This window comes from Nitrosomonas sp. Nm132, assembly GCF_900100485.1.
Taxonomy (GTDB): Bacteria; Pseudomonadota; Gammaproteobacteria; order Burkholderiales; family Nitrosomonadaceae; genus Nitrosomonas.
This window is the reverse complement of sequence record NZ_FNDH01000016.1, coordinates 1-57,671: the sequence shown is the minus strand read 5'-3', so window position 1 is coordinate 57,671 and position 57,671 is coordinate 1. Positions and strand designations below refer to the sequence as shown.

The following is a 57,671-nucleotide window of genomic DNA, read 5'->3' as shown; positions in this document are numbered from 1 at the left end:
AGGTTTTGACAACACAGCCCGGATTATTGATGCGTACTGGTGCACCTAGAGACACAAGTGAAAAACACATCGCCATACGATGATCATCATAGGTATCGATGATTGCATTGGGAGTAAGTGAAGTGGCAGGTGGTGTAATACGTATAAAATCTTTACCTTCCTCAATCAGAGCCCCAAGTTTACGTAATTCCTTTGCCATTGCTGAAATGCGATCGGTTTCTTTTACCCGCCAACTTGCGATATTTCTGAGTGTCGTTGTTCCTTTTGCAAATAAGGCCGTTGTGGCCAATGTCATGGCTGCATCGGGGATATGATTGCAATCGAGATCAATAGCTTTCAATTGATGATTAGAGGTATTACGAGCTGGCAAAGAGGATTCAATCCAATTTTTCCCTTTTGTGATATGTGCGCCCATTTTTTCTAGCGCATCAGCAAAATGAATATCTCCTTGTAAACTCTCCATACCAACGCCTTCAACGCGTACCGGCCCTCCACCAATTGCTCCAGCAGCCAAAAAATAGGATGCTGAGGAGGCATCGCCTTCAACAATTATTTCACCGGGACTCTTGTAAGTTTGTGGGCCTGGCAAAGTAAAACGTTGCCAATTTTCTTGTGTGACTTGAATGCCAAAACGCGCCATTTGAGCCAGGGTGAGTTCAACATATGGTTTTGAAATAAGTGTTCCGTTTACGATAATTGTGGCAGTTTCACCTGTTAATGGTAATGCCATTAGAAGTCCACTGAGAAATTGACTGGAAACATCGCCCTTGATTGTAATTATTTTGTTTTGTATCTCAGCAGGCTTAATTTCTAATGGTGGGAAACCTTCATTTCCAAGGTAAGTAACACTGGCATTCAATTGTCGTAATGCATTAACTAAATCAGCAATTGGGCGTTCATGCATGCGTGGCACGCCGGACAATCGATAGTGACCACCCATTATGGCAAGCACAGCAACAAGAGGCCGAAAAGCGGTACCAGCATTACCCAAAAACAAATCGGCTTGTTTGACAGGGAATTTTCCCCCTCCACCTTCGACGCTGAAATCATTCTTGCTGATTTGATTGATTGTAATCCCGAGTGCTCGCAGCGCATTCAGCATTTGTGTCGTATCATCGGAAATCAGCAGATCTCGAACAAGTGTTTTACCATTTGCTAATGCTGCGAGCAAAAGGATCCGATTGGAGATGCTTTTGGAACCTGGCAGTTGAACGATACCGCGTGCACCATTGGCAACAGGCAGATTAAGCCAATCCATAAGTCTCTAGGAAAGTAAATATTCTATATGTCATCATTTCTTTTTTTATAATGGTAGATTAGATTAGATTAGATTAGATTGACAGGGATGGCTTAGATATAAGCTAAAAGGTGTAGAGGCAGAACGGGAATTTGTAGCGCCTGCTATAATTAGCAATTTTCTAGGAATACTATACTAAATGAAACTCAAAAAAAGTGGGACACATTTTAATCAAATTACAACTAATCGATAATGAGGCTGATCAATGGAAGATGATTCTTTAAATTCACTACTTATTTCTGTACTGGCTATTCCATTTGTTATTGCAATACAACTCTGGGTAAAGGAGCGCAAAGATCGTCGACGTAACAAAGATGGTGAACAAGAATTTAAAACTACTCGTGAAGCGCTAATTTCTTTTCTTATAGAAGGAATAGCCGTAGTTGGAGGACTAGCTATTCTTATTGCTGCAACATCTGGAATTGCCAAGTATATTATTAACGTCTATGGTTGATTGAGTCTTTAAAAAACTTATCGTCACTAAGCAGAGTGAATACTGTGTTTGAAAGAAAAATTCATTTCAGTATTCACTTTTGTTGTTTCAAGAAATAAGAAATATTGAGGACTAATATACGAAGGGGGATTGCATGCTTTATAGCAATATGATTAATTTTCTATGCTTCTCTTTTCTTACTTGACGGCAGTGATGTTTTTGATTCATCTGAATTTGCTGTTTTTCCTTTTGAGGCCTTTTGCTCAAATTCGAACTCTATTTTACCTTCTTTTCCGATAACCAAATAAGCTGAAAATGGTCGTCCTTTTTTAGAGATAAACTTAGTCAGCAGATCAGTTTTACCAGTTTGCAGCAATTTAGTAATTTGCTCGTGTTCGATGGATCGGTTGAGAATAATTTTTCCAGTTTTGAAATTACACGTGTGAGTGACGCCTACTGCTTTTTCGCAAACATAATATAACCCATGTTCATAGACTGGGCTGCTGCATTTAGGGCATTTGCCAAGAGATGGCTGATTGGAGAAATCGATTGCATCAGCTTCTTCTGTATCATTACTACCAAACTCAAATTTCATTTCAAACGTGTCGGTAAGCTTAATATTTGCGTTGAATAACCGTCCCATTTTGCTGCGAAACCCTTGCAATGGCCCAACTTCACCTTGTGAAATGAGAGTTTCCATCTCGCCCACTTCAAATTGCCGTCCAGCTAGAATTTTCCATAGAGCGAAATCACATTGCTGGCATTGAAATTTCTTGTATGTTTCGTGGATAACGCCGCCACATTTAGGGCAGGGTACCTTGAGTATCGCAAAATCCCCGCTGATTGTTTTTCCTCGATGATTTTTTGCTTGCTCAACGATATGCTTCGTCATTTCAGCAATTTTAGTCATGAACATTTCACGCTTTAATTTACCTTGTTCGATCTGGCGCAATTTGAATTCCCAATCACCTGTTAATTCTGGAGAGATCAATTCGGGTATTTTTAATCCACGCAGTAATGTGATGAGCGAAAATGCTTTGGCAGTAGGATGTAATTCTCGTCCAATGCGTTGCAAGTAATTTTCAGATACGAGGCCTTCAATAATGGCTGCGCGCGTTGCTGGTGTGCCAAGTCCTTTGGCACTCATTGCTGCACGTAGTTCTTCGTCTTCCACCAGTTTTCCTGCTCCTTCCATGGCAGATAGGAGAGTTGATTCATTGAATCTCGCTGGAGGACGAGTTTGGTTAGGAATAACCTTGATTTCCTCTGTAATAACTGGTTTATCAGCGTTGATCGCAGGCAAAACTATGCCATCACTACTATTATCATTTATTAATGATTTTCCATATACGGTTTGCCATCCAGCATTGATCATGATCCTGCCTTCTGTTTTAAATGGCTCACCTTCAACTCGCGTGATACGAGTTGTCACAAGAAATTCTGCAGCAGGATAGAAGATTGCAAGAAAACGTTTAGTTACCAGATCGTAAAGCTTTGTTTCAATCTCATTTAGCTTTTTAGGTTCAAGCGAGGTTGGAATGATGGCAAAGTGATCGGAGATTTTTGTGTTATTAAAAATGCGCTTGTTTAATTTTACCCAATCCGAATCCAGAACTTGCCTGGCAAATACACCATATTGAGTTTTATCGAGTGAATGAAGTGTATCTTTAACCGTCGCAATGTAATCTTCCGGAAGTGCGCGCGAATCGGTACGTGGATAAGTTAATACTTTATGTTTCTCGTAAAGCGTTTGAGCAAGCCCTAAGGTTGTTTTAGCAGAAAAGCCAAAGCGGCTATTGGCATCTCGCTGTAAACTCGTGAGGTCATATAATAAAGGGCAGGTTTCTTTGGCGGGCTTGCTTTCTTCACTCACTATGCCTGGTTTGCTTTGACATCTGATCTTGATAGCGTCTGCTTTGCCTTGGTCCCATATGCGTTCTGCTCTGGCTTCGCTATTCTCCTTATCTTTTGAAAATTTTTCGTCAAACCATTTTCCTTTGTAGTGATTATTGTCAGTAGAAAAAGTGGCGTGTATTTCCCAGTAGTCTTTAGGTACAAATTTTTTGATGACTTCTTCCCGTTCGACGAGTATGGCTAACGTTGGAGTCTGAACACGTCCAACAGTTGTTTTATGGAAACCGCCTTCTTGAGAATTAAATGCTGTCATTGCGCGTGTGCCATTGATTCCAACTAGCCAATCTGATTCAGAACGACTAGTGGCGGCTTCCGCCAGAGACTGTACTTCACTATCATCAAGTAGTTTTGAGAAAGCTTCTCGAATGGCTGTGGGCGTCATGGATTGTAGCCATAAGCGTTTAATGGGTTTCTTTGTTCCCGCATGACGTATGATATAGCGAAAAATTAACTCCCCTTCTCGCCCAGCATCACAAGCATTGATTAAAGTATCCACATCTTTCCGCTTGATGAGCTTTGTCAACAATTTCAGACGTGTGGCTGTTTTCTCGATAGGATTAAGATCGAAATAGGGGGGGATAACTGGTAAATGATCAAAGCTCCATTTGCCACGCTTAACTTCATAATCTTCTGGTACAGCCAGCTCCAGTAAATGGCCTACTGCAGATGATAAAACGTATTCATCATTTTCAAAATAATCAGTTTCCTTAGTGAAATTACCTAATGCACGGGCAATATCTGCTGCTACGGAAGGTTTCTCGGCGATGATCAATTTTTTGCTCATGGAATTTTGACTAGATGGCTATATTTTTTGTCAATTGCTAGATTAGGATGTTCAGATTATGAGGGAAATTAAAGGCATGTTTTGTGTAGCCAATATACTTCATTTTAAGGGCATATATTGCCCGACAAATCATGTATTTATCTAAAATTGAATTAGAGTTGGTTGATTTTCAACAATTAATGCCGATACCGCGGATTACTTGCTATGAATAGTTTTTCCAGAATATTAAGATCAGTTAATTGATTTTGTATCCACAGATCAAGCAAAACCACGAGCTTAATTTTTTCTAAGCTGGAATTATTTCCATTCATTTTGAGAACACGATCAATTAATAATTCTCGTTGTAGTGGGTTGAGAATGCCTGCTTGCTCAAGAAAAAGAATAAACCCACGTCCTTCGTTATCAATCACTTCCATTTCAGAAGGGGTATACCATCGTAGTGAGTTACTTTGAGCAAATGTTGCAGGATAATGATCAGTATCATGTTTCGTAAGATCTGATAACCAATTAAGTGCTCGATTAATTTCGTCCTCTTCAAAGCCAGCTATAGTTAATTTATGCGTTAATACTGCAGAATCTGGGTATCCCCCTTTGTCAAAGTAGTTTTCAAATAAGTAAATCAGGATTTCGTACATATAGATGCTCTCTTTCGTTGTATGCACCTCAGCAGATTTTTTTGTATATATTTTATCAATGGCATTAACGAATTCTTTGATAACGTCCGCCAGGTAAGCTGGCAACGATTCCATCTAGCTCTAGCGTCAATAGCATGGAGGATACTGCTTCAACCGTCAAGCCGCTTCGTGTACAAATAGTATCGATATCAGTCACATCATAGCCTAAGTGAGGTAGTAATATTGAATTCTCCTGGGATTCACTAAAGTCAATCGTTACGTTAATATTTCCATGGGCTAGAGCAGGCTGGCAATTAAGCTCATCTAAGATATCCTGGATATTTTCTATCAATTTTGCACCTTGTTTAATTAATGTGTGACAGCCCTTTGATAAAGGTGAATGTATGGAGCCGGGAATGGCCATCACATCTCGTCCCTGTTCTAGTGCTTGCTTGGCAGTAATCAAGGAACCGCTATGTAGAGTTGCTTCAACCACCAGACAGCCAAGACTTATGCCACTGATAATTCGGTTACGGCGAGGGAAATTTCTGCCCAGTGCGGGCATTCCCAGTGGAAATTCTGAAATAAGTGCGCCATCTTTTGCCAGCAGGTGCGCTAATTCACGGTTTCTTGCGGGATAGACAATATCGAGTCCTGTGCCTACCACAGCAATGCTTGCTGAGATACCACGCAGACCACCTTGATGTGCAGCAGTATCAATACCTTGTGCCATACCACTAACGATGCAAAATCCTGCATTGCTAGCAGCTTCAGCGAAGGCGCCAGCATTGGCTATACCTTGGGGTGTCGCATTGCGACTACCTACTATGGCAAGGGCAGGTGCATTGAGAAGCTTGCGCTGCCCCTTCAGGTAAAGTAATGGGGGGGGGTCGGCAATATTAAGTAATAGCTTAGGATAATCGTGATCTGCGAGTGTAATGATGAAGTTGAAAGAATCTTCCAGCCATTTAAGCGCAGCATCAACTTTGCTCTTGTCTGCGCCCCGATTAATATTATAGGCAACTTGTTTCTTTACGAAACGTTCAAGTTGATACGTATCTGCTGAGAGGATTTCTGTTGGGCTGCCAAAAGCAATGAGTAACTTACGAATGGACTCATCACCTAAGCCGTTTATTAGGCTTAGATTTAGCCAGGATTCAACATCTGGCGGAACTTTCATGGTAAAAAATAATGCTTATCGTGAATGTAAAAAAGAGAGTAAGTGCAACTGATTGCAGAAAAAAGAAAGACTGTTTTGCGTAAAAAAAGTCTGTAAGTAATTTCAATTCACTGTTGATATGCGCAATTTTAGTCCTATATAAGGCTTAATCAGGTGTTCGTACCGCATCCAATACTTTGATTGCTTGAGCGCTTTGTGTGACTAATGCATAAGATACTTTATCAAATACCCGAAAAACAAGCACTAAGCCAATGCGCTCATCAGGTAGTGCTACGATCTTGCCTATGGGTGATTTTACTTTACTTTTCCGATAAATGGCGAGAACGTGACCTTCCTCCAATCCATCATGAACGCCTTTGTTAAGCGTGATAATAGCATTTTCACCGATCTCCGTTACACCACCATAGACAGAGATAATACGCCCCTCGACAGCAAAATTCGGTGCATGAGGCACATAATCTGCAAGCGTATCAGCGGGGGAGCGAATCAAACGATCGCCATTTAATATTTCTTGAACAGAATGCGTCACTTTTACAGTGCTGATCGGAGCATAATTTTTTGCCTCTACATCACCCAAATAAATTGCCTCATATCCGAGGATACGATTATTATCATCCGGGTCCATCAATGCCTTGCCAGCACGGAAAACCTGCCATGAAGCACCTTGGTCAGCTGGCAAATCACGTATATAGATGGTGTCGCCCGTGCTTAATATTACCCGATTGTCACTTGTGCCCAATATAAGGGGCGCCTTGTCAAGAGCATGCTTTTCGATAACCAATGGTTGACTCAGGAATGGTTTAATTTTATTGACAGGAATATTTGGAATACCATGTACCCCTAATTTTTCTATCCGCATTTTAGGAGATAATTTTATGGCTGCCTTTTCATTGGAAAGTTTTAATTGACTTCCTTCAGCTGTTTTTTCGAGTACGATGATATCACCAGGGTAAATTGTATATGGATTTTTCACTTGTTTCCGGTTCTGATTCCATATTTCTGGCCATCGCCAGGGATCTTTCAAGAAGCGAGAAGCAATGCTCCAAAGCGTATCACCCTGAATAACAATATAGCGATCGGGTACATTATGTTGTAGTTCAATTTCTCCTGCCTTTACGGTTACACCAGAAAATACGTTTATAAATAAAATCGCGGATATAATAATCAATACACGCATAGATTTAATTTCTAATATATTGTGAGATTTTTTTAGATGCAATTCTTTAAGCTTAGATTATTTAGCCCTTTCAAAGCTTACGATCTAACAGCAGAATCTGTTAAACCGAATTACGCTAGTTTGCTATGGCAATTCTGAAAATATTACAATATCCTGATGAACGACTGCATAAGGTTGCTGCCTCTATACCAGTAATTACTGATGAAATTCGTATGCTGGTTCAAGATATGGCGGAAACTATGTATGCTGTAGCGGGAATTGGATTGGCGGCAACTCAGGTGGATGTCCATCAACGGGTGATTATTATCGATGTTTCTGATACTCGTGATCAGCTTCATGTATTCATTAACCCGGAAATCATTGCAAGCAGTGGAGAATCTGATTGCCAGGAGGGATGCTTGTCGGTGCCAGGAATTTTCGAAAGAATAAAACGGGCTGAAAATATTTCAATCAGAGCAATGGGTCTGGATGGTAATTTGTTTGAATTGGATGCTGGCGGATTATTTGCAGTGTGTATTCAGCATGAGATGGACCATTTGATGGGTAGAGTATTTATTGAGTATTTGTCACAACTCAAGCAATCACGAATTCGATCAAAATTAAAAAAACGGCAGCGCGATGCCAAGTCCTAATTTCCCTTATTTTACCTAAATTCTTTTCTTGTAAAGAAAAGAATGTATTGATCCGAAGTTTTTCATGAGAATTATTTTTGCGGGTACACCAGTGTTTGCAGCCAATGCATTGATTTGTTTGCTGAATGGTGGATATCAGATAGTGTTGGTGTTGACCCAGCCAGACCGTCCAGCAGGGCGTGGAATGAAAACTCAGGTGAGTGATGTAAAAAAAGTTGCGCAAGCACATGGTATTCCCTTGTTGCAACCGCTTACATTAAAATCGGAAGCTGTCCATGCGCAACTAAGGGCATTTGATGCCGATCTAATGATAGTAGCAGCGTATGGGTCAATTCTACCGAAGGAAGTGCTAAAAATTCCGTATCATGGTTGCTTGAATATCCATGCCTCGCTATTACCTCGCTGGCGAGGTGCGGCACCCATTCAACGAGCCATATTGGCGGGTGACCAGAAAACCGGTATCACTATCATGCAAATGGATGAGGGGCTTGATACTGGATCTATATTATTGCAACGTGACATTCCTATTGATCCTCATGAAACAGCACAAACTCTTCACGATAAACTTGCTGACTTAGGCGCACAGAGTATTGTCGAAGCGTTGGAGTTATTGCAGCTTGGTAAGCTGACTGCAGCTCCCCAGCATGAAACACAGGCATGCTATGCATCCAAAATCCAAAAAAAAGAAGCAGAAATTGACTGGCGATTAGATGCGAACCAAATTGATCGACGTATTCGGGCATTGAATCCTTATCCAGGAGCTTATACGTATCTTCAGGGCAATATATTGAAGATATGGCAAGCGAGGATTGCAAAAAATGCTTCTGGCAAAGCAGGAGAAATTCTTGCGGCTGGGAGCGAAGGTCTCGTCGTGAGTTGTGGAAGAGGTGCGCTGATTTTAGAAATGGTACAAAAATCGGGTGGAAGAAAAATGCCTATTGCAGAATTTCTGGCGGGACATTTCTTGCAGCCAGGTCAGTTTCTTTCTACAGTGATGACTGTTAGTCCGGTAAATGAATAAAGCCCAACACCTTGCTGTAGCTGCCATAGGGCGTGTTTTGGCAGGCGCAAATCTAACGCTGGTTTTACAGGAAATATGGCGGTCGAATCCGCTGCTTTCTCATCAACAGCGGGGTGCAATTCAGGATCTGACCTATGGAGTGCTGCGTTATTACGGGCAACTTGATGCATTACTCAGCTTATTGTTAGATAAAACGTTACAAGATCTTAAATTGCGCTACTTGTTATTGGTAAGTTTATATCAGTTGCAATACAGTAAAGCGCCTTCCTATGCGATTGTCGATCATGCTGTTTCTACTGCTCGTCTCTTAAGTAATAAACGAGGTGCGCCTGGATTAGTTAATGCTGTTTTACGGAACTTTATACGTAAAGGCACTACATTATGGGAGCTGGTTAATAAAGATGATGTTGGAAAATACTCCCATCCTCAATGGTGGATCGACAAGTTACGTAAACAATATCCTCAACATTATGAGGCCATTCTGAATGCAAGTAATCAACATCCTTCAATGACATTGCGAGTTAACTCTCGGAAAATCGGAGTCGAGGCATATCAAAAAATACTTGACGAGCATGGTATTAAAGCAAATTTAATCTGGAATGTGGCGCTGAAATTAATTCAACCGGTAGCGGTAGAGAAGTTGCCAGGATTTATAGAAGGATTAGTATCAATACAAGATGCGGGAGCGCAATTAGCTGCGTCATTGCTAGATGTGCATGATGGCATGCACGTGCTAGACGCTTGTGCTGCACCTGGTGGAAAAAGCACGCATTTAATGGAATCAGCGCAAATAAGATTGACCTCACTCGATAGTGATGCGCAGCGGTTAGCACGTGTAGCAGAAAATTTTGAGCGGCTTGGAAATGAGCCTGATCGTTTGGTATATGGCAATGCACTTTATCCATCAGAATGGTGGAATGGTCAACTGTTTGACCGAATTTTGGCTGATGCTCCTTGTAGTGCATCAGGTGTAGTTAGCCGTCATCCTGATATCAAATGGTTGCGACGATATACTGATTTGCCTGCTTTTGCTGACACTCAGGAGAAAATTCTCAATGCTTTATGGAAAATTCTGAAGAGAGGAGGTAAGTTGCTGTATGTAACTTGCTCTGTTTTTCATGAAGAAAACTGGCTATTAATTAATAAATTCCAACAATTACATCAAGATGCACGTTTATTGCCTCTTTCGCATCCTGCTATGACTAATGGGCAGTTATTGCCCAGCTTCTTGCATGACGGTTTTTTCTATGCCTTGCTTTGTAAGGATTGATGGAATGCTGCGACTAAAAGGATTGTTGCAGATTATGGCAGCAATACTCTTGATTTCACTGCTATTCTCAGCGGTACCGGTTCGTGGTGAGGGTGGTATAGAAATAAAGTCGTTCGCTCTGGAAGCGATGGGTGAAGGTTACCAAATAAGTCTTGACGCTGATATTACGCTTAATAGTACTTTAGAGCAGGCCTTGGAAAAAGGCATCATACTTTATTTTGTATCTAAATTTGAACTGATAGATTCCCGGTGGTATTGGCTGGACGAAGAAGTAGCCCGCAGTAAAAGGCGCATAGGGCTGAGCTATCATGCGCTTACCCGACAATACTACTTAAGTGGCCGAATGATGGTGCCACAAAGCTTTGATACCCTCCAAGAAGCGCTGCAGGCTTTGGGGAAGCAGCATGATATTCCCATTGAAATGAGCTCTTCGCTCAAGCAAGGTGTGGAATATATTGCAACTTTGCAAGTATGGTTGGATATTTCCCGGTTAGCTAAGCCAGTTCAACTAGAATGGTTTAGCTCAAAAGACTGGAATTTGATCTCGGAAAAAAAAGAATGGCATATTAAATTGCCTATTGCTCCTCAGAACCTACCCTAAAATATATCCATGAAGTACGTTATCACCATCGTTACGGGGTTGAGTGTGGTCATGCTGTTTTTGTTAGCGACAGCGGGGGCCAATACGGAGTTTCTTGAACGTCTTTACCGTTGGCTAATTGTTTTCAATGTGGTTTTTGTGTTGTTTTTGCTGGTGGTAGTAGGTTTTTTATTATGGAGGTTAAGCAGGAGACTAAAGGCCCGGGTATTTGGCTCAAGACTGGCACTTCGTTTATTGACGGTTTTTTCACTGATGGCCATTCTTCCGGGGGTCTTAGTATATGGTATTTCGGTACAGTTTCTAGGAAAAAGCATCGAATCGTGGTTCGATGTAAAAGTTGATCAGGCATTAGAGGGAGGTCTGAATTTAGGACAAACCATGCTTGATAATTTACTTGAAGAGCTTGGGAAGAAAGCTAAGACTACCGCATTGACGTTATCCGAATCACCTGTATCCCCTTTATCAGCATTGAATCAGTTATTGGTTCAGTCACAAATACAAGAGGCAACATTGTTCAATCAAGAGGGAAAGGCGATTGCTTTTTCCAGCATTGATGATATTGCACTGTTTCCAGAAATACCCAATGCTGCTGCCATGCGGCAGATTCGAATGCAGAAGAGCTACAGCGCAGTGGAATCTATCCCTGGCAAAGGAATGTATTTGCGCGTGCTGGTTCCCGTCAATGTATTAAATCTTGATGACGATATTCGTGTGCTTCAAGTTTTGCAGCAAGTGCCTAGGTTACTTGCGGAGAATGCCGAGATCGTTCAGATAGGATACCGCAATTACCAAGAATTAACATTATCTCGCCAAGGATTGACTCGGCTTTATGGCGTAACATTAACATTGGCATTATTTTTAGCGCTTTTTTCTGCACTTGCTGCAGCTTTTCTTATTAGCGAAAAATTAAGTGCGCCTCTGGGTATGCTGGCTGAAGGAACAAGAGCTGTGGCGCAAGGAGATTTTAGCAGGCGTCACCGAGTACAAAGTAACGATGAGCTTGGAATACTCACCGAATCTTTTAATCTCATGACTGAGCAGCTTGAAGTGGCGCGTGTTACGGCACAACGAAATCAGCAGGAGATTGAAAATGCCCGTGCTTACCTTGAAAGTATACTGGCTAATCTTTCCTCGGGAGTGATGGTATTCGATGAAAAATTACATATCAGTACTGTCAATCGTAGTGCCGAGCAAATTTTGCAGATTCCATTGACCAATCTGGTGGGGTTAACGATTGAAGAATGTGCGGAAAAGGAATCAAAATTGCGTATGCTGGCAACAGAAATACGGAGAGGATTCAATGCTGCAGAAATGGGAGATTGGCAACGGCAAGTATTGCATTTTAGTGAAAGCAAAGATCAAATTCTTCTCCTTCGGGGATCACGCCTTCCGCAGGTGACTGGAGGAGGCGTTGTAGTATTTGATGATATTACCAGTTTATTGCAGGTTCAGCGTACAGTTGCATGGGGTGAGGTTGCACGCCGCCTAGCTCATGAAATCAAGAATCCCTTGACGCCCATTCAGCTTTCTGCAGAGCGCATGCAGCACAAATTGATGGAAAAATTAACCGGGCAGGACGCAAGAATTTTACAACGCTCTACCGAAACGATTGTTAATCAGGTTGAAGCACTTAAGAAAATGGTCAATGAATTCAGCGAATATGCGCGCGTGCCTGAATTGGAGTTATATCAGCTTGATTTTAATAGATTAATACATGAAGTACTTGCGTTATATGAGACCGCACATACTCAATCAGACCGCAATCATAGCTCAAAAATTATTTTAGAGCTGACTGCTGATCCTTCGCTGATACGCGGAGATCCTACAAGATTGAGGCAAGTTATTCATAATTTGCTACAAAATGCTCAAGATGCCTTGGTTGACATAATAGATCCCACGATCACAGTGCGTACCGAAATACTTCCGAATGGTATTCAGTTTAGCGTAAGTGATAACGGAAAAGGATTTGCTGAGCAGATTAAAGCTCAAGTATTTGAGCCTTATGTAACGACCAAGGCAAAAGGCACGGGACTCGGACTTCCGATTGTCAAGAAAATTATTGATGAACATAATGGTACAATCCAAATCGAAAATACCCAGCCACACGGAGCCAAGGTGACCATTGTATTACCAAGATTATTATCGGATCACACTATATCGATTCCTCATCAAGTAACATAACCATCACATAAAGTAATGCTTAAATTGTTAATTTGATGATGTTGCTGCTACTGCAAAGCAATTAGTTGTATTCCAGTTCTGGAGGTAAATTACCATATAATGGCCAACAATACGATTCTTGTTGTTGATGATGAAGTTGGCATACGCGAACTCTTGTCGGAAATCTTGAATGACGAAGGATATCGAGTTGTTTTAGCGGAAAATGCAGAACAGGCTCGCAGCTGGCGCAATCAGACTCGTCCAGATTTAGTACTATTGGATATCTGGATGCCGGATACGGATGGCATAACATTACTTAAAGATTGGGCTAATAGTGGATTACTTACCATGCCAGTTGTGATGATGTCTGGGCACGGCACCATAGATACTGCCGTAGAGGCGACGCGCATTGGAGCTGTAGGGTATCTGGAAAAACCTATACCATTACAAAAGTTGCTTAGCACCATTGGACAAGCTTTACGCGGTGGTCAAAGTAAACCGATTCCGACCTTTTCGCTGGTAAGCCTGGGTCGGGGAACTTTGATTGCAGAATTAAAAAAGAAGCTAGAGCAAGTTGCCAGCTTGAAAGTGCCTCTGCTGCTGATGGGTGAGCCAGGTGTGGGCATGGAGCACTGTGCTCATTTCTTACATCGAATCAATACGCCATGGGTTGAGCCAGAATCATTTTCTTTTCTTGCAGAGAACCCTCTAAATTTACTTGAGCAAGCGAAGGATGGCCTGCTGTTTTTAAGAGAAATTGGCGAGCTCAATAAATTGGAGCAAAAGGGATTACTTCTGCTCTTGAGTAAATTAGAAAAATATAATGTGCGTCTGGTATGTGCTACGACCTTGCCCTTGGCAGAACTAACCGCGCAAGGTATTTATAACCCTAAATTATATGAAACTTTGAGCAGTCTTTGTATCAGTGTCCCATCATTAAGAATGCACCGTGAAGATATTCCTGAGTTAGCTAATCAGATACTTTCAAATTGCATTGAATCAGGCGAAGCGCCATTCATTCACTTTAGTACAGCTGCATTGAACACATTGCGTAATTATGATTGGCCTGGCAATCTGGCTCAATTGACGAGTGTAGTACGCTCGCTCGCCTTAACTTGTGCCGGTAATGAGATCTCAGCAGAAGTTGTCCAGCAAGCCTTAGCGCCCCCGTTACCGACAGCGATATCAATTGTTCCGGATATTCCTTTGAATGTGTCGTTGCGTGAAGCCCGAGACTTATTTGAAAAAAATTACTTCGAAAAATTGATTGATCAAGAAGGTGGCAATATGACGCGTGTTGCCGAGCGCGCAGGGTTGGAGCGTACACATCTTTATCGTAAGATAAAAACACTGGGTATTAAGTTGCGTAACCAGAATAGTTGAGTTGATATAGCACAAAGAAGGTGTGATTGCGTGTATCAATGAATCAATGTTGTAGAGCACTTCGTCTTAGGTGATAATAGCGGTTTTTGCCAACTTTTGTTGTCATGTGGCGCGGAAGATGGATGTTTTGTTTTTTGAATTTTTTTGGGAGTAGTGTAGATGGGAGCATTTGAGGATTTTAACGCGCCAGTATTCAAGAATTTGACGAGTGCTATTCGTGCTTTGGCCATGGATGCAGTACAAAAAGCTAATTCTGGTCACCCTGGTATGCCTATGGGTATGGCGGAAATTGCGGAAGTACTTTGGATTCACCATTTGCGTCATAGTCCCAATAATCCCAAATGGGTCGACCGTGATCGCTTCGTTTTATCGAATGGGCACGGCTCTATGCTGCTTTATGCGCTATTACATTTGACTGGCTATGATGTGTCAATAGAAGATATTAAAAATTTTCGACAGCTTCATTCTAAAACGCCTGGACATCCAGAATATGGCTATACTTCAGGAGTAGAGACAACGACAGGTCCCCTGGGGCAAGGAATTACCAATGCTGTCGGCATGGCATTAGCAGAAAAGATTCTCGCGGATGAATTCAATCGCCCCGGCTTTGATATCGTTAATCACTATACTTATGTATTTCTTGGTGATGGATGTTTGATGGAAGGTATTTCACATGAGGCATGTTCTCTGGCAGGTACATTAGGGCTGGGTAAGCTCATTTGTTTTTATGATGATAACGGTATTTCAATTGATGGACATGTAGAAGGCTGGTTTACTGACGACACACCTAAACGCTTTGAGGCATATGGATGGCATGTTGTTCCTAATATAAATGGTCACGATCCAGATGCAATTGAAGCTGCTATTGAAGCCGCTAAAAAGGTTTCAGGCAAACCTTCTATGATTTGCTGCAAGACTGTCATTGGGATGGGATCGCCCAATAAAGCCAATACACACGCAGTCCATGGTGCGGCATTAGGAGACGAAGAAATCGCGGCTACTCGTCCTCATATTGGCTGGCATTATCTTCCCTTTGAGGTTCCTCAGGAAGTCTACGATGCATGGGATGCACGTGCAAAAGGTCAGAAACTTGAGAGCGAATGGAATCATAAGTTTGCAGAGTATGGGAAGAAATATCCTGCAGAAGCAGCTGAATTTGAGCGTCGTATGACCGGGGAATTACCAGCTAACTGGTTTGAATATGCTGACAGCGTTATAAATCGTGTTAACGCAAAGGGAGAGACTATTGCGACTAGAAAAGCATCGCAGAATGCGATCGAGGGATTAGCGCCAGTCCTCCCTGAACTGGTAGGAGGGTCAGCTGATTTAGCCGGTTCTAATCTGACGCTGTGGTCTGGTTCAAGTGGTGTAAGCGCAGAATCTGGTGGAAACTATATTTATTATGGTGTGCGTGAATTTGGTATGAGTGCCATTATGAATGGTTTGTCGCTACATGGCGGTATTATTCCTTATGGGGCTACGTTCCTGATGTTCTCGGAATATGCGCGCAATGCTTTGCGCATGGCGGCTTTAATGAAAATCCGTAACATTTTTGTGTTTACTCATGATTCAATTGGTTTGGGGGAGGATGGTCCGACACATCAACCGGTAGAGCAAACAGCAACGTTACGCCTGATACCCAATATGGATGTATGGCGACCATGTGATACGGTTGAATCAACTGTGGCTTGGGCGCGTGCAATTGAGCGCAAGGATGGACCAACGACACTTATTTTTAGCCGTCAAAATTTACCTTTCCAGAAAAGAGATGCGGCGACTATTAAGCTGATCGATAAAGGAGCCTATATCCTATCCGAAGCTATGGATGGAAAACCGCAAGCAATCATTATAGCGACTGGATCAGAAATAGCGCTGGCCGTGGCTGCGCAGAAAGCATTGTCTGAGGTAGGTATCCAGGTGCGTGTAGTATCCATGCCATGCACTAACTTGTTTGATCGCCAAGACCAAACATATCAGGAAAGTGTGTTGCCAAAAGGTATTAAACGTATTGCGGTAGAAGCTGGTGTGACAGATTACTGGTATAAATACGTCGGTCTTGAAGGAGAAATCATTGGAATCGATACTTTCGGAGAATCCGCTCCAGCCGAAGAGTTGTTTAAATACTTTGGTTTCACTATTGAGAATGTCGTAAATGCTGTAAAGAGAATTTTATAAATTGTGTTGCCTATTCAGACAGAATAGGCGTGCTTGGTTATGGTTTTTTTGTTTAAGGAGTCTGTGTAATGACAATTAAAGTAGGAATCAATGGGTTTGGTCGTATCGGGCGAATGGTGTTTCGTGCATCAATTGAAAAATTTAGCGATATCGATGTGGTTGCAATTAACGATTTACTTGAGCCTGATTACTTGGCTTATATGCTGACACATGATTCGGTGCATGGCCGTTTTAACGGGAGTGTTTCAGTTGAGGGCAATACTTTAGTAGTAAATGGCAAGAAGATACGCCTAACTGCTATTAAAGATCCTGCTGAGTTAAAATGGAATGAGGTCGGTGTTGATGTGGTGGTGGAAGCGACGGGGCTTTTTCTCACTAAAGAAACTTGTGAAAAGCATCTTGCGGCTGGTGCCAAAAAGGTCATTATGACCGCACCATCTAAAGACGATACACCAATGTTTGTATATGGCGTTAATGATAAATCCTACAATGGGCAAGCCATCGTTTCCAATGCGTCTTGTACAACCAACTGTCTCGCTCCAATTGCTAAAGTATTGAATGATACTTGGGGAATCAAACGTGGTTTAATGACTACTGTTCATGCTGCAACGGCTACTCAAAAAACAGTGGATGGCCCTTCTAATAAGGATTGGCGAGGAGGTCGAGGAATTCTTGAAAATATCATTCCTTCCTCTACAGGAGCGGCGAAGGCAGTTGGCGCGGTTATTCCTGAATTGAACAAGAAGCTCACTGGTATGGCCTTTAGGGTGCCAACTTCTGATGTTTCTGTTGTGGATCTTACCGTAGAATTAAATAAAGATGCCACTTACGAGGAGATCTGTAATGTCATGAAATCTGCATCGGAAGGCACGCTGAAAGGCGTACTCGGTTATACCGCCGACAAAGTAGTATCTACTGACTTCCGTGGTGAAAGCTGTACTTCTGTTTTTGATGCTGAGGCAGGCATATCATTAGACAAAAACTTTGTTAAAGTCGTTGCTTGGTACGATAATGAATGGGGATACTCCTGTAAAGTATTAGAGATGGCTCGCGTTATTGCTAGCAAGTAAGTCCGTAAAGAATCTGAATAAGAGCATAAGATTTACTTCGAGTAAAAAGCCTAGAGGTTAAAACATCATAATCAGATATTAACAAAAGGTGATTATGATTTTACTCGGGGTTATCTAATGCTTACATCATAGTAGATAGGTTTATCTCTTTGAGTTAGCCAGCAGTCAATCAAGATTGCAAACTATTCTTATTAATATTTAGTGTCTATATTGGAGTTAATGTGTCTGTTATCAAACTCACTGATCTTGATCTGAAAGACAAGCGTGTCTTTATTCGTGCTGATCTAAATGTGCCCATTAAAGATGGTAAAGTTACATCGGATGCGCGCATTACAGCATCTATGGCCACTATTAAATATTGTTTAGATCGTGACGCGAAAGTCATGGTAACTTCTCACTTGGGCCGACCGGAAGAAGGTGTCTGGAGTGAAGAGAATTCGCTCAAGCCCGTTGCCGATAATATTGCGGAACGTTTAGGTAAGCCGGTACGTTTAATCAGGGATTGGGCGAATGGTGGGTTTGAAGTTGCGCAGGGTGAGTTGGTCGTTCTAGAGAATTGCCGTATTAACAAGGGTGAGAAAAAGAACGACGATGCGACTGCACAGAACTATGCTAAGTTATGTGACATATTTGTAATGGATGCTTTTGGTACTGCGCATCGTGCTGAAGCATCGACTCATGGGATTGCAAAATATGCTCCGATTGCATGTGCAGGTATTCTATTGACAGAAGAATTAGATGCCTTGACTAAAGCTTTACATAATCCAGCACGACCTATGGTTGCGATTGTTGGAGGCTCCAAAGTATCAACCAAACTGACTGTGCTTGAATCACTATCTGAGAAAGTAGATCAGCTGGTGGTAGGTGGTGGGATTGCTAATACATTCCTTAAGGCTGCGGGAAAAAATATTGGTAAATCTTTGTGCGAAGATGATTTGGTTTCCACTGCGAAGATATTGATGGATAAAATGAAGCATCGTGATGCGATGATTCCGATCGCTGTAGATGTTGTGGTTGGCAAGAAATTCGATGCAAATGAGCCTGCGGTGGTAAAAGATGCAGATGCAGTATCGGATGATGACATGATTTTCGATATTGGACCAAAAAGCGCTCAAGAATTGGCTGATATTATAATGAAGGCAGGCACAGTCGTTTGGAATGGACCCGTGGGCGTGTTTGAGTTTGATCAGTTTGGAGAGGGCACATATACCATTGCAAAAGCAATTGCTGACACCAAAGCTTTTACCTTGGCTGGGGGGGGCGATACTATAGCTGCAATCCAGAAATATGATATATACGACAAAGTGTCATATATATCGACGGCAGGGGGAGCTTTTCTTGAATTTCTAGAAGGGAAAAAACTCCCGGCAGTTGAAATTCTCGAATTGCGTGGACGTTAAGAACTAATCTGAAAATTCTTTTAGGAATGATTAGAAGAACAAAAATTGTTGCTACGCTGGGGCCTGCTTGTAGCGATCCTACGATTCTGCGGCACATGATTCTGGCAGGCGTTGATGTTGTGAGAATAAATTTTTCACACGGTACTCGCGAAGAGCATATAGCTCATGCTGATCTCACTCGTGCCCTTGCACGCGCTACTGGTCGTACAATTGGAATATTAGCCGATTTGCAAGGGCCTAAAATACGTATTGGTAAATTTGACCATGGGAAGATCTGGCTCAAAGTAGGTGATGAATTCATACTTGATGCCAAGTGTGAATTAGGTAATGAGGAAAGAGTAGGGCTTGACTACAAAGAGCTACCTAATGACGTAGAGGCCGGTGCGACATTATTGTTAGATGATGGTCGTATTGTTCTTAATGTTACCAAGGTAATGGGAAGTGAAATATATTGCCAAGTCAAGCAAGGAGGTGTGCTATCGAATAATAAAGGTATTAATCGAAAAGGTGGTGGACTGAGTGCGCCTGCCCTGACAAATAAGGACATGCAAGATATCAAAACTGCTGCAGCATTGAAAGCGGATTATTTGGCGGTATCTTTTCCTCGCACTGGTGAGGATATACGTCAAGCGCGTTCTTTAATGCAAGAGGCTGGAGGCAATAGTCTGATCATGGCAAAGATTGAGCGCTCCGAAGCCATTCTCGCATTAGACGATATTTTGGATGCATCGGATGCAATCATGGTTGCTCGTGGTGATCTGGCTGTTGAAGTGGGAGATGCTACAGTGCCAGCATTGCAAAAGCGCATGATACGTTCTGCTCGCACTAAAAATAAACTTGTTGTGACTGCAACACAGATGATGGAATCAATGATCATTAACCCCATTCCAACTCGTGCAGAGGTATCAGATGTAGCTAACGCGGTATTGGATGGAACTGATGCTGTTATGTTGTCTGCCGAATCTGCTGCAGGGCAATATCCTGTTGAATCGGTAGAAGCCATGGCAAGAGTTTGTCTTGAAGCAGAAAAAGAATACACAGTAAATCAGAGCTTGCAACGTTCGCTAGAAATTCAGCCGGTTAGTATTGAAGAGGCCATTGCTCGTGCAACGATGTATACTGCCAGCAGTCTTAAAATTCGCGCGATTGCAGCACTTACTCAGAGTGGAGTAACTGCACTGTTAATGTCACGGAGAAGCTCAAAAGTACCCATATTTGCCTTAAGTCCGCAAGAGGATACACTTGGTAAAATGACTCTGTTTCGTGGGGTTTATCCCATAGAATTTGGTCAGGGCCTATTTGATCCAGAGGTTATTCTAGATTTGGCAGAAGATGAGTTATTTAAGCGCGGAGCTGTGCGTGATGGTGATTTGATTGTCATGACAATAGGAGAGCCTGTTGGCAAAGCAGGGGGTACCAATACCATGAAAATTGTTCGAGTAGGCGACAATGGGAAACCAATAAACATGGAAAGTATTGAGGTAGCTCCAACTTCAATAAATTGCTAATGCCTCTTATTTCAAGGTAGATCCTAATTTATAAGCCAGGAATTCTATTTACTTCGATACGGATTCCTATTATCAATTCTAATTTTTTATGATAAATCTGATACAAAATTTCAAATGAAGGAGACCTAAATGGCACTTGTATCATTGCGACAACTCTTAGACCATGCAGCAGAAAATGGATATGGATTACCTGCATTTAATGTAAACAATCTCGAGCAAATTCACGCGATTATGCAGGCAGCTGACGAATGCAATAGCCCGGTGATCATGCAAGGCTCAGCCGGAGCGCGTAAATATGCCGGAGAGCCTTTTTTGCGTCATTTGATTGCAGCAGCTGTGGAAGCCTATCCACATATTCCTGTTGTGATGCACCAAGACCATGGTGCTTCACCTGCGGTATGTGTAAACGCAATTCGTAGCGGCTTTTCCAGTGTCATGATGGATGGCTCCCTTGAAGAGGATGCCAAAACACCCTCATCCTATGAATATAACGTTGATGTTACCGCTAGAGTTGTCGCCATGGCTCATGCGGTTGGTGTCTCTGTTGAAGGCGAGTTGGGTTGTCTTGGATCGCTTGAGTCTGGAATGGGAGAAGCGGAGGATGGCCATGGAGCTGAAGGTGTGTTATCTCATGATCAATTACTCACCGATCCTGAGCAAGCAGCCGATTTTGTGGAAAAAACTGGCGTGGATGCCCTTGCCATTGCAATTGGCACATCCCATGGTGCTTACAAATTTACACGGAAACCAACGGGCGATATTTTGGCTATTGAACGGATCAAAGAAATCCATAAAAGAATCCCTAATACACATTTAGTGATGCATGGCTCCAGTTCTGTTCCTCAAGAGTGGCTTGAAATCATCCGTGAATATGGTGGCGAAATGAAAGAAACTTACGGTGTGCCTGTAGAGGAAATTCAAGAAGGTATCAAAAACGGTGTGCGTAAGGTTAATATCGATACGGATATTCGATTAGCTATGACCGGAGCAATTCGTCGGCACTTAGCTAAGAACAAGAGTGAGTTTGATCCTAGAAAATTCCTGAAGGATGCTACCGTAGCCGCTAAGGAAATTTGTAAAGCACGGTTTGAAGCATTTGGTAGCGCAGGGCAGGCAAGTAAAATTAAACCGATCATGCTAGATGAAATGGCTACTAAATATGCAAAAGGTGAATTAAATCCTATTATTACCTAAACACTCTTAAGCAAGAGGGTATAAAACGGCTGCTGGAAATTGGGTTGATTATTCTCAGCGTATCCAGCAGTCTTACTTTTTGCTACGCTTCTTCAATCTTGTTTATATAAGAAAGTAGAATAACGTGAAGTTCGACGTAAGAAAAGCTGTAAAAGGAATCGTAATTTCTTATGATGAAACAATTTTGGGAAAGAGCTTCATCACTAGAGGAGTCAGATTCCGATGGATACTATAGCGATTTTTTGTGCGATTGACGACTTTCGCCAGGAGTTTGAATCGTGGTTGGAGCAGTGCTTGCTGGAATCGTCGCCCAAGCCGCGTCGGCGACGAGGGGAGCTGTGTCTTAGTGAAATCATGGCGTGGCGTGGTTAACTAATTCTAGACACCCCAGTTAAGTAACTTTTATCATTTTTACTGCTTCTATTTCATATTGATTGGGGCTTTTGTATCCCGAGTATGAATGCAGCCGGTGGCTGTTATAAAACACAGCAATATACTGCAATACATCTTGCTGCGCCGCACTGCGGGTTTGGTAGTGTTGCCACTAGTAGACCGTTCCAGCATAACGGTTACAGAAAACGCCGTTCGGCCTGAGCCTGTCGAGGGCCGATGTCAGTTGCTTAGCGGTTTGACAAGCTCACAGAGAACGGTAATGGTTTTACTGGAACGATCCACTAGCACTATTCTTGTTTAAGAAGCAGTGGCTGCGCATGGAATTTTACTTTACTTGTTTTCAGGGACGGCTTCAACCGAAAGTCCTCGATATTCACTTGCCCAGAACAGCGTGGCGACCCCAGATTGCGGGTGTAGCAGCACCGTCAGCAGCAAGAAGCGGTATCAGTTTCATTCGTTTCATTCCCAGTTTGTGTCACCGTTCAGGCAACGCAAGGGCGGAGGGTGAATGTCTAAAGTAGAGTTATATTTATTCCGATATTTTACGTGCACTCCGGCTTCCCGTATCAGGCTCCGGGCTCTCCAACGGCCAACTGGGCAGGTCTTCTTCTTCATTCTTTTGGGTAATGAACGAATATTTCACTTCATTTCTTTCGCGAAGAAGACCGTTGCCTCCTTTAATATCTGTCTCTCCAGCTTGAGTTGCCTGATCTGTACTTTCAGATGTCGGATTTCTTCTTGTTCCGACGTCAGATTTCCATTACCACGGAATGCTTGCCCATCATCATCTACCTAATATTCCTTGATCCATCGCCTGAGCATGTTGGCGTTAATTTCTAGGCTTCGGGCTGCTTCTGTTATCGTATATCCCTGGTCCAGAACCAGGCTGGTTGCATCTAGCTTGAATTCTTTTGTGTACTGCTTCGTTGTTATCATTTTTCCTCCAGTTAAGACTATTTTCTCTTAACTGGAATATCCGGATCTATTAGATCATGTCATCGTATCTCAATAAACTTCCCAGAGAAGGGGCGTATCATAGAAAGGTAGCAAGGTACGCTTAAGCTCCTCTTTTTTCTGTTCTAGATGCAGCCTATTCCATCCCACAATGATACCAATAGCTTCTCGTGACATTAATGCCTTTGTCTTCGAACTCGGAATTTCTTCAAGAAGCTTCTGGGTATTTGCACTGTCATTAATGGCGCCAAGAATATCTTGTAGCTCGGATAGTGAGCGAATATATTTTTTAACTTTTTCCGGTGAATAGAGGGTTTGAAAAAATTCCATAGCATAACGTTGTTTCTTTATGCTAATGCGGAGCGCGTGGAGTGATGTTGCATCAAGTTTTTCAATTTCTTTTCCAACCCCAAGGATTTTCTGATGATGATTTGTCAGCAAGGATCCCGCAAATTCGCTTAATGCCATCTTAGTCGTGTTCTTTAAACTATGCGATCGAATTGAATGTTCGAGCATCTCATCAAGCCATAAATTCAGTTCCAGTATCAATTCTGTATAACGTTTCGATCTGATACTATTGCGTGCGGTTTTATTGTGTTCTTTGCGTAATATTTCACACGTTTTTATGAGCGCAGTTATACCTGCATGTTCTGCAAAAATGTGATGAACTTGGGAAATTTGTTCCGTAACAAAAACATCCCAATTACGTGCTGGGTTTAGTTGGCGAGTTAACCACTTAAGCTCATGTACGATAGGCGCTTTATTTACGATAACAGGGGAAAAAACATCAAATGCAGAGCGGAGCCGGCGTAGCGCAACACGCATTTGATGGAGATATTCGATATCGTTACCTGCCAATACACCATGTTCATTCCTGGTCAACTGATCAAGGCAATTCCGTGCGATTAGGATAAATACCGTGACTAGATCCATATCAGCCTTAAGCACAACAGGCAAGGCTTTAACGGGAGGGATATTCTGTCCTGTATAAAGTACATAGCCGCGCTCAGCTTTACTTATATTCTCCAGCCTGACTGGAAATGGAAGTGCCTGCTCAAGTGCAAGCGCAAGCTGAAATAATTGGACTGGTTTGCCCGATTTCAATTCAAGCTCGACTTCAGTGAAGGGCTTCTTTGTGTGGTCTACGCTGATTTTGCCATGATCAAGGCAGAACTCGATTTGACTACCATCACTCATTTGCAGAATACGTGTATAGCGAGTAAATTCTGTAATGAATATCTGCTGTAGCTGTTTACTTAAATTAGAGTGACTCAATAATTTGATCAGTTTAGGGTCACTTAACCGAGTGAAATCAAGCTGATTTGTGGTAACAGCCACTTCCCATTCGTCGCGTTCATGCAGTCCGGATGCGACACTGCCTTCTGTTTTGATGGTCTGTATCCAATGTTTTCCAATTCGACGTAGGCGTAGTGCACAATGCTGTTTTTTTAAAGCTAAATCCGGTGTGTCGTAGTAAATCGTATGAAGCTTTTGTTTGGTGGGCTTGGAAATGCTCAAAGCGTCAAGTAGCGGTAAATGATGCAAGTATTTAATACAGTTAGCGGGTAGCGTTAGCTTGAGTTCGATTTCTTTAGGCATCGTTCGGTCCATCAATTTTAGCTTTGTTTTGCTGCCGCTAGTTTTGTAAGCAATGCTTCTTGAGCACTGAAACGCCGGCTAGGTCGAACAGATTTACATTTATAACGGCCATTGGCATCCATTTCCCAAGCTTGGGCATTATCTCTGAGATAAGGATTTAGGCCTTCGGAGATTACACGCTTTTTCAGGCGTGGATCCAGCACTGGGAAACAGATTTCAATTCGACGAAAGAAATTACGATCCATCCAGTCAGCGCTGGATAAATAAACATTGTGATAATTATTGTTACGGAAATAAAAAATGCGTGTATGTTCAAGAAAGCGCCCAATGATAGAACGTACTTTAATGTTTTCTGACATACCGGGTACCCCGGGTCGTAAAGCGCATGCACCTCGTGTGATGAGTTGGATTTTTACGCCGGCTTGAGAGGCAGCATATAATGCTTGAATGATATTGGGTTCTAGCAGTGCATTCATTTTGGCAATGATTCCAGCGGGTTTACCTGCTTTGGCATTCTCCATTTCATTTCTAATAGCATTTAGAATTTGACTATGAAGAGTAAAAGGGGATTGCCATAGATGCTTCAATTTACTGGCCTTCCCAAGACTAGTCAGTTGCAAAAAAACTTCATTGACATCGGCGCAGATTTCTTCATGGTAAGTAAGTAATCCGAAATCAGTATAGAGTCGGGCCGTTCCAGGATGATAATTACCTGTACTGAGATGTACATAACGACGTAGTTTGCCTTCTTCACGTCGCACAACCATTGCCATCTTGGAGTGAGTCTTGTGACCGACAACACCATAAACAACATGAGCACCCACTTCTTCGAGTCGACTGGCCCAATTAATATTGGCTTCTTCATCAAATCGAGCCAGCAGCTCGACAACTACCGTAACTTCCTTTCCTCGACTGGCTGCGGCTATAAGTGCTTCCATCACAGTAGAATCTGAACCTGTTCGATAAACTGTTTGTTTGACAGCGACGACATCTGGATCTACTGATGCTTGCTGGATAAACTGTATAACAGGCTGGAATGATTGATATGGATGATGCAATAAAATATCGTTCTTGCGAATCATCTGGAAAATATCTGAGGTTTTCTTTTTCTGGGTGGAAAAAGGTAGGCCTGGAATGAATAGAGGAAATTTTAATTCTGGACGATCAATTTGGTCCGGAACTTGCATAAGACGTACCAGATTGACTGGCCCATTGACCTGATATAAATCATCTTGAGTAAGGCCAAACTGACCGAGCAAAAATTCGGACATGTGCGGTGGACAGTTATCTGCCACTTCGAGTCGTACAGCATTACCAAGATGGCGTTGAGGTAATTCACCCTCCAAGGCAATGCGCAAATCTTTGATTTCCTCTTCATCAACGAACAGATCACTATTACGGGTGACGCGAAATTGAAAACAGCCAATCGCTTGCATGCCGACAAACAATTCGCTTACGTGTGCATGGAGAATCGAAGATAAAAATATAAAACTATATTCTTCAGTGCTGACTTCATTGGGAAGTCGTATGATACGAGGAAGAATTCGTGGCGCCTGAACTATTGCCATTCCAGAATTGCGTCCAAAAGCATCTTTCCCTTCCAGCTCTACCGCAAAATTAAGACTTTTGTTCAATACCCGCGGGAAAGGGTGGGAAGGATCTAGACCAATCGGTGTTAACATGGGCATAAGCTCACGAAAGAAATAAGCTTTAATCCATTCGCGTTGATGGTCGTTCCAGTTACTTCTACGAAGGAAGCGAATACCATGGTGTACTAATTTCGGCAGAATGCTTTCATTGAGTAACTGATATTGTTGCGAAACAATTTGGTGCGTTTTTTCGGAAACCAGTTTGAAAGTTTGGCGAGGCAGCATACCATCTGACCCAAAACCAGGTGTATTCAATTTGATTTGTTCTTTTAACCCAGCAACACGAACTTCAAAAAATTCATCGAAGTTACTGCTGACGATGCAGAGGAATCGTAATCTTTCCAATAATGGCGTATCTTTGTTTTCGGCCTGAGCAAGCACACGTCGGTTAAACTCAATCTGACTAAGTTCCCGGTTGAGAAATGGGGTAGGGCTAGTCAAATCACTTATATCGGATGGATCTAGCATTTTCGGCTTGTCTTGCTTTATGGCGGTAATCCGGTATCTATTAATGTAGAGTACTGTATTCTTATTATAAACTTACTTGTCAGGTGGGATATAACCGGTTGGCTGATCAGCGCCGTCACCAAAAAAATAAGCCTCCATTTGTGCTGTGAGATATTTGCGTGCCTTGATATCGGCGAGATTCAGGCGATATTCGTTAACCAGCATAGTTTGGTGCTGAATCCACTGATTCCAAGCTTCTTTAGATACATTTTCAAAAATGCGCTTTCCCAACTCACCTGGGAAGGTGGGTAAATCCAATCCTTCCGCTTCGCGCCTTAGCTTGATACATTTTACTATTCTTGTCATTTAGTTTTCCCAACAGGTCAATAAAGGAAAATGGATTATTCTCGATTGCAAGGCATATAAAAAACAAACGATTGTCAAGGTGCTATTGTAACGCAACACTCTGGATTACATTCATTTTCATCTTGATGTAATGGGTTTGAGATAAAGAGTGATTTAGGACAGTTATTACTTTGGCATTTTTATTGATCCTATTTTCCTCGGCTGGTTGTGAAAAGCTCTACTGTTCAACAGAGAATTCTGCACTTCGTTGATTCTTGCTTCTTGCTATTACCCCAGATTTATATTTGCTTCATGAATACTTTTGAGCGGCGCCGGTAATTGTAAAGATTCTGTTTGCTTTTGGGCAGTTTGTCTGGTGTAGTTTCCGTAAAACCCCGCTCAATAAACCAATGGGCTGTCCGCGTTGTCAGGACGAATAATTTGAGGTAGCCTCGCACTTGGGCCTGGTGTTCAATATGTTTAAGTAAATTACTGGCGCAACCCGTTCTGCGATAGTGTGGATGGACTGCAAGGCAAGCCAACTCGCAAGCATTCTCATCAGGAAATGGGTAAAGGGCGGCACAGGCAATAATCATGTTATCGTGCTCTAGAACGGTAAAGCGATCAATCTCGATTTCTAATAGTTCACGATTGCGTCGTACCAGTACGCCTTCATTTTCCAGTGGTTCAATTAATTGCAGGATACCGCCTATATCTTCTATCTGGGCGCCGCGTATGGTTTGTAGTGGACCTTGCGTAATCATACTGCCGATACCCTCGTGGCTAAATAATTCTTGCAATAAAGCACCCTCTATATGACGGCTGATTAGATGAACTCGTGCTACCCCATTCTCACAAGCATGTACCGCGCATGGGAGGTATAACTGAATATCATCTGCTAAATCAACTGGTGCGGCAAATTTTCTCAGTACTGATTTTGCCTCCGTAATAGTCAATTCACGCCATAAAGCGCCACCTCGTTCCGTAGACTCATGCATGATGCCAAGTGGATTCATTAGAAAAATAAGTTTTTCTGCTTGAAGGGCAATAGCGACTTCGGTTGCAACATTTTCTAGTGTGAGATTAAAGATTTCACCGGTGGGTGAGTAGCCCAGTGGCGAGAGTAAAACGATTTCCCCATTTTCCAGTCGGGCGCGGATAACCGAGGTGTTAATTTTCCGTACCTCTCCGGTATACATCAAATCAGTACCCTCAAGAATACCGATGGGACGGGCTGTTACGAAGTTACCGCTTGCAACATGAATGGTAGCATTGGCCATGGGTGAATTAGGCAACCCCATCGACATCAAGGCTTCGATTTCGACGCGAACTTTCCCGACTGATTCTTTAACACACTGAAGTGTGGCAGTATCTGTCACGCGTATTCCATTTATATACATGACTTGTAAGTTCTGTTGCTGCAATTGAGATTCAATTTGCGGTCGCGCGCCATGCACGAGAATCAATTGAATTCCAAGGCTTGCTAATAGATTGAAATCGTGCACCAGTTCAACAAAATTTTCATTGACCACGACTTCACCGCCAAATGCGATCACAAAAGTTTTACCACGAAATGCGTTGATATAAGGTGCAACGGAACGGAACCAAGTGACAAAATCAGTATTGCGTGTCATGTTCAGATAATGATGTTGTGGATATGATGATCAATCAGCTTTTTCATGAGAGTATGTTGGCATCAGAAGTTTATTGGAGAATCAGCAATTCCATAACATGCTTTCCGCAAGAAAAACAATTATCCCAAACTGTAAATCTAACAACCGATTTAATAATCTCCCCATAAAGTCTGCATTGCCGCTATAGCGGCAAGCGCTGCGCTTTCTGTTCGCAGGATGCGCTGGCCTAAGCAAATTGAAACAAACCCCGCAGCATAAGCTGTTTTCTCTTCTTCTATTGTAAAACCCCCTTCAGGGCCGACAAGCAATATTAGGGGTGCTTCCGTCATTGGTAGCGGAAATCCGGATAGGCGTTCATTTGCTGTCACTGAAAGCAAAAAATTATGAGCATGCCTATTTTCAATATTTCTTTGCTTATCTTCAAACTGTTGGCTAAACCAATCTGATAATGTCAGCAGCGGTAAGAGTTTCGGAATACGGTTTCTGCCACATTGTTCGCAAGCAGCAATAATCACTTGTTGCCAGTGTAGCAGCCGTTTATTTGCGCGCTCTTTGGAAAGTCGAACAACACTGCGATTTGCTGTAACAGGCTGAATACTGTTGACACCTAGCTCAACCGATTTTTGTATGATCCAATCCATTTTTTCATTGGAGGAAACAGCTTGAACCAAGCTGATAGAAAGTGGTGACTCACGTTCAATTTCATGAAATTGTGAGATCATGACAGTATTTCTTGATTTATCAGTGCATTTGATCATTCCTGAGAATTCTCCACCTTCCCCGTTAAACAATGTTATTTTGTCACCTTGTTTAAGCCGTAGAACACATGCGACATGATGACTAGTGCTTGTGGGCAATGTGACAATTTGACCCGGAATCATGCGATCAGGATAGTAAAAACGTGCAGTCATAGTAGTGATGGTCCGAGAGAAGGCTGGTTACAGTTCCATCCATGATAATATATCAAAGATAAATAAGACCTTCGATGAGGAGAAAAATATGGCAAGTCTTGAAACGCCTATTTGTGATTTTGGCTGGAAAGCAATCGATTTTGATTTGCCCGGAGTGAATGGGGAACGTTATAACCTAGCTTCTGCAAGAAGGGAAAATGGACTATTGGTGATGTTTATTTGTAATCATTGTCCGTATGTGAAAGCAATCCGTGAACGTATTATTCGCGATGTAAAAGAGTTGGCTGCATATGGAATAGGCGCAATTGCGATCATGTCGAATGATCCTATGGATTATCCTGAAGATTCTTTTGACAATATGGTCAAAATAGCTAAGGAGTTTGATTATCCCTTTCCCTACGTGTGGGATGAAACTCAACAAATTGCAAAAGCTTACGGCGCAGTGTGTACGCCAGATTTTTTTGGCTTCAATGGCCAATTGGAATTACAGTACCGCGGGCGATTGGATGCATCCCGCAAGGAAGCAGCACCTGTCGACGTTCGCCGTGATTTGTTTGAAGCGATGGTGCAAGTTGCTCGAACAGGACAGGGGCCAAAGGATCAAATACCCAGCATTGGGTGTTCGATTAAATGGCGGGCTGACTGAACATGCTGGAACAAGTTATCGCTGCGGTGAAGGAAGTTGCACAGGAAGAAATTATGCCGCGATATATGCAAGTTACGCGCCAACATAAAGTAGATGGCAGCTTTTATACCGAGGCCGATTTAGCAGCGCAGGAAAGTTTGCTGAGCAAGCTGCAAAAACTTTACCCTGCCGCCATAATGGGTGAGGAGATGTCTGAGCAGCAACAGCTCGTCCAGTGGGAAGCGGGCGATGCTGGGCTCTGGAACGTTGATCCAATTGATGGCACTTCCAATTTTTTTAATGGCCTCCCCTATTTTGGGGTTTCTGTCGCACTGATGCGCAAGGGCAGGAGTGTCCTGGGCGTTATCTATAATCCTGTTACCAAAGAATTGTTTTATGCCGAAAAAGGCAAGGGCGCGTATTTAAATGGGGTTGCATTACCAATAAAAAAGCGTGAGATAAGTTTACGAAGTGCAATAGCAAATGTTGATTTTAAGCGTTTAGATCGTAAGCTGGCTGAGAAAATAGCGGCTTATCCTCCCTATGCTTCACAGCGTAACTATGGTGCTTGTGCTTTGGAATGGTGCTATACCGCCGCAGGTTACTTTGACCTATATCTACATGGCGGCCAAAAGCCTTGGGATTATGCTGCCGGTTGCCTGATTCTGGAAGAAGCGGGCGGATCCATGTGTAGCTTTGATCAGGATGATTATTGGGCAGGATCGCCGTGGCGACGCTCCGTGATTGCTGCGCTTGACCCCGCATTGTTTATACAATGGCGCGACTGGGTGAGGGCACATTATCAAAATGGTTAGATTGCTGCGCTGTAAGATGCTTTTGCAAGCTTTCTAATATATTTATTCCAGAAACAGGTTGCAGAATTGAAAATTCTCATTCTAGGAGCTGGTCGAGTAGGTTCTACTGTCGCCGAAAGTCTGGTAGGTGAGGCAAATGATATTACTGTGGTTGATATTGCAGCTAATCAACTTGCCTTATTGCAAGATCGCTTTGATTTGAGAACAGTAGTCGGTAATGCATCGCATCCTTCCGTGCTTAAACGGGCGGGTGCTGAAGATGCAGATATGGTACTAGCGGTTACCGAGAGTGATGAAATCAATCTGGTAGCCTGTAAGATTGCTGCCAGCTTATTTAATACGCCTACCAAAATTGCTCGAATTCGTGCGAGCGATTATCTAGAGCATCCTGATATCTTTTCACAGCAAAATTTCTGTGTCGATTATGCTATTTACCCTGAGCAGATACTGACTCAATATATTGAGAAGTTAATTGAATTTCCAGAAGCATTACAGGTGCTTGATTTTGCTTCGGGTAAAGTAAGCCTGGTCGCTGTGAGAGCACTGCAAGGAGGGCCTCTGGTAGGACATCCATTACGGGAATTACGCAAGCATGTCCCCAATGTCGATACACGGGTAGCAGCGATATTCCGCAAAGATCGTCCCATTATTCCTGAAGGAAACACTGTCATTGAGGCTGGAGATGAAGTTTTCTTTATCGCGGCGACTAAGGATATTCGGGTCGTAATGAGTGAATTACGCAGCATGGATAAACCGGTCAAGCGTGTCATGATTGCAGGAGGCGGGAAGATTGGCAGACGTCTTGCAGAAGCGCTGGAGAAAGATTATCAAGTCAGGATCATCGAACGTGATGGCAAGGTATGTGAGCTTCTGGCCCAGGATCTACAAAATGCATTGGTGCTGCATGGTGATGTCACGGATGAAGAATTGCTGGAGAGTGAGAATATAGCTGAAATGGATGTATTTTGTGCACTGACCAATGATGATGAGAATAACATCATGGCATCATTGTTGGCTAAACGTATGGGCGCGCATAAGGTGATTGCTCTGATCAACCGAAGTGTATATGTCGATTTGGTTCAAAGCGATAGAATCGATATTGCAATTTCACCTGCACAAGTAACGATCGGTTCATTACTTGCTTACGTTCGGCAGGGTGATGTGGCAGCAGTTCATAGCTTGCGCCGAGGAGCAGCTGAAGCGCTTGAAGTGGTGGCGCATGGCGATACCCAATCATCCAATGTAGTAGGGCGCAAAATAGAAGATATCAAATTGCCAAAGGGTGCAACGATCGGTGCTATCGTGCGTGGTTTACCACTCAAGGACAAGAGATGGATGAGTACACGCGATATTGGTGAAGATATCCCTATCGAAGATCAGGATAAGGCATGCGTCATTATTGCACACCACGATACAGTTATTGAATCAGATGATCACGTAATCCTGTTTGTTGTCAATAAGAAAATGATTCGGCAAATTGAAAGGTTATTTCAGGTTAGCGCATCCTTTTTATAATTGATCGCTTTATGAATCATTTTTTGTCAGTTGCCAATATACTTAGTAAAATTATTCTCGTATTCGGCCTGACGATGCTGGTACCGTACGGTATTGCATACTGGTCGGAAGATGGCTCATCTGCTGTTTTTGGTGGGGCTATTCAGATAACATTGATCTGTGGCGCTGCTATCGCATTGATGACACGTCGCTATAAGCGTGAGCTACAGATCCGTGATGGTTTTTTATTGGTCGTGCTGGTTTGGCTCCTTCTTCCTTTTTTCGGCATGCTGCCTTTATTGCGTTTTTTTCCGGAAATCAGCTTTGCCAAAGCATACTATGAAGCAACATCTGCATTGACTGCTACCGGTGGAACGGTTTTGACGGGCCTGGATACACTGCCTTACTCGATCAATCTGTGGCGAGGTGAAATGGTATGGCTGGGGGGTATGGGATTAATCGTACTCGCCGTTGCCATTCTGCCCATGTTAGGCGTAGGAGGTAGACAGATCCTCAAGGCCGAAATACCTGGTCCCATGAAAGAGTCTAAGTTGACACCTCGCATTGCCGAGACAGCAAAAGGGCTATGGTTGGTGTATGTGGCGCTTACGCTGATTTGTGTGATCGCATATAAGCTAGCGGGAATGAACTGGTTCGATGCGGTCATGCATGCATTCACAACCCTGGGGTTAGGAGGCTTTTCTTCGCACGATGCGAGCTATGGCTATTGGGATTCACCCATAATCGAGTTGGTTGCAATCATATTCATGCTGATTGGCGGTATCAATTTTGCGACGCACTTTTTAGTCTGGCGGGCAAGGAGTATTTCGCCGTATTACTATGATCCTGAGATAAAGCCTTATTTTTTTATCGTATTGGCGAGCTGTATAGTACTTGCTGGCTATCTGTGGTTGACAGGGGTTTATACCGATCCATTAACAGCACTGCGCTATGCATCCTTTAATGTTGTTTCCGTTGCGACGACTACCGGATACAGTAATGCTGATTATAGTTTATGGCCAATATTTGCTCCGTTATGGATGCTGTTTTTATCCGGCTTTTGTACTTCCTCGGGATCAACGGGAGGGGGGGTTAAAATGATCCGTGCAAGGATTTTATATCAGCAGTTTTTTCGTGAGATGATCACGATTATGCATCCCCAAGCTGTTTCACCTGTCAAGCTAGGGAGAAGTGTTGTTGCTAATCGAATTATCTTTGCAGTGTTCGTTTTTTTATTTGTTTATTTGGTGAGCATGATTCTCATGACTCTGGTGCTGACATTAAGTGGCCTGGATGAAATAACAGCGTTCTCGGCTACTGTTGCATCTATCAATAATCTGGGGCCAGGGCTTAATCAGATCGGGCCAGCCACTACCTATGCTTCTTTGACGGATTTTCAGATCTGGATATGCAGTTTCGCCATGTTATTGGGAAGGCTGGAGTTTTATACTTTGTTGATCGTATTTACTGCTGCGTTTTGGAGAAAGTAGGAAAGTAGTTTACTCAACTTTATACCAGGGCATTAATTAAGATTACGCTATTACAATATGAGGTTATATTTAGTTTTAATTTAGGTAAGCAACTTGCTGTAATTTGAAAAATGTGTGGAATATAATAGATTATGAATGACGAGAAAAAATACGATATTGATGTATCGGTCCGCACTACATACTTGCCCGAACAATCAGATGAAGAAGCAGATCGCCACGTATTTGCCTATACCATTACTATTTCCAATACAGGGACGGTGGCATCACAGCTAATAAGCCGCCATTGGATTATTAGCAGTGGAGATGGCAATATTCACGAAGTTAGAGGTTTGGGTGTGGTAGGTGAGCAGCCACTCCTGAAACCTGGTGATAGTTTTGAATATACCAGCGGTACCGCGATTTCCTCCCTGGCTGGCTTAATGAAGGGTAGTTATCAGATGGTCGCTGAGGACGGCTTTCATTTTACCGTAGATATTCCTGAATTCATTTTGAGTGTTCCAAGAGTGCTCCATTAATTTAATAGCAACGATTACTTAGAGATATTCTGCAGTATGCATCCTGGCACACTTTTCCTTATACCAGCTCCATTAGGAGAAGTAGAGCTTGCTGAGATCATTCCTGCAAATGTGCAGCAACGTATTGCTAGACTCAAATATTTTATTGTTGAGCATCCAAAGACTGCTAGGCATTTTCTGAAACGAATTGGATGTATACGGCCTTTACAGGAAATTGAAATGCAGGTCTTGAATGAACATACCGGCTTAAACGAAATCGATCAGCTACTTGAACCATTACTTGCAGGAAATGATATAGGACTATTATCAGAAGCGGGTTGCCCGGCCGTTGCTGATCCAGGTGCTAATCTCGTGCGAGCTGCTCATCAAAAGCATGCATCTATTGTTCCGCTTGTGGGGCCATCATCCATTTTATTGGCATTAATGGCATCTGGATTGAATGGGCAGGGTTTTCGTTTTCATGGTTATTTACCTATTAAAAACGAACTGCGCATCAAGAAAATTATCCAATTAGATGAAGAATCAGCAAGGACTAATCAAACCCAGATCTTTATAGAAACCCCATATCGAAATCAAAAATTTCTTGAAATATTAGTTCAAAATTGTAGTGATGAGACTGATTTATGTATTGCCAGCAATCTTACTTTAAAGGATCAATATATTGTCACAAAAAAGATTAAGGCATGGAGAAGTTATCTACCAGAAATTAATAAGAAACCTACGGTCTTTTTATTGTGCAGATAACTTGGAGAAATTCTCTTTACACTCATCAAAAATAATTGCTGCTATTACCAACGATTTCTAAATTAGCTAATTATTAATATATGTTAAATATCTTTTAGCATTATCTTCAATCTTGGTAACAGCAATTAGATGGTTTGATGATCTTTATATAGTTTATTAATATACTAATTCATTTTCATTTCACTTTTTTTGAATAAGCTCAATTTTATAACTATCTGGATCTTCAACAAATGCGATAATGGTAGAACCATGTTTCATTGGACCAGCTTCACGCGTTACTTTACCTCCCAGTTTTTTTATTTTTTCACATGCTTCATAAGCATCATCTACTTCTATTGCAATATGACCAAAAGCTGTTCCAAGAACATATTTTTCTATTCCCCAATTATAGGTTAATTCTAAAACACTCCCTTCTGATTCATTTTGATAACCGATAAATACCAGTGTGAATTTTCCATCTGGGTATTCTTTCTGGCGCAAGATTTTCATACCCAAAATATTGGTATAAAAATGAATAGATTTTTCGAGATTACCTACTCTCAACATCGTGTGAAGTATGCGCATTATATTTTTATCATTTCGAAGTCTTCTTTACGCGCCCCACATTCAGGGCAAGTCCAATTAATCGGCACATCTTCCCATCGTGTTCCAGGAGGAATCCCTTCTTGCGGCGCACCTTCGGCTTCGTCATAGATATAACCACAGATCAAACACATGTATCGGTGATAAACCTGATTTTCATCGGCTGACATGATAGATAGAAACATCCTTTTAAGTTAAAATTATATTTTACGGTATTATTGCATGTCTCAACCACCCCCAAAAGTATTATCATTTGCTGCAAGCGACCCAAGCGGTGGCGCAGGTATACAAGCTGATATTCTCACATTAGCAAGTATGGGTTGTCACCCACTTTCCGTCATCACTGCGGTGACCATTCAAGACACTGTTGGTGTTGAGAATATAATGTCATTAGATTCTGAGTGGGTTGCAGATCAAGCTCGTATCGTGCTTGAAGATATGCCAGTAGACGCTTTCAAAATAGGCTTGCTCGGCAGTGTTGAAGCTGTCGTAGCCATAGCTGAAATAATTGCCGATTACCCAAATATTCCGGTAGTTCTTGATCCGATTCTTGCCTCTGGTCGCGGCGATCCACTCGCTAATGAGCAAATAATCACAGCTATTCGTGATTTATTGATTCCGCAAGTTACGATTATTACACCAAACAGCATAGAAGCAAGGCGACTGGTGCTTGAGAATGAGGACGAATTGGAGATTATTGATTTGAGGCAGAGTGCAGACCGTCTATTGCAGATGGGGTGCGAATATGCCTTGATTACAGGTACTCATGAAAATACCGTCAAAGTAATTAATACATTGTATGATTCTGGAGGTGTTGTCCGTTCAGATGAGTGGCAGCGATTGCCCAGTGCTTACCATGGATCGGGCTGTACGTTGTCATCAGCAATTGCTGCTTCTCTCGCACATGGTTTGCCGATTGCTGAAAGTGTTTATGAAGCGCAAGACTATACTTGGCATGCCCTGAAATCAGGATTTCGTCCCGGGATGGGTCAATACCTGCCAGATAGATTCTTCTGGGCGTGTGATGAAGATAAAGTAGAAGAAGGAAAGTAGTGATTCTCAATGATTTCTTATGGAATTAATGGCTTATATGCTATTACACCCGACATAGCTGATACGGTGCAACTATGTGCAATGACACAACAAATCCTCCTGGCTGGCGTTCAATATGTTCAATATCGAAATAAAATCGCTGATTCTATATTGCGACTACATCAGGCAAGAGCACTAGCCAGACTTTGCAAGCAACACAATGTTTTTTTTATCATTAATGATCATTATGATCTGGCCATAGAGGTCGACGCAGATGGGGTGCATGTTGGAAAAGAAGATATCGCTATTTGTGATGCTAGGAATTATTTAGGACAAAATAAAATTATTGGTGTGTCCTGCTATAATCAACTCGAATTGGCTCTTGAGGCAGAAAGACAGGGAGCTGATTATGTCGCATTTGGTGCTTTTTTCCACTCAAAAACTAAAACTAATACAGTAAGAGCATCAACTGATTTGTTATCTGAAGCAAAGAATAAACTGGGCATCCCCATCGTTGCAATTGGTGGCATTACTTTGGCAAATGCCGCTTCACTGATCAATCATGGAAGTGATTCTATCGCGGTTAGTCATGGGTTATATGGCGCTCAAAATATTCGATCCGTAGCAAAAAATTTTACCCAGTTATTTTTGAAAACTGATCAGACTTTTTCTTCTTCATCCTAATAACGAGTAAGTAAATGACTTCACTTAATCAACAATTATATGAATCTTCCCAAAAATATATTCCTGGCGGTGTGAACTCGCCTGTGCGCGCTTTTAAATCTGTTGGCGGCACGCCTGTTTTTTTCAAACGTGGTCAGGGCGCCTATTTCTGGGATGTGGATGGAAAATCCTACATAGATTATGTCGGCTCATGGGGGCCACTTATCCTTGGTCATGCTCATCCAAAAGTGGTTAAAGCAGTTCAGGAAGCGGCACAGAATGGATTATCCTTTGGGGCTCCCACTGAAGCAGAATTGGAAATTGCTGAACTTCTCTGCGGATTGCTCCCTTCAATAGAGCAGGTACGTTTGGTGAGTTCAGGTACTGAAGCTGGGATGAGCGCTATTCGTTTAGCACGAGGCTATACAGGTAGAAGCCGCATCATTAAATTTGAGGGATGCTATCATGGTCATGATGATGCCTTATTGGTAAAAGCAGGTTCTGGTGCATTGACTTTTGGTCATCCAAGTTCAGCCGGTGTTCCACCTGAGACTGCAGCCCATACCCTAGTATTAAGTTATAACGATGTCGATGGCCTGGAAAAGATCTTTAATGAAATTGGCAAGGAAATTGCCGCTGTTATCGTTGAGCCAGTCGCAGGTAATATGAATCTGGTAAAAGCAGAGCCGGATTTCTTAGCGGCCTTGAGAAGGCTATGTACAAAACATGCTAGCGTACTGATTTTTGACGAAGTCATGACGGGATTTCGCGTAGGTCTGGAATGTGCCCAAGGACTTTACCAGATTAAACCTGACCTGACGATACTTGGTAAAGTGATAGGGGGAGGTATGCCTATGGCTGCATTCGGAGGGCGGCGGGATATTATGCAATGTTTAGCTCCCCTTGGTTCAGTATATCAAGCAGGTACCTTATCAGGTAATCCAGTGGCAGTTGCTGCTGGATTAGCCACGTTAAGAGAAGTGCAAGTACCTGGGTTTTATGAAACACTTGCGGCTCAAACTCATCAACTGACTCAAGGATTAACTGTTGCTGCCAATAAACATAGCGTGGATTTTTGTGCTCAGTCAGTAGGTGGAATGTTTGGCTTATATTTTTGTAAGGAACTACCCAAGAGTTTTTCAGATGTAATGGCATGCGATAAAGAAGCATTTAATCGCTTTTTTCATGCGATGTTACAAGAAGGTATTTATTTTGCACCATCTGCATTTGAGGCTGGTTTTGTCTCGATTATGCACAATAATGAAGATATAGACAAAACACTGTTTGCAGCAGATCGTATTTTTAGTTCTTGGGTATTATAGAAGTGTTAAGTTACTCCGGTAATACCAACGGGGTAACTTAACAATTATTTTTTAATCTTTACAACAGAATTTTGATCTACTGTAACGTTGCAATATATTCAGCTACAGCCTTCATTTCCTGCGCACTCATGCGCAATACAACCTTTTGCATCTCTTGATTTTTGTCGTTGGCACGACTTCCCTGACGAAATGCTTCTAATTGCGAAATCGTGTAGATTGTATGCTGGCCTGCGAGTTTAGGATAATGAGGAGGAATACCTGCGCCGTTAGGGGAATGACAGCTTGAGCAAGCTGGTACATTATGTTCTAAATTACCGCCATCATAGACTCTTTTGCCTATTTCTAGTAATGATTTACCGCCATCACTAATAGTTTCAACTTTGGTCTTTTGTTGAGCATAGTAGGCACTAAGATTCTTCATGTCATCTACAGTTAATGCTGCAACCATGGAGGCCATCGTCGGATTATCGCGTTTTGCCGGTGAATCACCTTCCACCTTGAAATCCATTAGTTGCTTGGTGATATACTCTGCATGCTGGCCAGCAAGAGTCGGGTTGCTTGGGATAACGCTATTGCCATCGGCATTATGGCAGCCAGAACAAACACCCATAGCAATTTCTTTGCCTTTTTCAGGATCACCATGAGCATTAGATGTATCGGCAAAAACTTGATTTGAAAATATAAATGCAAAAACGACTGCAGTATTTTTAATGAATTTCATATTTTGAAGATTTTAAGGTTTTTAAGGTTTTCATAAAAAGAAAAGCGCTGTATTCAGTAACGCATTCTAACAAGGTTTATTAATAACAGTAAACGGTCATAGCTAATAATCCATCAGAATGAAAATATTTTTCTTCTTATTATTGCTTGTTAACATAGTTTTTTTGATGATCATTCAGCTAGAATCGAATCAAACAAATAAAGTACATATTACGCAATCATATTTAGAAGAAATAAGATTATTACCCTCACGAGTAGCATGCTTAAAATGGGGAAATTTATTTGGTATTGATTTGCAGCGAATCAAAAATAATATTTCAGAATTGGAATTAGATAGTTACTTAAGTGAGTTACCCGCGGGTGAGATTATTGTGTATTGGGTATATATTCCTTCCTCCAAAACAGAGCGTGAAATTAAAAGGCAAATTAATAAGCTACAAAAATTCAATATACCTTACCAGTATATTCAAAATAATGAGCATAGTCAGTGGCATAACGCAATATCATTTGGCATGCTACGTGAACGATCTTTAGCGACACAATTAATAGAAGAATTAAAAAGCAAGGGTATTTTAAACGTAAATATGAGGAGGTTGAGTTTGGAGCAAGTAAAATTCGTTATTCGCGAACCGACAAAGGAAGTGAAAGAAAAAATTTTTATGCTTGCACAGCAATTTCCTGATAGTAAACTAGAAATAACCGAATGTGAGCGCTTCTAGAAACAAGTAGTAAGCTCTAAAATATAAAAAATGAAAAATTTATTTTATGTAATAGTTGGATTCCTTGGAAGAAATTGTGACGGTTCATATAAAAACCCTTGAAGAAATTGAAAAAATGCGGATAGCTGGAAGATTAGCATCCGAGGTGCTCGATTACATTACACCCTATGTTGTTCCGGGAATTACGACTGGTGAACTTGATAGGCTTTGCCACAACTATATGGTTGATGTTCAAAAAACTATACCTGCGCCACTTAATTACGCTCCCCCAGGGCACAGTCCTTTTCCAAAATCAATTTGTACCTCAATTAACCATCAGGTATGTCATGGTGTTCCAGGGGATAAAAAATTGAAGGGAGGAGATATTGTCAATATTGATGTAACGGTAATCTATAATAGTTATCATGGAGATACCAGCCGGATGTATTATGTTGGGCAGCCATCGATACAGGCTAAGCGCTTGTGTGAGGTGACTTATGAATCGATGTGGCAAGGGATAGAAGAAATCAGACCTGGAAAACACTTGGGTGATATTGGTCATGCTATTCAGCGGATAGCTGAGGGTGCTGGTTATAGCGTAGTGAAAGAGTTTTGTGGCCATGGTATTGGTGCAAAATTTCACGAGGAACCACAGGTTCTTCATTATGGGCGTCCTGGAACAGGTCTAATGCTTAAACCTGGAATGATTTTTACAGTAGAACCTATGATCAATGCGGGTAAGGCAGCTATCCGTTCCCTACCAGATGGTTGGACAGTTATTACTAAAGATCGCAGCTTATCAGCTCAATGGGAACATACAGTGCTGGTTACCGAGAACGGTTATGAGATATTAACAGTATCAACAGGCTCTCCACCCAAACCGACTTCTTATCGTTTTGCTACCTGAACATTTAATAATTGTATATAACCCGAATATTTCATAAATTGGCACGTGTCCTCACTTGCCAATTTATGAAATATTCGGGTTAAAACAGAAAATCTTCAATAATAGGCTCCAATGATGTTTCGTCATAACAATCGTGCTCTTACCCAAATTCGTCCGATCAAGATTACTCGTCGTTATACTAAGCATGCGGAAGGAGCTGTACTCATTGAGTGTGGAGATACCAAGATCGTGTGTACAGCAAGTATTGTCGACAAAGTTCCTCCCTTTCTCAAAGGATCAGGGCAGGGGTGGTTGACTGCTGAGTATGGCATGCTGCCATGCTCGACGAGTGAGCGTATGCAGCGAGAGGCGGCAAAAGGCAAGCAATCAGGGCGCACCATGGAAATTCAGCGTTTGATAGGACGAGCATTACGCTCAATCATTAATCTGGAGAAATTAGGAGAACGTACTATTCAGATTGACTGTGATGTCATACAAGCAGATGGTGGAACTAGAACAGCAAGTATTACTGGTGCGTTTGTAGCATTGTACGATGCAGTCGAGCATTTGCTTGCGCAACGGTTGATCGTAAGCAATCCAATTCGAGATCACGTTGCGGCTATCTCGGTTGGCATGCATCATGGAGTACCCTTGATTGATTTAGATTATTCCGAAGATTCTACTTGTGATACTGACATGAATGTCGTGATGACGGGGGATCTCGGTTTGGTGGAGATACAAGGAACTGCAGAAGGCGCAACATTCAGTCGGAACGAATTGAATGCTATGTTGGACATGGCTCAACGAGGAATACAGGAACTGATTTCCTTGCAAAAATCGGCGCTCGCATCGGATTAATAAAATTATGCAAAAGCTCGTCATTGCCAGTAATAACTCAGGCAAGCTTAAAGAAATACGACAATTATTTGTACCACTTGATATTGAAGTCATACCGCAATCGAGTTTGGGTATAACTGAAATTGAAGAGCCTTACGGTACCTTTGTTGAGAATGCGCTTGCCAAAGCACGCCACGCTAGCCGAGCTGCTGGATTACCTGCGCTTGCAGATGATTCGGGTATTTGTGTCCATATTCTGGATGGCGCACCTGGTGTATTCTCTGCCCGCTATGCAGGAGCACCAAAATCAGACGAACGTAACAACCAGAAACTAATTGGCATATTGAAAAATCAATCAGATCGGCATGCCTATTACTATTGCATTATCGTCCTGGTGAGACATGCTGACGATCCACAACCAATCATTGTTGATAGTAGTTGGCATGGTGAAATCATATTGGAATCACGCGGGGAAGGGGGGTTTGGATACGATCCGTATTTTTTCTTACCTGAGTTGAGTAAAACGGCAGCAGAACTTTCCATGGAACAAAAAAATCGGATCAGTCATCGTGGAAAGGCGCTCAAAAAATTAAGCGAATTTCTTATAACCAACAAACTCTGACTGTTTATGCATCAAAAAAGTGCACTTGATTGATTATGGCAACGGCTATTTCTGTTTCATCCATCCTTAATACTCGTTCGCCCAGGTTAACCTCTTTACCGCCATTGAGCCTCTACATTCATATCCCATGGTGTGTGAAGAAATGTCCATATTGTGATTTTAATTCGCATGAAATTGGCAACAAGGGAAATGTATTACCCGAGCAGGAGTACGTGTCGGCACTGATCCGTGATCTGGAAATGGCATTACCTCAAATCTGGGGGCGTCCTGTCAGTAGTGTGTTTCTAGGTGGTGGAACACCCAGTTTATTAAGCGCACAAGCAGTTGATAAAATTCTTACCCATGTAAGGATGCTCCTGTCACTGGAGCTTTCTGCTGAAATCACACTGGAAGCTAATCCCGGCACATTCGAAGCACAAAAATTTGCAGATTTCCGTGCTGCAGGAATCAATCGCCTGTCTGTGGGTATTCAAAGCTTCAATCCAAGGCATTTGCAAGCATTGGGGCGTATCCATGATGATGGGGAAGCACATCGTGCGGTCGAGATTGCATTAAAGAATTTTGCTAACGTGAATCTTGATCTGATGTATGCATTGCCAGATCAAACCTTGGAGGAAGCACGTAATGATATTGAAATTGCATGCGCCTCAGGCGCTCCGCACATATCAGCTTACCATCTGACACTGGAACCAAATACGTTATTTTATCGCTTCCCACCCACGCTGCCGGATGATGATCTCTCTGCTGAGATGCAATTGATGATTGAACAAGCAGTATCAAGTTTTGGTTATGCAAACTACGAGATCTCAGCATTTGCCAAGCCTGGTTATCAATCACACCACAATCTGAATTACTGGCAATTTGGTGATTATTTGGGTATCGGTGCAGGAGCGCATAGCAAAATTAGCTTTCAAGACAAAATAGTACGGCAAATGCGTTATAAACAACCTAAGCAGTATCTTAAGAAAATTTTAGGTAAGGAAGATGCCCTAGGTGATCCCGTGCAATCTCAACACGAAGTCCAAGCGGAAGATCGAGCATTTGAGTTCATGATGAATGCACTTCGTTTGATCAGTGGATTCCAACCTGAAAACTTTCAGACACATACTGGATTACCTATTACTGTTGTACAACAACAACTGGACGAAGCAGAGCAACAAGGATTAATTAGCTGGGATCATCATCGAATTATGCCAACTGTAGCTGGCAGGCGGTATTTAAATGATTTGCTGCAAATTTTTTTACCGGAAAAACGTGAAGAGCGCACTAACATTTAATAATTAAGAGAAATCTTCCTTAATTATTAAATGCTAGTTAATGACAAGTAATCTTAGTGATGAATGACAACCGGCTAAGATCCTTCTTTAGGAACTCGAATATTTGAGAAAATCACAGAAAATGCTGTTCCCAAGCCTGGTGCACTGGTAACTTTGAGCTGTAGATGGTTATTGCCTGCAGCAATTTTAACCAGCGATAGGCCGATGCCGCTGGATGATTGGTTATGCATCACTGCTCTTGGAGAATAAAAGTATTCGTCAAAAATATTCGGTAAGTCTTTTTCTTCAATTCCAATCCCATAATCAGTGATTGTCACGATTGCTGAGTTATCCGATGATTCAACGATGGAAACAATATCAATTGCGGCATTATCATGAGAATAAGTAATAGCATTAGCAATGATATTTTCAAGCATTATTTCTATCTGATCCGGGATGCCACAGGAAAAAAAATTCTGGATCGATAGCTTTATTTCAATATTCCTGGCCTTTGCTACTGGTTCTAGTTTATCGACGCATTTATGAATCGTCTCTGAGATATCAATGTATTCCATTGCACCCGTATTTCGTCCGGCTGTTTTTAGTCGTTCGAGTCTAAGTACATCCAGAATTAAATTAGACATACTATGCCCACGTCTGTCAATTCTGGTTAGTACTTCTTCTATTTCTCTTGGAACTTGTCCGCAATATCCTCCTTTAATCAAATTGATTTTGCTTCGAATGGCATCGAGCGGCGCTTTGAGTTGATGTGTCATAAGCATGGCGTATTGATCTTTTGCAACTTGGGCCTGATTGATTTGCTCATAAGCTTCACGGAGATATTGTTCGTGCTTACGAATAACAAGTGTAAGGCGTGAGACGACATACCAGACAATAAGAAACAAAGTATCGAGTGCGATCATCCATACTAGAACACGACCTTTATGCAAACTTTCACTTGAAAAGTATGGGTCTATAAGGACTGATTGTGATACCTGAAAAAACATTTCGCTTTCAGCGAGTAAAACAATCGAGTACATCGCGGAAACTATGATTGCGACAAATAAGCTTTCCAGTGCCGAGAAGAAAATACATGATAAAGCAATATGGAGAATATAGAAGAAAGGAGCAGGTGTTGCGGTACTTCCAACATAATGCACGACTATCGATAAACATAATAAATCAACAATGATCTGCACCCAAATGATGATTGAAGGTGAGTTATATTTTGAAGGCTGACAGAAATCTAATGCATAGATATAGGCAAAATTGGCAGCACTTAAAATGGCTGTAATGGCAAGTGGCCAATGTTGTTGTTCCCTGATTCCTAGTTGAGTGAGCGTATCGGATGCTATCAGCGCTACAACCTGAAAAAGAACAAGCACGCCAATCACAGCCCATCGAAAAATGATAAACCAGCGAATATTATCTATTAATATTTCATCACTTAATTTTTGCCCACTTTCTTTTCCTCCTGCCAAGGTAAATTTCTGCGTAGATGTGTTCCAAGAAAAATCAGCAGTAGCCATGATGGCTCGTCCTAAGAAACGCTCAGCTCAGGCTTGGTCGTTCCCAGACGATCACGAACGATTGACAACAAATCTGATGGCTCAATAGGCTTCTCAATAATACAGATCCATTCTTCTGACTTATTTTCAAAATAAGGCAAAATCATATCACCGAGTGAAGTTAAAAAGATTACTTGCATTTTAGGAAAACGATTGTGTAATTCGACGTATGTAGTCAGTCCTGCATCCATAGATTCAACCATTACATCCAGAATAGCTAAATCGGGTACAACAGAAGGCTCACTCAATGCGTTGATAAAGTCTTTCGTTGTTTGATAGCTATCAACTTCATATCCGTGTGTATTTAGAATACGACGGACAGTATCACGGATATCGGGATCGTCATCAACGTGGGCAATTCTTTGTCTCATATAAACCTCCTTTGTTCAATCAAAGTAACAGCTAATGTCAGCAGACCTTGAAATGATAAGCCTCATCTCGATCCATAGATTCTTTCTTATTTATGAAGGCTCTTGCTATTAATAGAGTGATGGCTACTATCAAGCTATTCATAAAAAACGAGTTGTAAGTTTTGCCTGCCCTCATTCTTAAATCTCCCGCGGGAAAAATACTACACCTTGCTGTTCTCAGTGAGCAAGAAATTTTGATTGATATACCCCAGAAACAGGAAAGCTATTATTTTCTGAGTAGACAGCTTGATAGCTCCAGCAGCTCTAATAAGTGCCGAAAGCTAAGTATCGTGACCTCATCTAGCATGTATTCATTCCAGCATCCAATTCAGCTGACCTCCTCAGTATCGAGGTATTGTGGAGCGCTTCTTCTATTGCAATCCACTGTGGGATTAAACAGGTGGCATGGTTCAATCATCACTCCCAGCCGTGTAACTATGGAATAACTACTTCCTTCTCTTGCAGAAACTGCTTTTTCCTCGTTTGTTGAGGTTTTATGGTAAATTCTTTGACTGTAAAGCTTAAACTGTTTCATGGGTAGGAAAAAATGTGAAACCAATTCCTTTCCTACTATCTGACTGACTTATTCAGGGGACTCCTTAGATGGGCAATGATTGAGCAAAAAATGCGGCAGATCGATATTAGCAAGCAGAAAGATCTCAAAGAGCCATCTCTTTTTCAGACTATCATTTGTTTACTCGGTGTGTTCTTAATGATCTCATTAGGGCTATTCGTCTTGGAGATCTACATTCATGCCATTATTTTTATTTGTTTGCTATGGGTGGGTGTGCATGCAGCTAGCCTTGGCTATACCTTCACAGATATTCACCGCATGATGAAGACAGGGATCAGCAGTGCGCTCCCTGCAATCTACATTTTTGTTTTGATAGGGATGGTGATCGCGAGTTTTATGCAAAGCGGCACAATTGCCAGCCTCCTGTATTATGGGTTGGATTTGCTCAGCCCTGTAGTATTTCTTGCGTCTGGATTAATCTTATGTAGTCTCATGTCGATTGCGACGGGTACTTCCTGGGGTACAGTAGGAACAATAGGAGTAGTACTCATTAGTATTGCCGAGGTCATCGGAATTCCGTTAGTAATCGTAGCCGGTATGATTGTGTCGGGCGCTACCTTTGGTGACAAGTTATCACCCATGTCAGATACGACGAATCTCGCGGCTATGAGTGCTGGCACAAATCTTTACCGCCACATTCATGCCATGCTATATACCACCTTCCCAGCCTATGCGCTAACACTTATCATTTATATTTTGGTGGGGTTGCAATATTCGGATTATGCATTACCTGCAGGGGAAATAACGGCTATTCAAACTGTACTGAAAAGTACATTTCAGTTAAATCTGTGGATCACATTATTACCGTTGTTATGCCTGTTTGGTATGAGCATCAAAAAATATTCCCCGGTAATTAGCATGTCATGCAGTATCGTACTCGCCATGATGATTGCTATTTTTTATCAAGGAAGAGACACCATCGATGTCTTCAATGCGCTTTGGCTTAATAATCCTGGTACGACGGGCATGGAAAATATCGACGCATTGCTTGGTCATGGTGGTATTTATAGTATGGCTTGGACGCTGCTGTTATCAATGATGGCGCTAGCGTTGGGAGGTATTTTGCATCAGGCAAAATTTCTTTCCGTTGCTCTTGAACGCATAATCGCGCGTATTAAGCGTATCCGCACCCTCATGGCAACTACGATACTATCCGGGCTAATCAGCAATATGGGAATGGGAGAGGCATATCTTTCAATCATTCTGAATTGTCAATTATTTAAGGATGCTTATCATAAAGCGCAACTTGATAGTGCAATGCTATCTCGGTCTGTGGAAGAAGGCGCTACCATGACAACAGCGTTGATTCCATGGACAACCGCAGGGGCTTTTTATGCAGCAACACTGGGGATTCCGGTATTAGATTACGCTCCGTATGCTTTCTTGAATGTAATTAATCCTCTAGTTTCTATTGTGATGGCTAGTCTGGGTATAGGGTTACTGCAGCGTAATCGCGTTGACGCTTGAGTGGGTGAATGCTATATTTTCCGCGCAGCCGGGAAAGAGGCTGGAAGGGATGTAGATTCGTATCTCTTAACGATTATAAGTGAGGGAGGAATAAAATGGAGTCAACTAATCAGGTTTTCATCAGTTTCGCACTCAAGGATGCCGATCTTAGGGATAAGCTTATAGAGCAGATAAACAAAGAGAGCCCGGAGCTCACAAGCGTTTTCATGCCAGAAAAAAAATCTTGGGAGAGTGCATGGAAAGAGGAATGCCGGGAAAAAGTCAGAGGATGTAATGGGGCGATTGGCATCATTACAGCACATACCGTTCGGGCTGATGGGCAATTATGGGAACTCCGTTGCGTTTTTGAAGCCAAGATGAAAATCTTGCTAATTGGTGATGATGAAGCTTGTCAAATGTCAGCCAAGAAATTCCCTGATCTTTTGAGAGACGAGGATATCCTACCATGGAACAGCTCTAATATCGCAATGTTTCTTGGTAAATTACAAAGATAGTCGTTTTATAATATTTTTCCTGATCTTATCTTTATCCGGTTGTAAGCTTTTCTGATATTTTCAAGTGCTGCCATAATATTGTGGCGGGGAGTGCCAATATTCATGCGCATGAAACCGCTACCTTTCTTCCCAAATAAAACGCCAGGGCTCAATCCAATTTCAGCTTCGTGAACAAAAAAATGCTTGAGCTGATTATCGTTCATGTTAAGTGCGCGGCAATCCAGCCAAAGGAGATACGTCCCTTCTGGCTTGATCAATTGAATGCATGGCAAGTGTTCGGATAAATACGCGCTGACATGGTCACGTGTATTTTTTAGATAAACCATCAATTCATCCAACCATTTCGCGCCTTCTCGATAGGCGGTTTCAAATGCAACAATACTGAAGGGATTGGCAGCGCTGACATGAATCATGTCAAAGAAATGGGTGATTGCAGCACGATGGATTTTATTCGGTACGATGAGAGCAGACAGATGAAGTCCGGGAATGTTAAAGGTTTTGCTTGGAGCAATAGTCGTAATGATATTTTCGGGATTCTCGGCCAGGCTTGCCAGGGGATGATGCTGGTTTTCTGGATATACCAGATCAGCATGAATTTCATCGGAAATGATCACCCAATTATTCTTGCTAGCCATTTCAGTAAGTTGCTCAAGCTCAGACTTGCTCCATACTCTGCCTACGGGATTGTGGGGTGAACAGAATAGTAGCATGCGCGCATTCTCGCCAACTTGTTCCAATTGATCGAAATCGATGGTGTATCGTTCATTTACAAGGCGCAATGGATTGAGCATCAATTGCCTGTCAGTTTTGGTTACTGCGGAAAAGAAAGGGAAATACACCGGTGGTTGGACAATAATCTGTTCACCGGGTTGAGTGAGCGCCATGATCGTTGCTGTTAGCGAAGGGACAACCCCAGGACTTAAAATGATCCACTCGCGCTCCACTTGCCAATGATGACGCAGCTTTAACCAATCGATGAGTGATTCGTAGAGACTATCAGGAAAAAGCGTATAACCGTATATAGGATGTGTGGCACGTTCGATCAATGCATGCGTGACTTCGGCGGGAGCGGCGAAATCCATGTCGGCAACCCATAATGGCATTACATTCGCATTGCCGAATATCCCCAGACGCTCATCAAACTTTGTGCTGCTGGTTCCAGCCCGCTGGATGTCGCGATCGAATTGAATACTCACGCAACTTTCTCCCACATAGTCACCTCCGACAAGGTATGCTGGAATTTGCGCTTGGTCTCACGAATGACAAAAGGCACTTCCTGCGGCCCCTGAATCAGTCTGAAATGGCTACTCAGTATTTCTTTCAAGCCATCCAGCGTTGTAAAGCTTTCGCCAGCTCGCTTGAAGCCACCGATCCAAGCTTCGCGTTTAGTGTGCTCTTCCAGCCAGGTATAGGGGGAGGCAATCAATAGCAGCCCACCCGGATTGATACGACTGTGTACGTTCGCTAGGAATTTGGTCGGATCATATAAACGATCGATCAAATTGGCGGCCAGGATGAGATCATAGCCAGTGAGAATCGACTTGAGATTGCAGGCATCTCCTTGGAAAAACTCGACCTTGTGCTTGACATCGTCAAGACCCAGGCTTGCGAGCGTACGCTCTTTATAAAAAACTAGATCGCCTTCATCCGTCAATGTATAACGCAACACACCCTGCTGAACGAGTTGCACGCCTTGGTTAATGAAGCGAGCTGAGAAATCAACACCTGTTACATGATCAAAATGCTTTGCCAACTCAAACGTGGAGCGCCCTGATGCACATCCCAGATCGAGCGCCTTCCGTACTGGTTTGCTGCCCATAGCAGCAATAGCCAGTTTGGCCAGGGTAGCCGGGAAATTAGGTACATCGAAATAACTATCGCCATAATGAAATTCAGCATATTCGGACAGTAATTTGTCTGTTTCATAATGGGAGCTGGGTTGGAAGGCGGGGGTGTCGGTGACAACATAGCGAAACCCGGCATGCTGGAAGAAATGACGGCGGAATGCATAACGCGAGGATTTTAATGATTCGTTGCCACACGCAATCCAGGAACCGCCTTTGATCAGATTGTGTCTATCATCAAAAGTAGGCGTGGTGAAATCATCATAGTATGGATGAACGTCGAATCCTTCGAATGGATAGGTCGGCGTTTCCGTCCATTGCCAAACGTTGCCAACGATATCGAAAAATTCGCCTTGAGGAAACTCAGTCACTGGGCAACTGGAAGCATAATAATCGAGATGAATATTGCCGACAGCTGGACTGGCATGAGGCACTTCAGATAAATTTGCCGCATCGTACAATCGGTACCACTCGTCTTCGGTGGGCAAACGTACCGGCAAGCTGGTGGTTTTGGTTTTCCAGTTACAAAAAGCTTTGGCTTCATGGTAGTTGACTTCCACCGGCCAATCCCAGGGCATCGGCATTTCCTCGGTCATGAGGCGGAAACGCCACTGATTGTCCTGTTTGAGCCAGAAAGTCGGGTATTGGGCGTGAGTATGCTGTAACCAACTGCGACCTTCTTCTTCCCAGTAATCCTCTATACCATAACCATTGGTTTCAACAAAAGCGAGAAATTCCTGATTGCTGACCAGATAACGGCTCGCCTGGAAAGCAGGGATTTCTGCTGAGTGATGTCCATATTCATTGTCCCATCCGTATGTTGGGTCAGCTTTATTTTTGCCTATCTGTACATTGCCAGCTGGAACAGTGACGAGCTGATTATCCGGCGCGACTTCGGTTTTACGGCAGGGCTGCCAGTCCGGATGGGGTTGAACATATTGGAGCGCATGCTGGCGAATCAGCACTGAAGAAGTTTCCAGGTGGATACGCTCATGTTCCACTCCCATCACAATCGTCCACCAAGGACTATCCCAACCAATCGGCAGGGTTAACGGAGTATCGCTGATTAACTTGTCAACGATGCTGCGCATCTTGCGTCGATAAGCCCATACTTCTTCCACGGCAGGCCAATCGTAATGCGTCGTATCTAGATCATCCCAGCTCATTTCATCCACCCCAACTGCAAACATCGATTCCATCTTGGGGTTGATTCGCTCGGTAATCAAACCAGCCAGAATCAATTTGTTAATGAAGAAAGTGGCAGTATGTCCCAAATAAAAAATCAGAGGATGCCGTAGCGTAATCGGCTTAATGTAATAAGCTTCATCATTGCGTAACGTTTCGAAAAGCTGTTCATAACAATCCAGTGTGGTATGAAAATAGGATCGTATTTCCTCACGCTTAGCATTAACGTCATTACCATCGAGTATCGGTGTTCTCTGAAAAAGTTTTTTGGACATAAAATATTAACAACCTGCTTATTCGGAACTTTCGGAGCAAATATTATACTCTCTCAGACTTTAGAGATCATATATGAACAGGGGAAAAGTCTTTTTTATATCACAATGCTGCTTTATAGCCGCAGGATTTCTTATAATAATGACATGTAGATGCTTATAAAGTAAGTAGCCGGAGAAAGTGTGCTGAGATAATTGACAAAATTAGAAGCCAATTGGCATGAGCGATACTTTTATCTATTATTCAAGAAAGGATTTTCCCATTGCTGCTCGACTGATACAACGACTACAGGCAGAGGAATAGTCGGTGTTTGTAGATAAGCGAACCCTCACCGGTCGTCGTTGGTATCGGGAAATTGAGAAGAAGCTTCACGTCGCTAAAGCAGGGGTAGCGCTTTTATTAGCCTAATCACGCGATAGCGATTTCGTGCTGAAGAAAACAGGCGCAGCTTTGCGCCCTGAGAACAAGACGCCGGTAACGCTGGCCATGGGTAGCTCACATCAGCAGTTGCCCATTATTGACTGATGTCACCAAGCAGGGCTAAAGTGCTCTCCGCCAGCAATGTTTAAGTTGCCCTATTATAGGGCGATCATGCGTTCACTTTTCTTCTATAAACCTTCAAATTGCGGGGATAATTCGCCCATTATTTTTACTCTATGCAGCAAATCTATGTGATACTAATTTACTATCTTTATTTGTTGTAAGGAGGTTTGTTGCAATGGACAAAGAACTTTCTTTTGATGATATTGATGTTGATGATATGACCGATGACATGATTCCGGTTAGCAGAGTCGTGAAGATAGTCGATGAAATTGAATTCCTCAAAGAGGATTATGAAGAGACTGAGATTACGCTCAGGTCTTTGGGGCTGGATTAATTTTATTTGAAGTAGCTGGGGCGGATAAGCGAACTATTATTCGCCCATCTTTAATGCTTTTTACTACGTCGTAGAGCGATTGTATCGTTTATTCAGGGGGTGGTGAGATGAGTATTGACGGATAGCGTAAGCTTATCCGCCTCCAAAGCCAATGTAATTCCTCATAAAATGCAATCGTCAAATTGTGATTGATTCTTTCGGGTAGTATCCTGATGCGTATATCCAGAGCAACTAAACGCAGAGTAAAAAAGATTGGCTTACCCGCCGAGACCTTGCTGTACACAGGGGAGAAGGTGAAAAATGGTATTAATATCACGCTCATAGACTACGATGCGCAGAGCTTTGAGGAGCGCACACTAAAGCAAGTGGATGAGTGTTTGCTCTACAAACTAAAACCTACTATTACATGGATCAATGTGGATGGCGTACATGATCCGATTTTGCTTGAAAAATTAGGTGAAAGTTTTGGCATTCATCGCCTCGTTACCGAAGATTTGATGAGCATCGTACAGCGGCCTAAATGTGAAGATTTTGGCGATTATCTATTTGTCGTTCTCAAGATGCTTTCTTATGACGAGATGGAAAACAGAATCGTTCCAGAGCAGATCAGTCTTATTCTTGGTGAGAAATTTCTGCTGTCATTTCAAGAAGATATCAAAAAAGATGTTTTCCATTTAACCCGCGATCACCTACGCACTGGCAAAGGGAAAATAAGGAAGATGGATGCTGACTATCTTGCTTACTCGCTGTTGGATGCTTTGGTCGATAACTATTTCATTATTCTCGAAAAATTGGGTGACAGGATTGATTTTCTGGAAGAGGAATTGATGACTCGACCTGGCAAGATTGTTATTGAACAACTTTATCAGTTGAAGCGGGAACTCCTGTTTCTACATAAGGCAGTGTGGCCGTTGCGCGAAGCTATCTCGTCCTTGGCGCGGCGGGAATCACCATTGATTCATGAGGCGACTACTCCCTATTTGCGCGATGTATACGATCATGTCGTGCAAGCCATTGACAGTGTCGAGATTTACCGGGATATGCTTACGACCATGCTTGATCTGTATATCTCGAATGTCAGTTACCGGACGAACGAAATCATGAAGGTATTGACGATTATCGCGACCATCTTCATGCCATTGACCTTTCTAGCCGGCGTTTATGGCATGAACTTTAAACATATGCCTGAGCTTGAGTGGGAATATGGCTATTTGCTGGTGTGGGTAATAATGATCGGGATGAGCGTGATCATGATTGTCTACTTTAGGAAAAAGAAGTGGATATAGTCTTGCGAGAGTTGCCCACGAGACTGCAAAGTGAAGGTGTTTGCCAAGATAGCATCCGCCATAGAATTTCAGGCTGAAAGTGCCGAGTTTTTCAACGGCTTGTTAAAGTGTTCACATAATTCAATTCACCAGGGATGTAGTGTTCCGAGTATAGTGATTTGAAATAAAATAGGAACCATCATGGCTCCCCATATTCTTTCTGTCAGCTTTCTTGAAAATAATTACTGGCAAGTGAGTGTGTGATGAAAACAACTTCAATTGGCGTGGATGAATTATCCCATTGATTCTGTTGACTGTTGTTCCTGAAACACAAGTGGCAATTCTCCCTGAGATAAAATATTAATCCCTTGCGGGGAATGTATGGTGGTTAACTTGGTGACGCGTATTCCGAGTAATCGCAGTTTCTTTTCCAGTGGCACACGCCGCAAACATTCTCTCGCAGCATGGCGTATGGATGAGTGATCAGCAGTGAATGTAGTCAAGGTGATATCTCGTGTGACAGTATGGAAATCCTCGAAGCGCAGCTTGATGCCAATGGTGCGCCCGAGGTAGCCTTTGCGCTGGAGATCCTCTGCGATGCGTATGCACAGGACAGTGAGTATTTCTGATAAAACGGCGCGATCATGACGTGGATGAAGATTGCGCTCAAAGGTGGTCTCCCGACTAATCGATTTGGGCTCGGAGCTAGTGATGACAGGGCGGTCATCAATTCCATGAGAAGCTTCGTATAACCAGGTTGAGTAGCTGCGACCAAAGTGAGTCTGAAGGAAGCCCAACTCGGCCTGTGCCAGCTCAGCAATCGTCGAAATACCAAGCGATGCAAGTTTCTTTTCTGTTTTAGGGCCAATTCCATTGATTTTACGCACTGGTAATGGCCAAATTCGATTTGGAATCTCGGACATGTCAAGAATGGTGATGCCATCGGGTTTATCAAGACTTGAGCAAATCTTCGACAGCAGTTTGTTTGGTGTAATACCAATGGAGCAGGTGAGGCCAGTGGCGTCGAATACCGCTTGCTTGATCCGTTTTGCAAGCGTCAGGCTATCGTCGGGCAGGCCACTTAGATCAATATAAATTTCATCTATGCCAGAGTCTTCGATCTGTGAAGCAATGCTTGCCACGGCCGCCTTGAACAGCCGCGAATAATGACGGTACGCATCAAAATCAACCGGCAGCAGAATGGCATCGGGAGCAAGCTGCGCTGCCTTCATCATGCCCATAGCAGAGAAGATGCCAATCGCCCGCGCTTCATAGGTAGCTGTTGTAATCACACCACGACCGATATATTCACGCAGTCGTGAAAAGTGGAGACTTCCATCTGCCTGTATCGTCGGTTTATGATCAGATTTCCCACCAATCACGACTGGCAAACCACGTAATTGCGGGTAACGGAGAAGTTCGACCGATGCATAGAAAGCGTCCATATCAAGATGGGCGATACGACGTGATAAGATGTTCATTGCTTACAAGCTATTTAATTCTGAGTTATTGTCAATTTGACGATCAGTATTTGAAAATGAATTGCATCTTACGTCAGCCCATGATTGAGTGTAAATTCTGAATCAACGTAGAGAGGTTGTTTGGGGAACTATACTCGTCACACTTCAAAATTCGGTTTTTATAATCCCTCATCCGGCCTTCTCCCAGCGGGAGAAGATATAGTTGCCGAATTTTGGAGTGCGATGAGTATAGAAATATATCTTGATACGATAGAATGCTTTTTTTTTCGGATCTTTTTTGAGTGAAATGCTAATGACAAAGGATACCAGCAAACTTGATAAAGTAGTACTGCAAGCACGCCTGAATGCGGAAAAACGTGCGAAAGGTTATCGAGAGCAGGCACTTAAGCTCTTTCCATGGGTTTGTGGTCGTTGTGCACGCGCTTTCGACCATAAAACTGTTCAACTGCTAGAAGTGCATCATAAGAATCATAATCATGACGACAACCCCGCTGACGGCAGTAATTGGGAATTATTGTGCACTTATTGTCATGAGAATGAGCACGCCAAAGTGAGGGATTCGGCAGGGCGGACCGATCGTGATAATGCCATGGCGAGTGCTACCTTTAATCCTTTTGCTGATCTCAAAGAAAGATTTAAAAATAAAACCTGAATTGTGATTGTTGGGACAACTTATAGTCTATTCTGCCTTGGTGAGCACCGGAGTTATTCCCCCAAAATCCGCGATTAGTTTCTTAATCTCATCCTTTAGTACGCTGGGATACGCTCGCGGGGGGGAGAAACAAAGAAGAATCAGTAAATTTGATGGCAGTCACGCGCATGATACCGCTATTTTCGGTATTATTAGCACATTTTGGTTTTCCAAGAACATGTTTGTTCCTGCCGTGGGGGAGCAGAACCAAGAAAGGAAAGTGCTGGTCGGCTAGGGAGTGAGAGATTGTGCCAATTGGTAGCTTTTGGTACGAATGTTTCCGAACAACTCGGCGGCGGTTCGAGGCAAATGCCGCCTTTTTTGTATCGGCGTAATCGCTCATAACCTGTTCAAGCGTTCTGCCTTTGGATGAATCGCCGGCTTTGCTGGAGGTAATTTAACTCGACTCTTGAGAAAAAGAGAAGAAATATTGAAAATACAAAATTATCTAAATTACTTTAGACGCATACCAGAATTCTTTCTACATGAAACATATCGCAGCATAAAACCCGGCTTTCTCAACAAACCAAACCGTTGAAACTAATGCAACTTCATACATACAAAATAGCTTCCCCGCAAATGCCGTCAGACTGTCATCTTGAACCTTAAGGTTCAAGATGGTTGCTAACCGTATGCATCAGGTACCTCTTTTTTAAGAAGCGCACAACAGCATCACTTTGGTTTACAACCAGATACTAGGAATTGGTTCAAAGAATATGAGCCTTAACAAACACTGCAGGGAAAATTTTTACTCGCTTTTTTGAGTTATAGCATTCAAAAAGCCAATTTACTTAATAATCAATTCTATTAATTTTTTCGTTCTAGCAATATCTCGTTCAACTTGCCTTCTATGCTTTTAATTTTACGCTTAAACTCATTCATGTCAAAACTTTTAATTAGATACATTCGCAATTTGTTGAGCCTCAATTTTTGATTAGCGTTGGGGATCGTATGGTGACCATGATCCAGTTCTAATCCAGCGTCGTGCTCCTTTCAATTTTTGAGATATATTCATCATCGCACATGAAATTTCGGCACTCAGGTGCTACCGATGATTTGGAAATTATTAGTTAATAAAATACGTAATTCTGCTTTGTAATGATCCAATGTTGTGAAAAAAGCTTCGTAAGTGCTTTTGAAAAATGAAAAAATTTCAGGTTCTATGTGAAATACCGTGGGTAAGTGAACTGAAGCTTTCCACATAAGAAATAAATCATATTAATGAAGTTGTTAATATTTCGGTATCCTCTGGCGCGCCGTTTGGCAAGTTGAATCTTGTTATTGATGCCCTCGAGAATGCCATTGGTCAGACGGGATTCGACAAAGTGAATAATTCCGTTCCAATGAGAGGTGACAGTTTTAGCAAAAGCCTGGAAAGCTGGAATGCCGGCTTGATTAACCTCATCGGACCACTGTGTAAGAAAAGCGTGTGCACTGTGTTTGTCTGGCATGCTCCATAGATCATTGAGCAGTGTTTTGAGGCGGTAGGCCTCTCC

General features: G+C 42.4%; 52 protein-coding genes, 1 other RNA gene and 2 pseudogenes (1 of these 55 running past the window's edge). 33 read left to right on the top strand and 22 right to left on the bottom strand.

What is annotated here, in order from left to right; all coding sequences use genetic code 11:
- Positions 1 to 1,258 carry the 5' portion of a 3-phosphoshikimate 1-carboxyvinyltransferase gene (gene aroA, locus BLP80_RS07905; protein ID WP_090542038.1) on the bottom strand. Its footprint begins 44 nt before the window's first position, so only the first 1,258 of its 1,302 coding nucleotides appear in the window; the start codon lies at positions 1,256 to 1,258; the stop codon falls past the left edge of the window.
- Positions 1,259 to 1,502: 244 nt separating this feature from the next.
- Between aroA and BLP80_RS07900 the strand changes: the two genes are divergently transcribed.
- A complete protein-coding gene (locus BLP80_RS07900; RefSeq protein ID WP_090542036.1) occupies positions 1,503 to 1,751 on the top strand; it encodes a hypothetical protein in 249 nt (82 codons plus the stop codon).
- A 160-nt stretch (positions 1,752 to 1,911) separates the two neighbouring features.
- Here BLP80_RS07900 and BLP80_RS07895 read toward each other — a convergent pair whose 3' ends face one another.
- The 4 genes from BLP80_RS07895 to BLP80_RS07880 form a co-directional block, all read right to left on the bottom strand.
- Positions 1,912 to 4,428 carry a DNA topoisomerase III gene (locus tag BLP80_RS07895; RefSeq protein WP_090542033.1) on the bottom strand — a complete coding sequence of 839 codons (2,517 nt, stop codon included), beginning with the start codon at positions 4,426 to 4,428 and terminating at the stop codon, positions 1,912 to 1,914.
- Between the two features lie 176 nt (positions 4,429 to 4,604).
- Entirely contained in the window at positions 4,605 to 5,063 is a 459-nt protein-coding gene (locus BLP80_RS07890; RefSeq protein ID WP_090542055.1) for a Smg family protein, read from the bottom strand.
- 64 nt (positions 5,064 to 5,127) lie between these two features.
- Positions 5,128 to 6,222 (bottom strand): DNA-processing protein DprA, encoded by a 1,095-nt coding sequence (gene dprA / locus BLP80_RS07885; RefSeq protein ID WP_090542031.1) that lies wholly within the window; start codon positions 6,220 to 6,222, stop codon positions 5,128 to 5,130.
- A gap of 145 nt (positions 6,223 to 6,367) precedes the next feature.
- On the bottom strand, positions 6,368 to 7,441 hold the full coding sequence (locus BLP80_RS07880; protein ID WP_256325009.1) for a LysM peptidoglycan-binding domain-containing protein: 1,074 nt from the start codon (positions 7,439 to 7,441) through the stop codon (positions 6,368 to 6,370).
- 83 nt (positions 7,442 to 7,524) lie between these two features.
- Here BLP80_RS07880 and def point away from each other — a divergent pair, with 83 nt between their 5' ends.
- From def to BLP80_RS15645, 12 genes are all read left to right on the top strand, one after another.
- A complete protein-coding gene (gene def / locus BLP80_RS07875; protein WP_090542027.1) occupies positions 7,525 to 8,031 on the top strand; it encodes a peptide deformylase in 507 nt (168 codons plus the stop codon).
- A gap of 64 nt (positions 8,032 to 8,095) precedes the next feature.
- Positions 8,096 to 9,052, top strand: a complete 957-nt coding sequence (gene fmt / locus BLP80_RS07870; protein ID WP_090542025.1) for a methionyl-tRNA formyltransferase — start codon at positions 8,096 to 8,098, stop codon at positions 9,050 to 9,052.
- Complete coding sequence (rsmB, locus tag BLP80_RS07865) at positions 9,045 to 10,322, top strand: 16S rRNA (cytosine(967)-C(5))-methyltransferase RsmB (RefSeq protein ID WP_090542022.1); 1,278 nt, start codon at positions 9,045 to 9,047, stop codon at positions 10,320 to 10,322. The genes fmt and rsmB overlap by 8 nt, the downstream gene beginning before the upstream one ends.
- 4 nt (positions 10,323 to 10,326) lie before the next feature.
- Positions 10,327 to 10,923, top strand: coding sequence for a DUF4390 domain-containing protein (locus BLP80_RS07860; RefSeq protein WP_090542020.1), 597 nt, complete (start codon positions 10,327 to 10,329; stop codon positions 10,921 to 10,923).
- 9 nt (positions 10,924 to 10,932) lie between these two features.
- A complete protein-coding gene (locus BLP80_RS07855) occupies positions 10,933 to 13,104 on the top strand; it encodes a sensor histidine kinase (protein WP_090542018.1) in 2,172 nt (723 codons plus the stop codon).
- Between the two features lie 99 nt (positions 13,105 to 13,203).
- Complete coding sequence (locus BLP80_RS07850) at positions 13,204 to 14,466, top strand: sigma-54-dependent transcriptional regulator (protein WP_090542015.1); 1,263 nt, start codon at positions 13,204 to 13,206, stop codon at positions 14,464 to 14,466.
- Positions 14,467 to 14,625: 159 nt separating this feature from the next.
- Positions 14,626 to 16,641, top strand: coding sequence for a transketolase (gene tkt, locus BLP80_RS07845; protein ID WP_090542013.1), 2,016 nt, complete (start codon positions 14,626 to 14,628; stop codon positions 16,639 to 16,641).
- 68 nt (positions 16,642 to 16,709) lie between these two features.
- The gene (gene gap, locus BLP80_RS07840; RefSeq protein WP_090542011.1) at positions 16,710 to 17,711 is read left to right on the top strand and encodes a type I glyceraldehyde-3-phosphate dehydrogenase; all 1,002 of its coding nucleotides are present in this window, start codon (positions 16,710 to 16,712) and stop codon (positions 17,709 to 17,711) included.
- 221 nt (positions 17,712 to 17,932) lie between these two features.
- Positions 17,933 to 19,111 (top strand): phosphoglycerate kinase, encoded by a 1,179-nt coding sequence (locus tag BLP80_RS07835; protein ID WP_090542008.1) that lies wholly within the window; start codon positions 17,933 to 17,935, stop codon positions 19,109 to 19,111.
- A gap of 26 nt (positions 19,112 to 19,137) precedes the next feature.
- Positions 19,138 to 20,619, top strand: coding sequence for a pyruvate kinase (gene pyk / locus BLP80_RS07830; RefSeq protein ID WP_090542006.1), 1,482 nt, complete (start codon positions 19,138 to 19,140; stop codon positions 20,617 to 20,619).
- A 129-nt stretch (positions 20,620 to 20,748) separates the two neighbouring features.
- A complete protein-coding gene (gene fba / locus BLP80_RS07825) occupies positions 20,749 to 21,813 on the top strand; it encodes a class II fructose-bisphosphate aldolase (protein WP_090542005.1) in 1,065 nt (354 codons plus the stop codon).
- Between the two features lie 222 nt (positions 21,814 to 22,035).
- Positions 22,036 to 22,185, top strand: a complete 150-nt coding sequence (locus BLP80_RS15645) for a hypothetical protein (RefSeq protein WP_176754313.1) — start codon at positions 22,036 to 22,038, stop codon at positions 22,183 to 22,185.
- 19 nt (positions 22,186 to 22,204) lie between these two features.
- Here BLP80_RS15645 and BLP80_RS07820 read toward each other — a convergent pair.
- A pseudogene (locus tag BLP80_RS07820) lies at positions 22,205 to 22,342 on the bottom strand (IS3 family transposase); the annotation flags it as partial.
- Between the two features lie 181 nt (positions 22,343 to 22,523).
- Here BLP80_RS07820 and BLP80_RS15640 point away from each other — a divergent pair.
- Complete coding sequence (locus BLP80_RS15640; protein ID WP_176754309.1) at positions 22,524 to 22,727, top strand: hypothetical protein; 204 nt, start codon at positions 22,524 to 22,526, stop codon at positions 22,725 to 22,727.
- An 89-nt stretch (positions 22,728 to 22,816) separates the two neighbouring features.
- Here BLP80_RS15640 and BLP80_RS07815 read toward each other — a convergent pair.
- The 6 genes and pseudogenes from BLP80_RS07815 to BLP80_RS07790 form a co-directional block, all read right to left on the bottom strand.
- Positions 22,817 to 23,142, bottom strand: a pseudogene (locus BLP80_RS07815) (transposase); the annotation flags it as partial.
- Positions 23,143 to 23,211: 69 nt separating this feature from the next.
- Positions 23,212 to 24,771: a CYTH and CHAD domain-containing protein gene (locus BLP80_RS07810; protein ID WP_090542002.1), complete on the bottom strand. Its 1,560-nt coding sequence runs from the start codon at positions 24,769 to 24,771 to the stop codon at positions 23,212 to 23,214.
- Positions 24,772 to 24,776: 5 nt separating this feature from the next.
- Positions 24,777 to 26,876, bottom strand: a complete 2,100-nt coding sequence (gene ppk1 / locus BLP80_RS07805; protein WP_090542000.1) for a polyphosphate kinase 1 — start codon at positions 26,874 to 26,876, stop codon at positions 24,777 to 24,779.
- A 72-nt stretch (positions 26,877 to 26,948) separates the two neighbouring features.
- Positions 26,949 to 27,221, bottom strand: a complete 273-nt coding sequence (locus tag BLP80_RS07800) for an oxidative damage protection protein (RefSeq protein WP_090541998.1) — start codon at positions 27,219 to 27,221, stop codon at positions 26,949 to 26,951.
- A 278-nt stretch (positions 27,222 to 27,499) separates the two neighbouring features.
- Entirely contained in the window at positions 27,500 to 28,834 is a 1,335-nt protein-coding gene (gene argA / locus BLP80_RS07795; protein ID WP_090541996.1) for an amino-acid N-acetyltransferase, read from the bottom strand.
- A gap of 149 nt (positions 28,835 to 28,983) precedes the next feature.
- The gene (locus tag BLP80_RS07790) at positions 28,984 to 29,745 is read right to left on the bottom strand and encodes a 16S rRNA (uracil(1498)-N(3))-methyltransferase (protein WP_090541994.1); all 762 of its coding nucleotides are present in this window, start codon (positions 29,743 to 29,745) and stop codon (positions 28,984 to 28,986) included.
- An 88-nt stretch (positions 29,746 to 29,833) separates the two neighbouring features.
- On the opposite strand from BLP80_RS07790, the gene BLP80_RS07785 reads away from it, so the two are divergent.
- From BLP80_RS07785 to BLP80_RS07760, 6 genes are all read left to right on the top strand, one after another.
- Complete coding sequence (locus tag BLP80_RS07785; RefSeq protein WP_090541992.1) at positions 29,834 to 30,391, top strand: thioredoxin family protein; 558 nt, start codon at positions 29,834 to 29,836, stop codon at positions 30,389 to 30,391.
- A gap of 2 nt (positions 30,392 to 30,393) precedes the next feature.
- Positions 30,394 to 31,185, top strand: coding sequence for an inositol monophosphatase family protein (locus BLP80_RS07780; RefSeq protein ID WP_090541990.1), 792 nt, complete (start codon positions 30,394 to 30,396; stop codon positions 31,183 to 31,185).
- Between the two features lie 66 nt (positions 31,186 to 31,251).
- Complete coding sequence (trkA, locus tag BLP80_RS07775) at positions 31,252 to 32,700, top strand: Trk system potassium transporter TrkA (RefSeq protein ID WP_090541988.1); 1,449 nt, start codon at positions 31,252 to 31,254, stop codon at positions 32,698 to 32,700.
- 11 nt (positions 32,701 to 32,711) lie between these two features.
- Positions 32,712 to 34,169 (top strand): TrkH family potassium uptake protein, encoded by a 1,458-nt coding sequence (locus BLP80_RS07770; protein WP_090541986.1) that lies wholly within the window; start codon positions 32,712 to 32,714, stop codon positions 34,167 to 34,169.
- A gap of 131 nt (positions 34,170 to 34,300) precedes the next feature.
- The gene (gene apaG, locus BLP80_RS07765) at positions 34,301 to 34,684 is read left to right on the top strand and encodes a Co2+/Mg2+ efflux protein ApaG (RefSeq protein ID WP_090541984.1); all 384 of its coding nucleotides are present in this window, start codon (positions 34,301 to 34,303) and stop codon (positions 34,682 to 34,684) included.
- Between the two features lie 36 nt (positions 34,685 to 34,720).
- Positions 34,721 to 35,428: an SAM-dependent methyltransferase gene (locus tag BLP80_RS07760; protein WP_090541982.1), complete on the top strand. Its 708-nt coding sequence runs from the start codon at positions 34,721 to 34,723 to the stop codon at positions 35,426 to 35,428.
- A gap of 180 nt (positions 35,429 to 35,608) precedes the next feature.
- On the opposite strand, the gene gloA is transcribed toward BLP80_RS07760, so the two are convergent.
- Both gloA and BLP80_RS07750 read right to left on the bottom strand, forming a co-directional pair.
- Positions 35,609 to 35,992, bottom strand: coding sequence for a lactoylglutathione lyase (gene gloA / locus BLP80_RS07755; RefSeq protein ID WP_090541978.1), 384 nt, complete (start codon positions 35,990 to 35,992; stop codon positions 35,609 to 35,611).
- Complete coding sequence (locus tag BLP80_RS07750; RefSeq protein WP_090541976.1) at positions 35,992 to 36,180, bottom strand: rubredoxin; 189 nt, start codon at positions 36,178 to 36,180, stop codon at positions 35,992 to 35,994. Before BLP80_RS07750 ends, gloA begins: the two co-directional genes overlap by 1 nt.
- Before the next feature lie 52 nt (positions 36,181 to 36,232).
- Between BLP80_RS07750 and BLP80_RS07745 the strand changes: the two genes are divergently transcribed.
- Genes BLP80_RS07745 through hemL form a run of 3 tightly spaced genes read left to right on the top strand, consistent with a single transcriptional unit; the run spans position 36,233 to position 39,027 of the window.
- A complete protein-coding gene (locus BLP80_RS07745) occupies positions 36,233 to 37,063 on the top strand; it encodes a bifunctional hydroxymethylpyrimidine kinase/phosphomethylpyrimidine kinase (RefSeq protein WP_090541974.1) in 831 nt (276 codons plus the stop codon).
- Positions 37,064 to 37,072: 9 nt separating this feature from the next.
- Complete coding sequence (gene thiE / locus BLP80_RS07740) at positions 37,073 to 37,726, top strand: thiamine phosphate synthase (RefSeq protein WP_176754312.1); 654 nt, start codon at positions 37,073 to 37,075, stop codon at positions 37,724 to 37,726.
- Positions 37,727 to 37,740: 14 nt separating this feature from the next.
- Positions 37,741 to 39,027: a glutamate-1-semialdehyde 2,1-aminomutase gene (hemL, locus tag BLP80_RS07735; protein ID WP_090541972.1), complete on the top strand. Its 1,287-nt coding sequence runs from the start codon at positions 37,741 to 37,743 to the stop codon at positions 39,025 to 39,027.
- A 76-nt stretch (positions 39,028 to 39,103) separates the two neighbouring features.
- Here the strand turns inward: hemL and BLP80_RS07730 are convergent, their stop codons facing one another.
- Entirely contained in the window at positions 39,104 to 39,748 is a 645-nt protein-coding gene (locus BLP80_RS07730; protein ID WP_090541971.1) for a c-type cytochrome, read from the bottom strand.
- A gap of 166 nt (positions 39,749 to 39,914) precedes the next feature.
- On the opposite strand from BLP80_RS07730, the gene BLP80_RS07725 reads away from it, so the two are divergent.
- The 5 genes from BLP80_RS07725 (at position 39,915) to hemW (ending at position 44,067) form a co-directional block, all read left to right on the top strand.
- Entirely contained in the window at positions 39,915 to 40,466 is a 552-nt protein-coding gene (locus tag BLP80_RS07725) for an SPOR domain-containing protein (RefSeq protein WP_143002254.1), read from the top strand.
- A gap of 76 nt (positions 40,467 to 40,542) precedes the next feature.
- Positions 40,543 to 41,352: a type I methionyl aminopeptidase gene (gene map, locus BLP80_RS07720; protein ID WP_090542050.1), complete on the top strand. Its 810-nt coding sequence runs from the start codon at positions 40,543 to 40,545 to the stop codon at positions 41,350 to 41,352.
- Between the two features lie 114 nt (positions 41,353 to 41,466).
- Positions 41,467 to 42,189: a ribonuclease PH gene (gene rph / locus BLP80_RS07715; RefSeq protein ID WP_090541967.1), complete on the top strand. Its 723-nt coding sequence runs from the start codon at positions 41,467 to 41,469 to the stop codon at positions 42,187 to 42,189.
- A gap of 7 nt (positions 42,190 to 42,196) precedes the next feature.
- Complete coding sequence (rdgB, locus tag BLP80_RS07710; protein WP_090541964.1) at positions 42,197 to 42,790, top strand: RdgB/HAM1 family non-canonical purine NTP pyrophosphatase; 594 nt, start codon at positions 42,197 to 42,199, stop codon at positions 42,788 to 42,790.
- Between the two features lie 35 nt (positions 42,791 to 42,825).
- Positions 42,826 to 44,067: a radical SAM family heme chaperone HemW gene (gene hemW / locus BLP80_RS07705; RefSeq protein WP_090541962.1), complete on the top strand. Its 1,242-nt coding sequence runs from the start codon at positions 42,826 to 42,828 to the stop codon at positions 44,065 to 44,067.
- Positions 44,068 to 44,141: 74 nt separating this feature from the next.
- Here hemW and BLP80_RS07700 read toward each other — a convergent pair whose 3' ends face one another.
- A complete protein-coding gene (locus BLP80_RS07700; RefSeq protein ID WP_090541961.1) occupies positions 44,142 to 45,575 on the bottom strand; it encodes a sensor histidine kinase in 1,434 nt (477 codons plus the stop codon).
- 11 nt (positions 45,576 to 45,586) lie between these two features.
- Entirely contained in the window at positions 45,587 to 45,985 is a 399-nt protein-coding gene (locus BLP80_RS07695) for a response regulator (RefSeq protein ID WP_090541959.1), read from the bottom strand.
- A gap of 649 nt (positions 45,986 to 46,634) precedes the next feature.
- Between BLP80_RS07695 and nhaC the strand changes: the two genes are divergently transcribed.
- Together nhaC and BLP80_RS07685 are read left to right on the top strand one after the other, a co-directional pair.
- Positions 46,635 to 48,065 carry a Na+/H+ antiporter NhaC gene (gene nhaC / locus BLP80_RS07690; protein ID WP_256325008.1) on the top strand — a complete coding sequence of 477 codons (1,431 nt, stop codon included), beginning with the start codon at positions 46,635 to 46,637 and terminating at the stop codon, positions 48,063 to 48,065.
- Between the two features lie 95 nt (positions 48,066 to 48,160).
- A complete protein-coding gene (locus BLP80_RS07685; RefSeq protein WP_090541957.1) occupies positions 48,161 to 48,559 on the top strand; it encodes a TIR domain-containing protein in 399 nt (132 codons plus the stop codon).
- 5 nt (positions 48,560 to 48,564) lie between these two features.
- On the opposite strand, the gene BLP80_RS07680 is transcribed toward BLP80_RS07685, so the two are convergent.
- Both BLP80_RS07680 and ovoA read right to left on the bottom strand, forming a co-directional pair.
- Positions 48,565 to 49,755 (bottom strand): MalY/PatB family protein, encoded by a 1,191-nt coding sequence (locus tag BLP80_RS07680; protein WP_090541955.1) that lies wholly within the window; start codon positions 49,753 to 49,755, stop codon positions 48,565 to 48,567.
- Positions 49,752 to 51,863: a 5-histidylcysteine sulfoxide synthase gene (gene ovoA / locus BLP80_RS07675; protein ID WP_090541953.1), complete on the bottom strand. Its 2,112-nt coding sequence runs from the start codon at positions 51,861 to 51,863 to the stop codon at positions 49,752 to 49,754. Before ovoA ends, BLP80_RS07680 begins: the two co-directional genes overlap by 4 nt.
- Positions 51,864 to 52,579: 716 nt before the next feature.
- Between ovoA and BLP80_RS15635 the strand changes: the two genes are divergently transcribed.
- Together BLP80_RS15635 and corA are read left to right on the top strand one after the other, a co-directional pair.
- A complete protein-coding gene (locus tag BLP80_RS15635; RefSeq protein WP_176754311.1) occupies positions 52,580 to 52,738 on the top strand; it encodes a hypothetical protein in 159 nt (52 codons plus the stop codon).
- A gap of 212 nt (positions 52,739 to 52,950) precedes the next feature.
- Positions 52,951 to 54,024 carry a magnesium/cobalt transporter CorA gene (gene corA / locus BLP80_RS07670; RefSeq protein ID WP_090541951.1) on the top strand — a complete coding sequence of 358 codons (1,074 nt, stop codon included), beginning with the start codon at positions 52,951 to 52,953 and terminating at the stop codon, positions 54,022 to 54,024.
- A gap of 272 nt (positions 54,025 to 54,296) precedes the next feature.
- On the opposite strand, the gene dinB is transcribed toward corA, so the two are convergent.
- Positions 54,297 to 55,484, bottom strand: coding sequence for a DNA polymerase IV (gene dinB, locus BLP80_RS07665; protein WP_090541949.1), 1,188 nt, complete (start codon positions 55,482 to 55,484; stop codon positions 54,297 to 54,299).
- Between the two features lie 292 nt (positions 55,485 to 55,776).
- Here dinB and BLP80_RS07660 point away from each other — a divergent pair, with 292 nt between their 5' ends.
- A complete protein-coding gene (locus BLP80_RS07660) occupies positions 55,777 to 56,136 on the top strand; it encodes a YajD family HNH nuclease (protein WP_176754310.1) in 360 nt (119 codons plus the stop codon).
- Positions 56,137 to 56,741: 605 nt separating this feature from the next.
- Here the strand turns inward: BLP80_RS07660 and ssrS are convergent.
- Together ssrS and BLP80_RS07645 are read right to left on the bottom strand one after the other, a co-directional pair.
- Positions 56,742 to 56,920: non-coding RNA, 6S RNA (gene ssrS / locus BLP80_RS07650), on the bottom strand.
- Between the two features lie 415 nt (positions 56,921 to 57,335).
- Positions 57,336 to 57,671: transposase (locus BLP80_RS07645; RefSeq protein ID WP_143002253.1), on the bottom strand; the 336-nt coding region annotated here is incomplete at its 5' end.

Excerpts from the sequence above, each read along its gene's own strand:
- BLP80_RS07900 (WP_090542036.1), top strand. The coding sequence starts at position 1,503 with ATGGAAGATGATTCTTTAAATTCACTACTTATTTCTGTACTGGCTATT.
- BLP80_RS07895 (WP_090542033.1), bottom strand. The coding sequence starts at position 4,428 with ATGAGCAAAAAATTGATCATCGCCGAGAAACCTTCCGTAGCAGCAGAT.
- BLP80_RS07890 (WP_090542055.1), bottom strand. The coding sequence starts at position 5,063 with ATGTACGAAATCCTGATTTACTTATTTGAAAACTACTTTGACAAAGGG.
- dprA (WP_090542031.1), bottom strand. The coding sequence starts at position 6,222 with ATGAAAGTTCCGCCAGATGTTGAATCCTGGCTAAATCTAAGCCTAATA.
- def (WP_090542027.1), top strand. The coding sequence starts at position 7,525 with ATGGCAATTCTGAAAATATTACAATATCCTGATGAACGACTGCATAAG.
- fmt (WP_090542025.1), top strand. The coding sequence starts at position 8,096 with ATGAGAATTATTTTTGCGGGTACACCAGTGTTTGCAGCCAATGCATTG.
- rsmB (WP_090542022.1), top strand. The coding sequence starts at position 9,045 with ATGAATAAAGCCCAACACCTTGCTGTAGCTGCCATAGGGCGTGTTTTG.
- BLP80_RS07860 (WP_090542020.1), top strand. The coding sequence starts at position 10,327 with ATGCTGCGACTAAAAGGATTGTTGCAGATTATGGCAGCAATACTCTTG.
- BLP80_RS07855 (WP_090542018.1), top strand. The coding sequence starts at position 10,933 with ATGAAGTACGTTATCACCATCGTTACGGGGTTGAGTGTGGTCATGCTG.
- BLP80_RS07850 (WP_090542015.1), top strand. The coding sequence starts at position 13,204 with ATGGCCAACAATACGATTCTTGTTGTTGATGATGAAGTTGGCATACGC.
- tkt (WP_090542013.1), top strand. The coding sequence starts at position 14,626 with ATGGGAGCATTTGAGGATTTTAACGCGCCAGTATTCAAGAATTTGACG.
- gap (WP_090542011.1), top strand. The coding sequence starts at position 16,710 with ATGACAATTAAAGTAGGAATCAATGGGTTTGGTCGTATCGGGCGAATG.
- pyk (WP_090542006.1), top strand. The coding sequence starts at position 19,138 with ATGATTAGAAGAACAAAAATTGTTGCTACGCTGGGGCCTGCTTGTAGC.
- fba (WP_090542005.1), top strand. The coding sequence starts at position 20,749 with ATGGCACTTGTATCATTGCGACAACTCTTAGACCATGCAGCAGAAAAT.
- BLP80_RS15645 (WP_176754313.1), top strand. The coding sequence starts at position 22,036 with ATGGATACTATAGCGATTTTTTGTGCGATTGACGACTTTCGCCAGGAG.
- BLP80_RS15640 (WP_176754309.1), top strand. The coding sequence starts at position 22,524 with ATGGAATTTTACTTTACTTGTTTTCAGGGACGGCTTCAACCGAAAGTC.
- BLP80_RS07810 (WP_090542002.1), bottom strand. The coding sequence starts at position 24,771 with ATGGACCGAACGATGCCTAAAGAAATCGAACTCAAGCTAACGCTACCC.
- ppk1 (WP_090542000.1), bottom strand. The coding sequence starts at position 26,876 with ATGCTAGATCCATCCGATATAAGTGATTTGACTAGCCCTACCCCATTT.
- BLP80_RS07800 (WP_090541998.1), bottom strand. The coding sequence starts at position 27,221 with ATGACAAGAATAGTAAAATGTATCAAGCTAAGGCGCGAAGCGGAAGGA.
- argA (WP_090541996.1), bottom strand. The coding sequence starts at position 28,834 with ATGACACGCAATACTGATTTTGTCACTTGGTTCCGTTCCGTTGCACCT.
- BLP80_RS07790 (WP_090541994.1), bottom strand. The coding sequence starts at position 29,745 with ATGACTGCACGTTTTTACTATCCTGATCGCATGATTCCGGGTCAAATT.
- BLP80_RS07785 (WP_090541992.1), top strand. The coding sequence starts at position 29,834 with ATGGCAAGTCTTGAAACGCCTATTTGTGATTTTGGCTGGAAAGCAATC.
- BLP80_RS07780 (WP_090541990.1), top strand. The coding sequence starts at position 30,394 with ATGCTGGAACAAGTTATCGCTGCGGTGAAGGAAGTTGCACAGGAAGAA.
- BLP80_RS07770 (WP_090541986.1), top strand. The coding sequence starts at position 32,712 with ATGAATCATTTTTTGTCAGTTGCCAATATACTTAGTAAAATTATTCTC.
- apaG (WP_090541984.1), top strand. The coding sequence starts at position 34,301 with ATGAATGACGAGAAAAAATACGATATTGATGTATCGGTCCGCACTACA.
- BLP80_RS07760 (WP_090541982.1), top strand. The coding sequence starts at position 34,721 with ATGCATCCTGGCACACTTTTCCTTATACCAGCTCCATTAGGAGAAGTA.
- gloA (WP_090541978.1), bottom strand. The coding sequence starts at position 35,992 with ATGCGCATACTTCACACGATGTTGAGAGTAGGTAATCTCGAAAAATCT.
- BLP80_RS07750 (WP_090541976.1), bottom strand. The coding sequence starts at position 36,180 with ATGTCAGCCGATGAAAATCAGGTTTATCACCGATACATGTGTTTGATC.
- BLP80_RS07745 (WP_090541974.1), top strand. The coding sequence starts at position 36,233 with ATGTCTCAACCACCCCCAAAAGTATTATCATTTGCTGCAAGCGACCCA.
- thiE (WP_176754312.1), top strand. The coding sequence starts at position 37,073 with ATGATTTCTTATGGAATTAATGGCTTATATGCTATTACACCCGACATA.
- hemL (WP_090541972.1), top strand. The coding sequence starts at position 37,741 with ATGACTTCACTTAATCAACAATTATATGAATCTTCCCAAAAATATATT.
- BLP80_RS07730 (WP_090541971.1), bottom strand. The coding sequence starts at position 39,748 with ATGAAATTCATTAAAAATACTGCAGTCGTTTTTGCATTTATATTTTCA.
- BLP80_RS07725 (WP_143002254.1), top strand. The coding sequence starts at position 39,915 with ATGATCATTCAGCTAGAATCGAATCAAACAAATAAAGTACATATTACG.
- rph (WP_090541967.1), top strand. The coding sequence starts at position 41,467 with ATGTTTCGTCATAACAATCGTGCTCTTACCCAAATTCGTCCGATCAAG.
- rdgB (WP_090541964.1), top strand. The coding sequence starts at position 42,197 with ATGCAAAAGCTCGTCATTGCCAGTAATAACTCAGGCAAGCTTAAAGAA.
- hemW (WP_090541962.1), top strand. The coding sequence starts at position 42,826 with ATGGCAACGGCTATTTCTGTTTCATCCATCCTTAATACTCGTTCGCCC.
- BLP80_RS07700 (WP_090541961.1), bottom strand. The coding sequence starts at position 45,575 with ATGGCTACTGCTGATTTTTCTTGGAACACATCTACGCAGAAATTTACC.
- BLP80_RS07695 (WP_090541959.1), bottom strand. The coding sequence starts at position 45,985 with ATGAGACAAAGAATTGCCCACGTTGATGACGATCCCGATATCCGTGAT.
- nhaC (WP_256325008.1), top strand. The coding sequence starts at position 46,635 with ATGATTGAGCAAAAAATGCGGCAGATCGATATTAGCAAGCAGAAAGAT.
- BLP80_RS07685 (WP_090541957.1), top strand. The coding sequence starts at position 48,161 with ATGGAGTCAACTAATCAGGTTTTCATCAGTTTCGCACTCAAGGATGCC.
- ovoA (WP_090541953.1), bottom strand. The coding sequence starts at position 51,863 with ATGTCCAAAAAACTTTTTCAGAGAACACCGATACTCGATGGTAATGAC.
- BLP80_RS15635 (WP_176754311.1), top strand. The coding sequence starts at position 52,580 with ATGGACAAAGAACTTTCTTTTGATGATATTGATGTTGATGATATGACC.
- corA (WP_090541951.1), top strand. The coding sequence starts at position 52,951 with ATGCGTATATCCAGAGCAACTAAACGCAGAGTAAAAAAGATTGGCTTA.
- dinB (WP_090541949.1), bottom strand. The coding sequence starts at position 55,484 with ATGAACATCTTATCACGTCGTATCGCCCATCTTGATATGGACGCTTTC.
- BLP80_RS07660 (WP_176754310.1), top strand. The coding sequence starts at position 55,777 with ATGACAAAGGATACCAGCAAACTTGATAAAGTAGTACTGCAAGCACGC.